General features: G+C 72.1%; 58 protein-coding genes (2 of these 58 cut by a window edge). 29 read left to right on the top strand and 29 right to left on the bottom strand.

The window, feature by feature from the left end; translation table 11 throughout:
- On the top strand, positions 1-283 hold the final stretch of the coding sequence (locus tag ABZ738_RS01560) for a class I SAM-dependent methyltransferase (protein WP_357210294.1). 533 nt of this gene lie to the left of the window's left edge; only the last 283 of its 816 coding nucleotides appear in the window; the start codon falls outside the window, past its left edge; it ends in the stop codon at positions 281-283.
- A gap of 112 nt (positions 284-395) precedes the next feature.
- Here ABZ738_RS01560 and ABZ738_RS01555 read toward each other — a convergent pair whose 3' ends face one another.
- A complete protein-coding gene (locus tag ABZ738_RS01555) occupies positions 396-1478 on the bottom strand; it encodes a UDP-N-acetylmuramate dehydrogenase (protein WP_255446595.1) in 1083 nt (360 codons plus the stop codon).
- A 70-nt stretch (positions 1479-1548) separates the two neighbouring features.
- Here ABZ738_RS01555 and ABZ738_RS01550 point away from each other — a divergent pair, with 70 nt between their 5' ends.
- From ABZ738_RS01550 to ABZ738_RS01505, 10 genes are all read left to right on the top strand, one after another.
- On the top strand, positions 1549-2310 hold the full coding sequence (locus tag ABZ738_RS01550; RefSeq protein WP_131051543.1) for a maleylpyruvate isomerase family mycothiol-dependent enzyme: 762 nt from the start codon (positions 1549-1551) through the stop codon (positions 2308-2310).
- Positions 2311-2491: 181 nt separating this feature from the next.
- Positions 2492-3796, top strand: a complete 1305-nt coding sequence (locus ABZ738_RS01545; protein WP_131051542.1) for an extracellular solute-binding protein — start codon at positions 2492-2494, stop codon at positions 3794-3796.
- A gap of 114 nt (positions 3797-3910) precedes the next feature.
- Positions 3911-4918 carry a sugar ABC transporter permease gene (locus tag ABZ738_RS01540; RefSeq protein WP_131051541.1) on the top strand — a complete coding sequence of 336 codons (1008 nt, stop codon included), beginning with the start codon at positions 3911-3913 and terminating at the stop codon, positions 4916-4918.
- 156 nt (positions 4919-5074) lie between these two features.
- Positions 5075-5908 (top strand): carbohydrate ABC transporter permease, encoded by an 834-nt coding sequence (locus tag ABZ738_RS01535; protein WP_131051540.1) that lies wholly within the window; start codon positions 5075-5077, stop codon positions 5906-5908.
- A gap of 147 nt (positions 5909-6055) precedes the next feature.
- Positions 6056-7426 carry a GH1 family beta-glucosidase gene (locus tag ABZ738_RS01530; protein WP_131051539.1) on the top strand — a complete coding sequence of 457 codons (1371 nt, stop codon included), beginning with the start codon at positions 6056-6058 and terminating at the stop codon, positions 7424-7426.
- Between the two features lie 19 nt (positions 7427-7445).
- Positions 7446-8453 carry a LacI family DNA-binding transcriptional regulator gene (locus tag ABZ738_RS01525; protein ID WP_131051538.1) on the top strand — a complete coding sequence of 336 codons (1008 nt, stop codon included), beginning with the start codon at positions 7446-7448 and terminating at the stop codon, positions 8451-8453.
- Positions 8454-8581: 128 nt separating this feature from the next.
- Complete coding sequence (locus tag ABZ738_RS01520; RefSeq protein WP_131051537.1) at positions 8582-8989, top strand: RidA family protein; 408 nt, start codon at positions 8582-8584, stop codon at positions 8987-8989.
- A gap of 438 nt (positions 8990-9427) precedes the next feature.
- Positions 9428-10375: a hypothetical protein gene (locus ABZ738_RS01515; protein WP_357210911.1), complete on the top strand. Its 948-nt coding sequence runs from the start codon at positions 9428-9430 to the stop codon at positions 10373-10375.
- A gap of 475 nt (positions 10376-10850) precedes the next feature.
- Complete coding sequence (locus ABZ738_RS01510; RefSeq protein WP_131051536.1) at positions 10851-11756, top strand: GNAT family N-acetyltransferase; 906 nt, start codon at positions 10851-10853, stop codon at positions 11754-11756.
- Between the two features lie 200 nt (positions 11757-11956).
- Positions 11957-12703 carry a class I SAM-dependent methyltransferase gene (locus ABZ738_RS01505; protein WP_131051535.1) on the top strand — a complete coding sequence of 249 codons (747 nt, stop codon included), beginning with the start codon at positions 11957-11959 and terminating at the stop codon, positions 12701-12703.
- A 64-nt stretch (positions 12704-12767) separates the two neighbouring features.
- Here ABZ738_RS01505 and ABZ738_RS01500 read toward each other — a convergent pair whose 3' ends face one another.
- Both ABZ738_RS01500 and ABZ738_RS01495 read right to left on the bottom strand, forming a co-directional pair.
- Positions 12768-13283: an O-acetyl-ADP-ribose deacetylase gene (locus ABZ738_RS01500; protein ID WP_131051546.1), complete on the bottom strand. Its 516-nt coding sequence runs from the start codon at positions 13281-13283 to the stop codon at positions 12768-12770.
- Between the two features lie 2 nt (positions 13284-13285).
- Positions 13286-14077, bottom strand: coding sequence for an EI24 domain-containing protein (locus tag ABZ738_RS01495; RefSeq protein WP_131051534.1), 792 nt, complete (start codon positions 14075-14077; stop codon positions 13286-13288).
- A gap of 156 nt (positions 14078-14233) precedes the next feature.
- On the opposite strand from ABZ738_RS01495, the gene ABZ738_RS01490 reads away from it, so the two are divergent.
- Genes ABZ738_RS01490 through ABZ738_RS01470 form a run of 5 tightly spaced genes read left to right on the top strand, consistent with a single transcriptional unit; the run spans position 14234 to position 18819 of the window.
- Positions 14234-15142 carry an ABC transporter ATP-binding protein gene (locus ABZ738_RS01490; RefSeq protein WP_131051533.1) on the top strand — a complete coding sequence of 303 codons (909 nt, stop codon included), beginning with the start codon at positions 14234-14236 and terminating at the stop codon, positions 15140-15142.
- A 10-nt stretch (positions 15143-15152) separates the two neighbouring features.
- Complete coding sequence (locus tag ABZ738_RS01485; protein WP_131051532.1) at positions 15153-15887, top strand: ABC transporter permease; 735 nt, start codon at positions 15153-15155, stop codon at positions 15885-15887.
- A gap of 11 nt (positions 15888-15898) precedes the next feature.
- Positions 15899-17155, top strand: a complete 1257-nt coding sequence (locus ABZ738_RS01480; protein WP_131051531.1) for a sensor histidine kinase — start codon at positions 15899-15901, stop codon at positions 17153-17155.
- Positions 17152-17802: a response regulator transcription factor gene (locus ABZ738_RS01475; RefSeq protein ID WP_131051530.1), complete on the top strand. Its 651-nt coding sequence runs from the start codon at positions 17152-17154 to the stop codon at positions 17800-17802. Before ABZ738_RS01480 ends, ABZ738_RS01475 begins: the two co-directional genes overlap by 4 nt.
- A gap of 3 nt (positions 17803-17805) precedes the next feature.
- Positions 17806-18819 (top strand): WYL domain-containing protein, encoded by a 1014-nt coding sequence (locus tag ABZ738_RS01470; RefSeq protein WP_131051529.1) that lies wholly within the window; start codon positions 17806-17808, stop codon positions 18817-18819.
- A 56-nt stretch (positions 18820-18875) separates the two neighbouring features.
- Here the strand turns inward: ABZ738_RS01470 and ABZ738_RS01465 are convergent, their stop codons facing one another.
- The 7 genes from ABZ738_RS01465 to ABZ738_RS01435 all read right to left on the bottom strand — a co-directional run bounded on the left by ABZ738_RS01465 (position 18876) and on the right by ABZ738_RS01435 (position 24757).
- Entirely contained in the window at positions 18876-19790 is a 915-nt protein-coding gene (locus ABZ738_RS01465) for an SDR family oxidoreductase (protein WP_131051528.1), read from the bottom strand.
- Between the two features lie 113 nt (positions 19791-19903).
- Entirely contained in the window at positions 19904-21484 is a 1581-nt protein-coding gene (locus tag ABZ738_RS01460) for a DEAD/DEAH box helicase (protein ID WP_131051527.1), read from the bottom strand.
- A 153-nt stretch (positions 21485-21637) separates the two neighbouring features.
- Positions 21638-21856, bottom strand: coding sequence for a hypothetical protein (locus ABZ738_RS01455; protein WP_117229133.1), 219 nt, complete (start codon positions 21854-21856; stop codon positions 21638-21640).
- Positions 21857-22082: 226 nt separating this feature from the next.
- A complete protein-coding gene (locus ABZ738_RS01450; RefSeq protein ID WP_131051526.1) occupies positions 22083-22970 on the bottom strand; it encodes an alpha/beta hydrolase in 888 nt (295 codons plus the stop codon).
- A complete protein-coding gene (locus tag ABZ738_RS01445; protein ID WP_131051525.1) occupies positions 22967-23281 on the bottom strand; it encodes a DUF2516 family protein in 315 nt (104 codons plus the stop codon). The genes ABZ738_RS01450 and ABZ738_RS01445 overlap by 4 nt, the downstream gene beginning before the upstream one ends.
- Before the next feature lie 82 nt (positions 23282-23363).
- A complete protein-coding gene (locus ABZ738_RS01440) occupies positions 23364-24125 on the bottom strand; it encodes a hypothetical protein (RefSeq protein WP_131051524.1) in 762 nt (253 codons plus the stop codon).
- Positions 24122-24757, bottom strand: a complete 636-nt coding sequence (locus ABZ738_RS01435) for a helix-turn-helix transcriptional regulator (protein ID WP_131051523.1) — start codon at positions 24755-24757, stop codon at positions 24122-24124. The genes ABZ738_RS01440 and ABZ738_RS01435 overlap by 4 nt, the downstream gene beginning before the upstream one ends.
- A 146-nt stretch (positions 24758-24903) precedes the next feature.
- On the opposite strand from ABZ738_RS01435, the gene ABZ738_RS01430 reads away from it, so the two are divergent.
- Entirely contained in the window at positions 24904-25707 is an 804-nt protein-coding gene (locus ABZ738_RS01430) for an alpha/beta hydrolase (RefSeq protein ID WP_131051522.1), read from the top strand.
- Between the two features lie 130 nt (positions 25708-25837).
- Here the strand turns inward: ABZ738_RS01430 and ABZ738_RS01425 are convergent, their stop codons facing one another.
- The 4 genes from ABZ738_RS01425 to ABZ738_RS01410 all read right to left on the bottom strand — a co-directional run bounded on the left by ABZ738_RS01425 (position 25838) and on the right by ABZ738_RS01410 (position 29425).
- Entirely contained in the window at positions 25838-26818 is a 981-nt protein-coding gene (locus ABZ738_RS01425) for an asparaginase (RefSeq protein WP_131051521.1), read from the bottom strand.
- Between the two features lie 73 nt (positions 26819-26891).
- Positions 26892-27719: a 3-keto-5-aminohexanoate cleavage protein gene (locus tag ABZ738_RS01420; protein ID WP_357210282.1), complete on the bottom strand. Its 828-nt coding sequence runs from the start codon at positions 27717-27719 to the stop codon at positions 26892-26894.
- A gap of 162 nt (positions 27720-27881) precedes the next feature.
- Positions 27882-28994 (bottom strand): folate-binding protein, encoded by a 1113-nt coding sequence (locus ABZ738_RS01415; RefSeq protein WP_357210279.1) that lies wholly within the window; start codon positions 28992-28994, stop codon positions 27882-27884.
- Positions 28991-29425, bottom strand: coding sequence for a Fur family transcriptional regulator (locus ABZ738_RS01410; protein WP_131051518.1), 435 nt, complete (start codon positions 29423-29425; stop codon positions 28991-28993). The genes ABZ738_RS01415 and ABZ738_RS01410 overlap by 4 nt, the downstream gene beginning before the upstream one ends.
- A gap of 65 nt (positions 29426-29490) precedes the next feature.
- Between ABZ738_RS01410 and ABZ738_RS01405 the strand changes: the two genes are divergently transcribed.
- Complete coding sequence (locus ABZ738_RS01405; protein WP_176095349.1) at positions 29491-30339, top strand: aminotransferase class IV; 849 nt, start codon at positions 29491-29493, stop codon at positions 30337-30339.
- A 54-nt stretch (positions 30340-30393) separates the two neighbouring features.
- Here ABZ738_RS01405 and ABZ738_RS01400 read toward each other — a convergent pair whose 3' ends face one another.
- Both ABZ738_RS01400 and mtfM read right to left on the bottom strand, forming a co-directional pair.
- Positions 30394-30993 carry an FABP family protein gene (locus ABZ738_RS01400; RefSeq protein ID WP_131051516.1) on the bottom strand — a complete coding sequence of 200 codons (600 nt, stop codon included), beginning with the start codon at positions 30991-30993 and terminating at the stop codon, positions 30394-30396.
- 55 nt (positions 30994-31048) lie between these two features.
- Positions 31049-31153 (bottom strand): small membrane protein MtfM, encoded by a 105-nt coding sequence (gene mtfM / locus ABZ738_RS01395; RefSeq protein WP_275540796.1) that lies wholly within the window; start codon positions 31151-31153, stop codon positions 31049-31051.
- 12 nt (positions 31154-31165) lie between these two features.
- Between mtfM and ABZ738_RS01390 the strand changes: the two genes are divergently transcribed.
- The 3 genes from ABZ738_RS01390 (at position 31166) to ABZ738_RS01380 (ending at position 34036) form a co-directional block, all read left to right on the top strand.
- The gene (locus ABZ738_RS01390) at positions 31166-31540 is read left to right on the top strand and encodes a DsrE family protein (RefSeq protein WP_131051515.1); all 375 of its coding nucleotides are present in this window, start codon (positions 31166-31168) and stop codon (positions 31538-31540) included.
- Positions 31541-31601: 61 nt separating this feature from the next.
- Positions 31602-31982 carry an SCP2 sterol-binding domain-containing protein gene (locus tag ABZ738_RS01385; RefSeq protein WP_131051514.1) on the top strand — a complete coding sequence of 127 codons (381 nt, stop codon included), beginning with the start codon at positions 31602-31604 and terminating at the stop codon, positions 31980-31982.
- On the top strand, positions 31979-34036 hold the full coding sequence (locus ABZ738_RS01380; RefSeq protein WP_357210273.1) for a glycogen debranching N-terminal domain-containing protein: 2058 nt from the start codon (positions 31979-31981) through the stop codon (positions 34034-34036). Before ABZ738_RS01385 ends, ABZ738_RS01380 begins: the two co-directional genes overlap by 4 nt.
- Positions 34037-34040: 4 nt before the next feature.
- On the opposite strand, the gene ABZ738_RS01375 is transcribed toward ABZ738_RS01380, so the two are convergent.
- Both ABZ738_RS01375 and ABZ738_RS01370 read right to left on the bottom strand, forming a co-directional pair.
- On the bottom strand, positions 34041-34901 hold the full coding sequence (locus ABZ738_RS01375; RefSeq protein WP_357210270.1) for a hypothetical protein: 861 nt from the start codon (positions 34899-34901) through the stop codon (positions 34041-34043).
- 12 nt (positions 34902-34913) lie between these two features.
- Complete coding sequence (locus tag ABZ738_RS01370) at positions 34914-35441, bottom strand: winged helix-turn-helix domain-containing protein (RefSeq protein ID WP_131052725.1); 528 nt, start codon at positions 35439-35441, stop codon at positions 34914-34916.
- Between the two features lie 338 nt (positions 35442-35779).
- Here ABZ738_RS01370 and ABZ738_RS01365 point away from each other — a divergent pair, with 338 nt between their 5' ends.
- The gene (locus tag ABZ738_RS01365) at positions 35780-40111 is read left to right on the top strand and encodes a S8 family serine peptidase (protein WP_357210266.1); all 4332 of its coding nucleotides are present in this window, start codon (positions 35780-35782) and stop codon (positions 40109-40111) included.
- Positions 40112-40184: 73 nt separating this feature from the next.
- On the opposite strand, the gene ABZ738_RS01360 is transcribed toward ABZ738_RS01365, so the two are convergent.
- Entirely contained in the window at positions 40185-40466 is a 282-nt protein-coding gene (locus ABZ738_RS01360) for a hypothetical protein (protein ID WP_343232764.1), read from the bottom strand.
- Between the two features lie 314 nt (positions 40467-40780).
- On the opposite strand from ABZ738_RS01360, the gene ABZ738_RS01355 reads away from it, so the two are divergent.
- A complete protein-coding gene (locus ABZ738_RS01355) occupies positions 40781-41980 on the top strand; it encodes a glycosyltransferase family 2 protein (protein WP_236145686.1) in 1200 nt (399 codons plus the stop codon).
- Positions 41981-41993: 13 nt separating this feature from the next.
- Positions 41994-42134 carry a hypothetical protein gene (locus ABZ738_RS01350; protein WP_162854347.1) on the top strand — a complete coding sequence of 47 codons (141 nt, stop codon included), beginning with the start codon at positions 41994-41996 and terminating at the stop codon, positions 42132-42134.
- 93 nt (positions 42135-42227) lie between these two features.
- On the opposite strand, the gene ABZ738_RS01345 is transcribed toward ABZ738_RS01350, so the two are convergent.
- The 5 genes from ABZ738_RS01345 to ABZ738_RS01325 all read right to left on the bottom strand — a co-directional run bounded on the left by ABZ738_RS01345 (position 42228) and on the right by ABZ738_RS01325 (position 45695).
- Positions 42228-42551 (bottom strand): DUF1416 domain-containing protein, encoded by a 324-nt coding sequence (locus ABZ738_RS01345; protein WP_131052727.1) that lies wholly within the window; start codon positions 42549-42551, stop codon positions 42228-42230.
- Between the two features lies 1 nt (position 42552).
- A complete protein-coding gene (locus tag ABZ738_RS01340) occupies positions 42553-43401 on the bottom strand; it encodes a sulfurtransferase (RefSeq protein WP_131052728.1) in 849 nt (282 codons plus the stop codon).
- A 211-nt stretch (positions 43402-43612) separates the two neighbouring features.
- Positions 43613-43690, bottom strand: coding sequence for an Ms5788A family Cys-rich leader peptide (locus ABZ738_RS01335; RefSeq protein ID WP_311202345.1), 78 nt, complete (start codon positions 43688-43690; stop codon positions 43613-43615).
- Positions 43691-43762: 72 nt separating this feature from the next.
- Positions 43763-44548: a DUF2993 domain-containing protein gene (locus tag ABZ738_RS01330; protein ID WP_131052729.1), complete on the bottom strand. Its 786-nt coding sequence runs from the start codon at positions 44546-44548 to the stop codon at positions 43763-43765.
- 112 nt (positions 44549-44660) lie between these two features.
- Positions 44661-45695, bottom strand: a complete 1035-nt coding sequence (locus tag ABZ738_RS01325) for a hypothetical protein (RefSeq protein ID WP_176095354.1) — start codon at positions 45693-45695, stop codon at positions 44661-44663.
- A gap of 250 nt (positions 45696-45945) precedes the next feature.
- On the opposite strand from ABZ738_RS01325, the gene ABZ738_RS01320 reads away from it, so the two are divergent.
- The 3 genes from ABZ738_RS01320 (at position 45946) to mshD (ending at position 48645) form a co-directional block, all read left to right on the top strand.
- Positions 45946-46683: a response regulator transcription factor gene (locus tag ABZ738_RS01320; protein WP_131052731.1), complete on the top strand. Its 738-nt coding sequence runs from the start codon at positions 45946-45948 to the stop codon at positions 46681-46683.
- Between the two features lie 111 nt (positions 46684-46794).
- Positions 46795-47661 carry a polysaccharide deacetylase family protein gene (locus ABZ738_RS01315; protein ID WP_131052732.1) on the top strand — a complete coding sequence of 289 codons (867 nt, stop codon included), beginning with the start codon at positions 46795-46797 and terminating at the stop codon, positions 47659-47661.
- Positions 47662-47718: 57 nt separating this feature from the next.
- Positions 47719-48645, top strand: a complete 927-nt coding sequence (gene mshD / locus ABZ738_RS01310; protein WP_131052733.1) for a mycothiol synthase — start codon at positions 47719-47721, stop codon at positions 48643-48645.
- Positions 48646-48651: 6 nt separating this feature from the next.
- Here the strand turns inward: mshD and ABZ738_RS01305 are convergent, their stop codons facing one another.
- On the bottom strand, positions 48652-49497 hold the full coding sequence (locus tag ABZ738_RS01305) for an NUDIX domain-containing protein (RefSeq protein WP_131052734.1): 846 nt from the start codon (positions 49495-49497) through the stop codon (positions 48652-48654).
- Between the two features lie 76 nt (positions 49498-49573).
- Between ABZ738_RS01305 and ABZ738_RS01300 the strand changes: the two genes are divergently transcribed.
- Complete coding sequence (locus ABZ738_RS01300; RefSeq protein WP_131052735.1) at positions 49574-50542, top strand: Gfo/Idh/MocA family oxidoreductase; 969 nt, start codon at positions 49574-49576, stop codon at positions 50540-50542.
- Positions 50543-50604: 62 nt separating this feature from the next.
- Here ABZ738_RS01300 and ABZ738_RS01295 read toward each other — a convergent pair whose 3' ends face one another.
- From ABZ738_RS01295 to ABZ738_RS01280, 4 genes are all read right to left on the bottom strand, one after another.
- Entirely contained in the window at positions 50605-51609 is a 1005-nt protein-coding gene (locus ABZ738_RS01295; protein ID WP_131052736.1) for an inorganic phosphate transporter, read from the bottom strand.
- Positions 51610-51613: 4 nt separating this feature from the next.
- Positions 51614-52240 (bottom strand): DUF47 family protein, encoded by a 627-nt coding sequence (locus tag ABZ738_RS01290; RefSeq protein WP_131052737.1) that lies wholly within the window; start codon positions 52238-52240, stop codon positions 51614-51616.
- 129 nt (positions 52241-52369) lie between these two features.
- On the bottom strand, positions 52370-53302 hold the full coding sequence (locus tag ABZ738_RS01285; protein WP_131052738.1) for a PPK2 family polyphosphate kinase: 933 nt from the start codon (positions 53300-53302) through the stop codon (positions 52370-52372).
- Between the two features lie 58 nt (positions 53303-53360).
- Positions 53361-53867 carry a DUF402 domain-containing protein gene (locus ABZ738_RS01280; protein ID WP_131052739.1) on the bottom strand — a complete coding sequence of 169 codons (507 nt, stop codon included), beginning with the start codon at positions 53865-53867 and terminating at the stop codon, positions 53361-53363.
- A 67-nt stretch (positions 53868-53934) separates the two neighbouring features.
- Here ABZ738_RS01280 and ABZ738_RS01275 point away from each other — a divergent pair, with 67 nt between their 5' ends.
- Positions 53935-55941, top strand: the 5' portion of a protein-coding gene (locus ABZ738_RS01275) for an ATP-dependent DNA helicase (protein ID WP_357210256.1). 222 nt of this gene lie beyond the right edge of the window; only the first 2007 of its 2229 coding nucleotides appear in the window; it begins with the start codon at positions 53935-53937; the stop codon falls past the right edge of the window.

Genomic DNA, 55941 nt, shown 5'->3' with positions numbered 1-55941 from the left:
GGAGAGTCCGGCCGAGTTGGCCGAACGGCTGCCCAAGGCGCTGATCCACCGGAACGTGCCGGGCGAGCCGATCCACGACCTGATCCGGGCTCTCGACGACGCCTGGCGGGCTGCCGCCGGCTACGCCCCCTTCGGCCCGCGCCAACGTTGGCTGCGCGCGGTCTCCACGGTCCGCACCCAGGGCTGGCCCGTGCTGCGCCGCCCCCGCGAGTGGCGTCAGGGCCAGCTGACGATCCCCTGGCCCGCCGTCGCCCCGCGAGGCCGCGGGCAGGGACACGTGTAAGGAGGGGTCCCCTACTAACGCCTCGTGTATAGGAAGGGTCCCTTCCTTACATCTCGGCCGCACCCACCGACGACCGCGCGGCGCGGCGGGCGGGTGCGGGTGTGGTGCGGGGTCAGATGGTGCAGTTGACGAGGACGGGTTCGGGGTGGAGCGTCACGGCGAAGCGGGCCTCGACCGTGTCGCGGATCTCGCGGGCCAGCGTGATCAGGGCGTCGGTGCTGGCGGTGCCGGACTGGTTGGTCAGCGCCAGGGTGTGCTTGCTGGAGATGGCGACGCCCTCGGGGCCGGGGTGGCCCTTGCCGAAGCCCGCCTTGTCGATCAGCCAGGCCGCACTGATCTTGACCCGGTCCCCGGCGCCCGGCCAGGCCGGTGGCTCACCGATGTCGGCGGCCCGCTGCCGCAGCAGTTCGTAGCCGGCGGTGTCCAGCACCGGGTTGGTGAAGAACGAGCCGACCGAGCGGGTGTCCGGGTCGGTCGGGTCCAGCACCATGCCCTTGCCTGCGCGCAGCCGCAGCACGGTGGCGCGTGCCTGGGCCGCCGGCACCCGGTCGCCGACCGAGACACCGAGCGTCCGGGCCAGTTCCGCGTAGCGCACCGGGCCGGACAGCGGCGAGCGGGTCAGTCGGAAGTCGACCGAGAGCACCACTAACCGCTCGCTGTACTTGAAGACGCTGGCCCGGTAGGCGAAGCCACAGTCCACCGTGGGGACCGTGGTCACCTCACCGGTGACCCGGTCGTGGACGCGTACGCCGACGATGGTGTCCGCGACCTCCTGCCCGTACGCCCCGACGTTCTGGATCGGGGTCGCTCCGGTCGAGCCGGGGATGCCGGAGAGGCACTCCAACCCGGACCAGCCGTTGGCCACGGTCGCGGCGACCAGGTCGTCCCACGGCTCGCCGGCCTCGACGCGTACGGTGACGTTCGCCTCGTCTTCGGCGAGCACGCGCAGTCCCCGGGACCGGACGAGGACCACGGTGCCGGGGAAGCCGGCATCGCCGACCACCACGTTGCTACCGCCCGCGAGCAGGAGAACGTCGTCCTGCGCCTCGCGTACCCGGGCGACGATCTCGTCCTCGGTGGTGGCGGTGACGATCCGGCGAGCCGGGCCACCCAAGCGTAATGTCGTGTATTGCGCCAGATCGCCGGTGCTGGCGGGTTCAGTGGCGACTGTCGGCTGGGCGTAGGCGTCGAACACGCCTTTCACCCTAGGCTGGTGGGTAGCCGCGGCACCCATTGGTGGCCGGGTCACCCCCGGGAGGATGGCGATGAGCAGATTGCAGGGCAGCAAGGACTTCTGGATCGGCGCGCTTCGGACGGAGGGGCCGGCGTTCGCCGCTGCGGTGGCCGAGGCCCCGCCTGAGACACCCGTGCTCTCCTGCCCCGGCTGGACGGTCGCCGACCTGGCCCTGCATCTCGCCGGCGTCTACCGCTGGGCGCACGCGATCGTGGGTTCGGGCGGGACGACCGCACCGGAGCGCCGGGCACAGCCGGTCGAGCCGGTGCCGGGTGTGACCGCGGCGGCGCAGTGGCAGCAGGCGTACGACGAGCTGATGACCCTCTTCGACGCCCTCGACCCCGAGGCTCCGGCGTGGAACTGGGCACCGCAGCCGAAGAAGGCGGGCTTCTGGCCGCGTCGGATGGCCCACGAGACCGCGGTGCACCGCTGGGACGCCCAGCTCGCCATCGCCGCCGGCGAACCGGTCGAGGCCAAGCTCGCGGCCGACGGGGTGAGTGAGGTGCTGGACACCTGGCTGCCGGCGGGTCGGCGGGCGGCGACCGGGGAGTGGCGCGGCGTGGTGCGGTTGAGCGCGAGCGACGCCGCCCAGGAGTGGTATCTGCGGCTGCGCGGCGAGGGGGTGGCCCTGCTCGACACCGGCACCATCCTCGACCACGACGACCACCATGCCCGGGTACACGTCAACGCCACCGCGAGCGACCTGCTGTTGGCGCTCTGGGGACGGGTCAGCTTCGACACCCTGACCGTGGCGGGCGACCGCGCCCTGCTGGAGGGGATCCGCGCCGCCTGAGCCCCACCGCACCGACACGCCACGGGCGGCCCTTCCGATCGGGAGGGCCGCCCGTGGCCATTCTGTGACCTCGCCGAGAGAGCGCTCTCTTGACATCGATCGAGGGCGGACCGCAAGCTTCGTGAGAGCGCTCTCTGGACTTAATCCACCACCACCCCGACCTGAGAGGGGTCACCAGACCATGGGCACCTTCCCGCGCCACCGCCTCGCTGCGGTCGCCCTGGCCGCCGTCGGCGCGTTGCTCGTCACCAGCGGCTGCGGTGGCGGCGACGACGCCGAGGACGGCACGACAACCCTCACCGTCGACGTCTTCGGACAGTTCGGCTACGAGGAGCTGTACAAGCAGTACATGGACGCCAACCCCGGCGTGAAGATCGTCGAGCGGGGCACCGGCGGCAACCTCGACGAGTACTCGCCGAAGCTGACCCAGTGGCTCGCGGCGGGCAAGGGCGCCGGTGACGTGGTCGCCATCGAAGAGGGTCTGATGGTCGAGTACAAGGCCAACCCGGACAACTTCGTCAACCTCCTCGACCACGGTGCCGCCGACCTCAAGGGCAACTTCCTGGAGTGGAAGTGGAACCAGGGGCTCACCGCCGACGGCCAGAAGCTGATCGGCCTCGGCACCGACGTCGGCGGCATGGCCATGTGCTACCGCACCGACCTGTTCGACAAGGCCGGGCTGCCGACCGACCGCGAAGAGGTCTCGAAGCTCTGGCCGACCTGGCAGGAGTACATCGCCACCGGTGAGAAGTTCAAGGCGGCGAACACCGGTGCCGCGTTCCTGGACGCGGCGACCAACACGTTCAACACGATCGTGCTCCAGACCGCCGGCAACGCGCAGGGCTACCACTACTACGACACCAGCGACAACCTCGTGGTGGACAGCAACCCGGCGGTGAAGCAGGCCTGGGACACCACCATGGCGATCATCAACGCCGGGCTGTCCGGCAAGTACGGCTCCTGGTCCGACGAGTGGGTCTCCGCCTTCAAGCAGTCCAAGTTCGCCACCATCGCCTGCCCCGCCTGGATGACCGGGGTGATCGAGGGCAACGCCGGGCCGGAGGCCAACGGCAAGTGGGACATCGCCCGGGTGCCCGGTGACGGCGGCAACTGGGGCGGCTCGCACCTCGCCGTGCCGCGCCAGAGCAAGAACCAGGAAGAGGCGATCAAGCTGGTCAAGTTCCTGACCAGCGCCGAGGGCCACATCGGCGCCTTCAAGGCCAAGGGCCCGCTGCCGTCGTCGCCGCAGGCGCTGGAGGACTCGGCCATCACCGAGGCCACCAACGCGTACTTCTCCGGCGCGCCGGTCGGCCGGATCTTCGGCGAGGGCGCCAAGACCCTCAAGCCGGTCTACATGGGCCCGAAGAACCAGGCCGTACGCACCGAGGTCGAGAACGCCGTGCGCACCGTCGAGCTGGGACAGCGCAACCCCGAGCAGGGGTGGCAGGACGCGATCGCCAACGCCAAGAAGGCCGCCGCCAAGTAGCCGGCCCGACGGTCCCCACCCCGTCGCCGATCCACCGGACCCGACGCGTCCACGTCGACGCGACGGCGAACCTGGATCGGCGCGGGGCGGGGGCGTGGAAAGGAGTCACGGGTCATGGCGTTGCAGCTCGACGCGCACCCGCCGGCCACCCCGGCACCGCGGAAAACCCGCCCGCCCCGGTCCGGCCGGCTGAGCCGGATCGACGCGAAGTACTCGCCCTACCTCTACATCGCCCCGTTCTTCGTGATCTTCGCGATCTTCGGGGCGTGGCCCCTGGCGTACACCTTCTGGGTCTCGCTGCACGACTGGGACCTGCTCGGCACCGATCCCACCTTCATCGGCGCGGACAACTACACCCAGCTGCTGGTCGACAGCGACTTCTGGCACTCGGTGGTGAACACGCTCGGCATCTTCGTGATCAGCACCGTGCCGCAGCTGCTCCTGGCGCTCTGGCTGGCCAACCTGCTCAACCGGCACCTGCGCTTCCGGACCGGGTGGCGGATGGCGGTGCTGGTCCCCAACGTCACCTCCACGGCCGCCGTGGCGATCGTCTTCGGGGTGCTGTTCGGTCGCGAGTTCGGCATGGTCAACTGGATGCTCGACCTGGTGGGCCTCGACCCGATCGGGTGGAAGTCCGACCGGTTCGCCTCCTGGGTGGCCATCTCCGCCATGGTCGACTGGCGCTGGACCGGCTACAACGCGCTGATCTTCCTGGCCGCCATGCAGGCCATCCCCCGCGACCTGTACGAGGCGGCGGCGATCGACGGCGCGAACCGGGCCCGCCAGTTCTGGGCCGTCACCGTGCCGCTGCTCAAGCCCACGATCATCTTCTGCGTCATCATCTCCACCATCGGCGGGCTCCAACTCTTCACCGAGCCACGGCTGTTCCACTCCGGCACCAACGCGATCCGGGGCGGCCCGATGCGCGAGTCGCAGACGCTGACCATGTACATGTTCGAGAACGCGTTCGCGCCCTACTACAACTTCGGCTACGGCTCTGCGGTGGCGTGGCTGCTCTTCGCCCTGATCGCCATCGTCGCGGCGATCAACGTACTGATCATCCGCCGGCTCGGGGCCGGTGCCCGCCCGAAAATCGGCGGGCGGAAGGGAGGCCCGCAATGAGCGAGCGCAGCGAGCGAATCATTCGGTGCAGCGCGTTGGGGCCTCGTCGGGACGCCGAGCGAAGCGAGGTGGCGCGATGAGCGAGCGCAGCGAGCGAATCATTCGGTGCAGCGCGTTGGGGCCTCGTCGCGACGCCGAGCGAAGCGAGGTGGCGCGATGAGCCGGCTCTGGCGGGCCAGCCCGCTCACGTACTGCGCGCTGATCGCCGCCACCGTGATGTCGCTCTTCCCGATCTACTGGATGTTCGTGGTCGCCAGCCGCAGCAGCGACGCGATGGGGCAGTTGCCGCCACCGATGACGCCCGGCGGCAACCTCGGCGCCAACATCGCCCGGCTCTTCGACAACACCGACGCCTACTTCCTGACCGGTCTGATCAACTCCGCGATCGTGGCGACCACGGTCACCGTCTCGGTGGTGTTCTTCTGCAGCCTGGCCGGGTTCGCTTTCGCCAAGCTGCGGTTCCGGGGCCGTAACGCGATGCTGATGGTCATCATCGCCACCATGATGGTGCCCACCCAGCTCGGCGTCATTCCGCTGTACATCCTGATGACGAAACTGAACCTGAACGACCGGCTGCCCGCCGTGATCCTGCCCGCCCTGGTCACCGGTTTCGGCGTGTTCATGATGCGTCAGTACGCCGGTCAGGCGGTCAGCACCGAGCTGATCGAGGCGGCCCGGGTGGACGGATGCGGCACCGCCCGGATCTACTGGAACGTGGTGGTACCGGCACTGCGGCCGGCCGCCGCCGTGCTCGGCCTGCTCACCTTCATGACCACGTGGAACGATTTCCTCTGGCCGTACGCGGTGCTCAACGACCCGGAGAATCCCACCGTGCAGTTGTCGCTGCGGGCCCTGTCCGACGGCTACTACCAGGACATGTCCCAGGTGTTCACCGGTACGGCCATCGCCACGCTGCCGTTGCTGCTGGTATTCGTCCTGTTCGGCCGCCAGATCATCGGCGGGATCATGGAAGGTGCGGTGAAGGCGTGAGCGAGCGTCAGCGAGCGAGCCATCAACACAGGGTGGCTCAGGCAGGCATGCAGCGAAGCGGAGTGCCGGCATGAGCGAGCGTCAGCGAGCGAACCATCAACACAGGGCCGTGCCTCGTGGCGGCACGCAGCGAAGCGGAGTGCCGGCATGAGCGAGTTGAGTTTTCCGGACAATTTCCTGTGGGGTGCGGCCACGGCGGCGTACCAGATCGAGGGGGCGGCCCGCGACGACGGGCGCGGCGACTCGATCTGGGACACGTTCAGCCGTACGCCGGGCAAGGTCCACGCCGGGCACACCGGTGACGTCGCCTGCGACCACTACCACCGGTACGCCGACGACGTGGCGATGATGGCCGAGCTGGGCCTCCAGGCGTACCGCTTCTCGGTGTCCTGGCCCCGCATCCAGCCCGACGGCAGCGGGCCGGTCAACCCGCGCGGCCTGGACTTCTACGACCGGTTGACCGATGCGCTGCTCGGTCGGGGCATCGACCCGATCGTCACCCTGTACCACTGGGACCTGCCGCAGACGTTGCAGGACCGGGGCGGCTGGACGGACCGGGACACCGCCGAGCACTTCGCCACCTACGCCAGTGCCGTGCACACCCGGCTCGGCGACCGGATCGACACCTGGACGACGCTCAACGAGCCGTGGTGCTCCGCCTACCTCGGGTACGGCAACGGGGTGCACGCGCCCGGGGTGCAGGACGCCGGGGCGGCCTTCTCCGCCGTACACCATCTGCTGCTCGCGCACGGCCTGGCCGCCCAGGCGCTGCGGACCGGCGGGGCGGCCCGGGTCGGCATCACGCTCAACCCCGCCGACGTGCAGCCCGCCGACGCGGACAGCGCGGCCGACGCCGCCGCCGTACGCCTGGTCGACGGCCTGCACAACCGGATCTTCCTCGATCCACTGCTGGTCGGCGGGTACCCGGACGACGTCCGTGAGCACGTGGCACGGCTGGTCGAGCCGACCTTCGTCCGGGACGGCGACGAGAAGATCATCGCGGCGCCGATCGACCTGCTCGGCATCAACTACTACTCGCCCACGTACGTGGCGGGCCGTCCGGACGGCGGCGGGGGCGGCGGCGCGTACCCGGGCACCGAGGGCGCGGTGGAGTTCCTACCGGCGGTCGGTCCGCTGACCGATATGGGGTGGATGATCGAGCCCGCCGGGTTGACCCGGCTGCTGACGCGGATCGCCGCCGACTACCCCGGTGTGCCGTTGCTGATCACCGAGAACGGTGCGGCTTTTCCGGACAAGAACGCCGACCCGACGAGCCCGCTCCAGGACTCCGACCGCGTCGCCTATCTCGACGGCCACCTGCGTGCCGCGCACGAGGCCATCGCCCGGGGCGTCGACCTGCGGGGCTATCTCGTATGGTCATTGCTGGACAACTTCGAGTGGGCCGAGGGGTACCGGAAGCGGTTCGGCATCGTGCACGTCGACTACCTCACCCAGCGGCGTACACCGAAGGCGAGTGCCCGGTGGTACCAGGAGGTGATCTCCCGGAACGGGCTGTGACGAGATGGTGGTTTCTCCTATGACGGGGGCGCAGCGGCCCACTCTGGAAGCGGTGGCACGACGGGCCGGGGTGTCCCGGGCCACCGTCTCCCGGGTGGTCAACGGCTCGACCACGGTCGCCGAGCCGATCCAGGAGGCGGTCCGCCAGGCGGTGGCCGAGTTGGGGTACGTGCCGAACCTGGCCGCCCGCACCCTCGTCACCCAACGCACCGACTCGATCGCCCTGGTCATGCCGGAGGAGGCCACCCGGGTCTTCTCCGACGACCAGGTGTTCCCCGGCATCATCCGGGGCGCCGCGCAGGAGTTGGAGGCCGCCGACAAGCAGCTCGTGCTGATGCTGGCCGGATCACCGGCCGGTCACGAGCGGGTGGAGCGGTACACCACCGGTCGGCACGTCGACGGGGTGCTGTTCGCCTCGCTGCACGGCGCCGACCCGCTCCCCGCCAAGCTGGCCGCGCTCGGCATCCCGGTGGTGTGCAGTGGCCGCCCGCTCGACGGGGCGGACATCCCGTACGTCGACGTCGACCAGGTGGCCGGCGTGACCCGCGCGGTACGGCACCTGATCGACGGGGGTCGCCGCCGGATCGCCACCATCGCCGGCCCGCAGGACATGGTCGCCGGGATCGAGCGGTTGACCGGATACCGGGAGACCGTGGCCGCCGCCGGACTGACGGAGATGGTGGCCGTCGGTGACTTCACCCGCGAGTCCGGGGCGGCGGCGATGCGGCAACTGCTCGACGCCCACCCCGACCTGGACGCCGTCTTCGCCGCGTCGGACCTGATGGCACACGCCGCCATGCGTACGCTCCGCGAGACGGGACGGCGGGTGCCGGACGACGTGGCGGTGATCGGCTTCGACGACATCGAGACCGCCGCCTACACCGATCCGCCGCTGACCACAGTGCGGCAGCCGATAGTCGAGCTGGGCCGGCAGGGCACCCGCCTGCTGCTGCGCCTGGCCGCCGGGGAGGACGTCGAGCCGGCGCTGATCCTCCCCACCGAGCTGATCATCCGCGAGTCCGCCTGACGGCTTCGTGCTTCGCGCTCTTGGTGCAAGGAAGGGCACCTTATTAACGCCTCGTGTATAGAAAGGGTCCCTTCCTAACATCGAAACCAGGTGGCAAGCGGCTCGCCGGACTGGTTAGCCTGCCGCGCATGTCCAGTTCCATCCGATTGCTGCCCGTACCCGCTCTCAGCGCCGCCCCCTACGCCTACCTGACCACCGTGGAACCCTCCACCCGGCTGGTCTACACCGCAGGAGCCTGCCCGCTGGACGCCGACGGGAACACCGTCGCCCCCGGTGACTACGCGGCCCAGGCCCGGCAGGTCATGGCCAACCTGGAGACCGCCCTGCGCGCCGCCGGTGCCACCCTCGCCGACGTGGTCAAGAGCACCGTCTACGTGGCCTCGACCCAGCAGGCCGACCTGGTCGCGACGTGGGAGGTGGTACGCGACGCCTTCGGCGACCACGACGCACCGAGCACGCTGCTCGGCGTGGCGGTGCTCGGCTACGACGACCAGCTCGTCGAGGTCGAGGCGATCGCCGCCGTACCGGCCGGCTGACCTCGCAGCCGGCAGACGTCACAGCCGGGAGACGTCGTAGCCGGCAGACGTTGTAGCCGGTGACCGTCTCCGGCCTACGCCCGACACTGGCCGGGTGACCGTCCCGGCAGTAGGCCCCGCACGTAACAGAACAGGGCGACCGGCCCGATCCAGGCCCGCACCAACCAAGGTGACCGGCCGGGCCCGGGCCCAGCACCAAACGGGTGCGCCGACCTGCCGCACACCGGAACCGGCTGGGTACGCCAGCCGCCCCACCCAGGAACCGGTTCGTGCGCTGCTCTGCCGCACCCGGCTGGCGCCCACCCTGAACGCCGCCTGTTGCCGCACCCCGGCTCTCCCCGGGTATGCGAAGGCGGGGCGACCACGAAGGTGGGGAGATTTATTGTCGTTCCAGCGACAACAGATCTACCCACCTCGGGGTTCAATCGATTCGTGCGGATGCCCCGAGACGACGCCGACCCGTTGCAGTGGCTGCTGTTCGAGCAGTCGGGGATTCTCACCTGGGCGCAGGCCACGGCCGCGCTGAGCCCAGCCAAGGTGCGCCACCTGCTGGCGTCCGGGCGATGGGGCCGGGTGTGCCGGGGCATCCTGCGGGCGGAGCCGCCCGGTGGGCCGTACCCGCGTACGCAGGCATGGTGGGTGGCGGTGCTCGCGGCCGGGGAGGGCGCGATCCTCGCCGGGTTGGCAGCAGCGACAGCCGGCGGGCTGCGCGGCACTCATCGCTACGACATCGTCGACGTGCTGATCCCGCACGATCGGCAGAACGCCGACCTGCTGCGCCGGCTTCCGCTGGGCCTGCCTGCGGTCCGGGTACGCCGGGCTCGACACCTGCCCGACACCGACCGCCAGCGGGGCCGCTCCGACCGTACGTCGACGGCACGATCCCTGGTCGACGCGGCGCAGTGGGTGCGTACCGACGACGAGGCGCAACTGATCCTCGCGGCCGGCTGCCAACAGCGGCGGGTGACCCCGGCGGAGATCGGGGCGGTGTTGGACCGGATGCCCCAGGCCCGCCGGGGCGCGCTGATCCGGGAGACGCTGCACGACATCGCGGGCGGCGCGGAGGCGCTCTCCGAGATCGACCTGACCCGGCTGTGCCGTCGCCACGGGCTGCCGCCCCCGCAGGGACAACATCGGCGGCGGGACACCGACGGACGGGTGCGCTATCTGGACGCCTACTGGCCGCGCTGGCGGCTGCATGTGGAGATCGACGGCGGGCACCACATGGACGTCCGACACTGGGCTGCTGACCTGCGCCGACAGAACCGGATCTGGATCGAGGGCGACCGCATCCTCCGCTTCACCGCCTTCGACGTCCGACACCGCCCGGCCGAGGTGGTGGCCCAGCTCCGCGCGGCCCTGGAGGCCGCCGGCTGGCAGGGCTGAGGGTGGGTACGGCCGAAGTCCGATCGGCGAAGCCTGAGGTGTTAGGAAGGGTCCCTTCCTAACACCTCAAAAGACCAGGGGTCGGTGCGGAAAGGGCGGTCGGGGTCGTCAGATCGCACCCAGCTCTCTGGGTCCACCGATTGGCAAGGCCCCACGTCACGGCACCGCCCAGCCGCAACCCGGCGAACCGCCCGTCGACGTGACCCGACGTCGCGGCCACAGCACGGTCGCGCCGCGCTGCCCAGCGCCGCCCGCACACCCGCAGACCGCCGGATGGCAAGGCCCACGTCGCGGGCACCGCCCGGCCGCAGCCCCACGTCGCGGGCACCGCCCGGCCGCAGCCCGACGGGCCGCCCGACATCGAGGCTGACGGGTGAGGTGGGGAGAGTTGTTGTCGCTGGAACGACAACAACTCTCCCCACCTCCCGCGATAACCCGAGGCGGAGCCGGCGGTGGACCCGCTAGCCTCCGCCGGATGCCTGAAGCACCGTTCCTCATCCGCCCGGCCCGCCCCGACGACGCCCCGGCGGTGGTCGCGCTGCGGAGACTCGTGCTCCCCTTCCTGCTGCGGGGCGTCGCGTCCACCCGGCAACTGATCGCCACACCGCCCCCGGGTCTGCACTGGACCGGCTTCGTGGCCGAGGTCGACGGGCAGATCGTGGGCTGGGTGTGCGCGTCCCGCAACGAGCACACGGCCGAGGCGGTCGGCGAGGTGTCACTGCTGCACGTACACCCTGACCAGCGGCGGCGCGGGATCGGCAGTGCGCTGCTGGCCGAGGCGGAGAGGCACCTCGCCCCGCTCGGTCTGACCCGGTTGCACGGGCGTGCGCTGCCGGAGGCGCTGCCGTTCGCCCGCCGGCACCATTTCACGCCGAGCCGCCAGGAGCACTTCTCGGCCCTGGACCTACACACGTTGCCGCCCATGCCGACGCCTCCCGACGGCGTCCGGCTGGTCCCGCTGGCGGACGTCGACCCGCGCCACGTGCACCGGGTGGACGTACTGGCCAGTGCCGACGAGCCGGGCGACGTCGTGTCCGGCGCGATCGGCTACGCCGACTGGCTCGCCACGACCTGGGACAACGTCGGCCTGGACCGGGAGGCCAGCACCGGGGCCGAGGTCGACGGCGAGCTGGCCGCGATCAGCCTGGTGAAGCGGGACGGTACGCGGATGTGGTCGGATTACACCGGCACGGTGCCGCAGCACCGGGGACGTGGACTGGCCCGGCTGGTCAAGCTGGCTGCGCTACACCGTGCGGCGCAGGACGGGGTCACCACCGCGTACACCGGGAACGATGCGGCGAACGCGCCGATGTTGGCGGTCAACACCCGGCTCGGTTATCGGCAGGTCGCCACCCAGTGGTCCTGCGTACGAGAGCTGTGAACCGTGGCGGAGCCGGATGCGGGGCGGACGGCTCCGGCGCAAATCGGTGGAAGCGTCGGGGACAGCACGCCTACGCTGGCCGGATTCCAGCGGACGTTCCGAGTGAGGTGCATTGATGACGGTCCGAGCAGCGGCGACCGGCTCCGGTCGACCGCCCTTCCCAGGCGCCCTGACCTCATCGAACCCGAGGAGCACCTCCCGTGGACCTGCCACGTATCTTCACCATTCGCGAGAGTAACCATCGCATTCACAACCCGTTCACTCCCGGCAAGCTAGCCGCCCTGGGGCAGGCGCTGCGCCTCGCCCCCGGCACCCGCGTGCTCGACCTCGCCAGCGGTTCGGGCGAGATGCTGTGCACCTGGGCCCGCGACCATCGGATCACCGGGACCGGGGTGGACATCAGCACGGTCTTCACCGGGCAGGCCCGTGCCCGCGCCACTGAACTCGGCGTCGCCGACCGGGTCTCCTTCGTGCACGACGACGCCTCCGGGTACGTCGCGGACGAGCCGGTCGACCTGGTGGCCTGCGTCGGCGCCACCTGGATCGGTGGCGGCGTCACCGGCACCGTCGAGCTGCTGGGCAACAGTCTCCGCCCCGGCGGTCTGATGCTCGTCGGCGAGCCGTACTGGCGTCGGGAGGTGCCGGATCGGGAGACCGCCAGAGCGTGTCTGGCGCAGGACGTGGAGGACTTCCTGCTGCTGCCGGAGCTGGTCCAACGGTTCGGCGACCTCGGGTACGACGTCGTGGAGATGGTGCTGGCCGATCAGGACAGCTGGGACCGTTACCAGGCGGCACAGTGGCTCAACCTTCGCCGCTGGCTCGACGACAACCCCGATGACGAGCTGACCGCCACGGTGCGGGCGGAGCTCACCACCGAGCCTGTCCGCTACACGCGGTACCAGCGTGAGTACCTGGGCTGGGGGGTCTTCGCACTGATGGCCCGCTGAGGCGGGTCCGCAGCGGTCGAGAAGGGGCGGGGTGGCATGGCCGTCCCGCCCCTGCCGGCAGGCGTCAGCCGGTCGCCTGGACGCGCTCGGCGACAGCCAACGTGTCCGCACCGAACAGCACCAGTCGGGCCTCGGTGATCGTCGTCGGGCTGGCCGCGCGCAGCACCGAGAGTGCCTGGCGGACCGCGTCGTCGACCGGCCAGCCGTAGATCCCGGCGGAGATCAGCGGGAAGGCGACGGTGGTCGCGCCCAGGTCGTCGGCGACCGCCAGGCTGTTGGCGTAGCAGGCGCGCAGCAGCGGCGAGCGGTCCTCGGTGTCCGTCCACACCGGGCCGACGGTGTGCACCACCCAGCGGGCCGGCAGGTCACCGGCGGTGGTGGCCACGGCCTGCCCGGTCGGCAGGCCCCGGCCGTACCGGGACGCGCGCAACGCACGGCACTCGGCGAGGATGGCCGGTCCGCCCCGGCGGTGGATGGCGCCGTCGACTCCCCCGCCGCCGAGCAGCGACGAGTTGGCGGCGTTGACGATCGCGTCCACCCGCTCGGCGGTGATGTCCCCCTCGACCAGCGTGACGTCCACCGTCACGCCTCCGTGATGGGTTGGCCGAGCGAGCGGCGGGCCAGCAGGGCCGCACCGGCGACCGCCGCCGGCATCAGCAGGACGGCACCGAGCGGGATCAGGAAGCAGACGAAGACGGCCACGCCGAAGCCGAGCGCGGTGGGGCGGTCCGCCTTCAGCACGGCCCGACGGTCCCGCAGCCCCTTGCCCCGACGATAGAAGGGCGCGCCGACCAGCTCCACGGCGAGCAGCCAGCCGCCGACCGCCGCGCCGATCACCGGTACGACGGTCTGGCCGAGCAGCGGAATGAATCCGGCGGCGAACAGCGGGATGCCGACCAGGACGGCCAGCGCCACCAGCCGGAGCGAGTCGGCGACGCTGCGCCGCAGCGACGACCAGAACGGCACCTCGACCGCGTCGGGGGTGCCGCCGTACCGCTGCTCCACCCGCTCGGAGATCTTCTCGTAGAACGGGTCGCCGATGACCAGCGTGACCGCCGTGAAGGTGAGCACCGTGAGCAGGCCGCCGAGGCCGAGGATCGCCAGGCCCGCGATCACCCGGACCGCGTTGCGTCCGGTCGTCGCCCAGTCGTCGGCGAACGGCGTCACGAATCGGGCCAGGTCGCCGACGAAGTACACCAGCGTGGCGTACACGGCGAGGAAGATCGTCCCGGAGATCAGCGCGGGCACGATGCCGAGCAGCATCAGGCCGGGGCTGCGGACGTACAGGGCGAGACCGCGCAGCAGCAGCGTGGCGCCGCCGACGAACCGGCGGGCGCTGCCCACGGCGGCGCCGGGGATCGCGGATGCGTTCACGTCGCAGAGCCTAGTCACCGCCGCCACATCAACCAGTTGACGGATCGCCGGGATCAACCGGGGCCGTCGCCGAGCATCGCCCGTTGGTCGATCCGCCGCCGGGCCGCCGCCACGACGCTTGAGGGGTACGCGAACACGGCGGCGGGAGGCGGCGGCATGTCGGTCATCGAGGTGACCAGTCTGCACAAGCGGTACGGCGAGACGGTGGCGGTGGCGGACGTCTCCTTCGCCGTGGAGCCCGGAGAGATCTTCGGCGTACTCGGGCCGAACGGCGCCGGCAAGAGCACCACGGTGGAGTGCGTCGCCGGGCTGCGCGTCCCTGACGGGGGCGGGGTGTCGGTCCTCGGGCTCGACCCCCGCCGGGACGGGGCCCGGCTGCGCCAGCAGGTCGGGGTGCAACTCCAGGAGAGCCAACTGCCGGACCGGCTGCGGGTCACGGAGGCGCTGGAGTTGTACGCGTCGTTCTACCGCGAGCCGGACGACCCGGCCCGGCTGATCGACGAACTCGGCCTCGGCGAGAAGCGGCACACCCCGTACGCGAAGCTCTCCGGCGGGCAGAAGCAGCGACTGTCGATCGCGTTGGCCCTGGTCGGCAGGCCCCGGATCGCCATCCTCGACGAGCTGACCACCGGCCTGGACCCGCAGGCCCGGCGGGACACCTGGGGCCTGATCGAACGGGTACGCGACCGGGGCGTGACGATCGTGCTGGTCACCCATTTCATGGCGGAGGCCGAACGGCTCTGCGACCGGGTGGCGGTGATCGACCGGGGCCGGGTGGCGGCGCTGGACACGCCGGCCGGGCTGGTCGCGACGGTGGCACCGGAGCAGCGGGTACGGTTCCGGCCCTCGGCGCCACTGGACGACCGGCTGCTCACCGACCTGCCGCAGGTCAGCGCCGTGACGCGGACCGGCACGCAGGTGCTGGTCAGCGGCACCGGCGACCTGCTGCACGCGGTCACCTCGATACTCGCCCGGCACCGGATCACCGCCGCCGACCTGCGGCTGGAGCAGGCGACGCTCGACGACGCGTTCGTCGAGCTGACCGGGCACCGGCTCACCGACTGAAGGGACGACCATGCATGCCTTCGGCCAGATCCTCAGGACCGAGACCAGGCTCTATCTGCGGGACCTCCCGACTCTCCTGCTCACCGTCCTGCTGCCCACCGGGATCCTGACGGTGCTCGGGCTGGTCCCGTCGTTCCGCGAACCGGACCCGAACCTCGGTGGGCAGTCCTTCCTCACGTACTTCACTCCGTCGCTGCTGGTCGCCTCGGTGGCGATGGTCGGGGTGAACGTACTCCCGTCGGTGCTGGCCACCTACCGTGAGCGCGGCATCCTGCGGCGGTTGGCGACCACCCCGGCCAGCCCGGCGGCGCTGCTGGTCGCCCAGCTCGTCCTCGCCCTCGCCGGGATCCTGGCCAGCGCGGTGCTGCTCGCCCTGGTCGCCCGGTTCGCGTTCGGTTCACCGTTGCCGCAGCATCCGGTGGGGTTCGCCGCCGCCCTGGTCCTGGGTACGGCGGCCCTGCTGGCGTTGGGCCTGGTGATCGCGGCGGTGGCTGGCTCCGGCCGGTCGGCGCAGGCGATGTCGGTGCCGTTGTTCATGGTGGTGATGTTCTTCGGCGGGGTCTACCTGCCCCGGTTCCTGCTGCCCGACGTGCTGGCCGACCTCGGTGCCTATCTGCCGCCCGGGGTGCAGGCCCTGCTGGACGCCTGGACCGGCACCGCACCGGACCCGCTGCACCTGGGGATAATGGCGACGATCGCCCTGACGGCCGGCACCGTCGCGGCTAAACTGTTCCGCTGGCAGTGAGCGGGGGCCGGATGACCAGCAGCAGCGAGACCGGGCATCGGCCGGAGGTCTGGCAGGAGCGGCTCTACCGGGTGCTGCCCTTCGGCGGGCTCGCCGTGGGCACCCTGCTGACCGTTCTCGCACCGACCCCGCACAGTCTCCCGCTCACGATCATCCTGCCCGTCGTCGCAGCCGCCGCCTGCTGGGTCGCCTGGTTCGTCACCCTGCACCCGCACTGGTACGAGCGACGCGGCCCGATGGCCTTCTTCTACGTGGGGCTGCTGGGGTTCGCCACGACGCTGGTGATCGCCAGCCCGTGGTACGGCTTCTTCGCCTGGGTCGGCTTCGTGTACGCGTTCGTCCTGCCGGGCCGCTGGCCGATGGCCGGGGTGGTCGTCACCGCCGCGCTGCTCGGCACGTCGCAGAGCGGCGGGCTGCCGGTGCTCGCCTCGCACTGGTTGGTCTGGCTGGTGATGGTGCTGTTCAACCTGGTGGTCGCCGGGGGCGTGAGCTGGTTCGCCTTCGTGGCCGAACGGGAGGGCGAGAAGCGCAAGCGGCTGGTGGCGGAGCTGACCTCGGCCAACGAACGGCTCGCCGAGACCGTACGGGAGAACGAGGGGCTGCACGCGCAGCTCGTCACGCAGGCGCGGGAGGCCGGTGTGCGGGACGAACGCCAGCGGATGGCCCGGGAGATCCACGACACGCTGGCCCAGGGGCTGACCGGCATCATCACCCAGTTGGAGGCGGCCGAGCAGTCCCGGGACCGCTCCGCCGACTGGCAGCGGCACGTGGACAACGCGCTGGACCTGGCACGGGAGAGTCTGACCGAGGCGCGCCGGTCGGTGCGGGCGGTGCGCCCGGAGCCGCTGGAGACCGCCCGGCTGCCCGACGTACTCGCCGAGCTGGGTGGGCGCTGGTCGGCCCGGCACGGGGTGGCGGCCAGCGTCAGCACCACCGGTACGCCCCGCCCGCTGCATCCGGAGATCGAGGTGACGCTGCTCCGGGCCGCCCAGGAGGCGCTGGCGAACGTGGCCCGGCACGCCGCCGCGTCCCGGGTCGGGCTCACCCTGTCGTACATGTCGGACGTGGTGACGTTGGACGTCCGCGACGACGGGTCGGGGTTCGACGTCGACGGTGGCGCCGTACCGGACCGGGACGGCGGCTACGGCCTGACCGCGATGCGGCAACGGGTGACGCGGGTCGGCGGGCGGCTCGCCGTCGAGTCCGAACCCGGAACCGGCACCGCTGTCTCCGCGTCCGTGCCGGCTCTGCCCGGAGCCGCCGCATGACCGGCCCGGTACGCCTGCTCATCGTCGACGACCACCCGGTGGTGCGGGACGGGCTGCGGGGCATGTTCACCGGCGACCCCGGCTTCGAGGTGCTCGGCGAGGCGGCGGACGGCGCCGAGGCGCTCGCCCTGGCCGAGGCGCTGCGGCCGGACGTGGTGCTGATGGACCTGCGGATGCCGGGCATGGACGGGGTGACCGCGATCAGGCGGCTGGCCGCCTCCGGAAGCCCGGCGAAGGTGCTGGTGCTGACCACCTACGACACCGACGCCGACGTGCTGCCGGCGATCGAGGCGGGTGCCACCGGCTACCTGCTCAAGGACGCACCCCGGGAGGAACTGGTCCGGGCGGTCCGCGCCGCCGCCCGGGGCGAGTCGGTGCTCTCCCCCAGCGTCGCCGGACGGTTGATGGGGCGGCTGCGGTCGCCGCGTACGCCGGCCGAGGAGCCGCTGAGCCAGCGGGAACTCGACGTACTCACGCTGGTGGCCCGAGGTTCGTCGAACCGCGAGGCCGCCGCCCGGCTGTTCATCAGCGAGGCCACCGTCAAGACGCACCTGCTGCACGTGTACGCCAAGCTCGGCGTCAACGACCGGGCGGCGGCGGTGGCCGCCGCGTACGACCGGGGCCTGCTCACCCCCGGCGGGCGGTGACCGGTGCGCGCCGCCCGCCTGATCTCGTTGCTGCTGTTGTTGCAGGCCCGGGAGGTGATGACGGCGGCGGAGCTGGCCCGTGAGCTGGAGGTCTCCGAACGCACCGTCTACCGGGACGTGGTGGCGCTCTCCGCCGCCGGGGTGCCGGTCTATGCCGACCGGGGGCCGACGGGCGGCTACCGGCTGCTCGGCGGCTACCGGACCCGGTTGACCGGGATGACCCGGGACGAGGCGGAGGCCCTCTTCCTGGCCGGACTGCCCGGCCCGGCCGGTGAGATGGGACTCGCCGACGCGGTGGCGGCGGCGGAACTCAAGGTGCTCGCCGCGCTGCCACCGAGCCTGCGCGACGCCCCGGCCCGTACCGGACAGCGGTTCCACCTGGACGTGCCGGGCTGGTACCACCACCGGACCGCACCGCCGACGTGGCTGACCGAGCTGGCCGGAGCGGTCTGGCGGGACCGTGTGGTGACGCTGCGCTACCGGCGTGGGGAGCACGAGGTGACCCGCCGGATCTGCCCGTACGGCCTCGTGCTCAAGAGCGGGACCTGGTATCTCGTCGGCCGGGTCGGCGAGGACGTCCGCACCTACCGGGTGGACCGGGTCACCGCCGTCACGGCGGACGAGGAGACCTTCGACCGGGAACCGGACTTCGACCTGGCGGCGTACTGGCAGCGCCAGGCGGCGGCGTTCCTGCGGAGCATGCTGCGGGCCGAGGTGACGCTCCGGCTGAGCCCGGTCGGTCTGCGCGTGCTCCGGCACCTGGTCGACGCCCCCTTCGGGTACGACGAGGCGGTCGCCGCCGCCGACGGACCCGACGACCAGGGCTGGTCGACGATCCGGCTGCCCGTCGAGTCCGTCGATGTGGCCTACGCCCAACTGCTCGGGCTCGGGCCGGAGGTGGAGGTCTGCGACCCGCCCGAGTTGCGGGCCCGACTGGCCGAGGCGGCGGCCCGGACGGTCGCCCTCTACGCCACAGGCCGTCAGTCGCCCACCGATGGGGAGAGCGGCCGGCGGTGAAGGACAGCGGGCCGTGAGCCGCCGACCGGCGCGCACGGCCGGTCGGCGGAGGACGGTCAGCGGTAGCCGGTGACGTCGGCGGGACGGCCGGCGTCGACCACCTCGCTGATGTATCGGAAGGCGTCCGGCTGGCTGCCGTCGACGTCGGTGAAGCCGTACACCTGGGCCAGCTCACCGGCGGAGACCGACCGGCCGTTCCAGCGGTGCCGGTCGGAGTCGGTGGCGAGTGCGGCGACCGCCCGGCCGACGAAGGCGGGTGTCTCGGAGATGAGGAAGTGCGGGTCGGTGGCGGCACCGTCGCGCCAGTTCTCCTCGGTGACGCCGAAGTGCTCCAGCATCGCCTCCGACCGCAGCCACCCCGGGCTGAGCGCGACGGCCGTGCCGCCGTACTCCTTCAGCTCGTGCGCCCAGATGAAGGCGAGCCGGTTGACCGAGGTCTTGGCCAGGTCGTAGAAGACCGACAACCGGTAGTTGTCGTCGTTGTACGCCTTCGTGCCGTCGCCGATCTCCACGACCAGCCCACCCGGGCTGCGGGTCAGCAGCGCCAACGCGAAGTGGCTGGTGACCACGTGGGTCTCCACCGCCAGCCGCAGCGTCCGGAAACCGGCGTCGAGCGGCTGCTCCCAGACCGGCTTCTCCCAGGTGATCAGCGGGTCGGCGCCCCACACGTCGTTGACCAGCACGTCGAGTCGGCCCTGCTCGGCGTCGATCCGCTCGACCAGGGCCCGCACCTCGTCCGGTACCAGATGATCGGTGCGGACCGCGATCCCGGTGCCCCCGGCGGCGGTCACCAGCTCGGCGGTCTCCTCGATGGTCTCCGGCCGGTTCAGCTCGGAGCGCGCCGCCCGGCTGCTGCGCCCGGTGGCGTACACGGTGGCGCCGGCCGCGCCGAGCTGCACCGCGATCTGCCGGCCGGCTCCCCGGGTGGCCCCGGCGACCAGCGCCACCCTTCCCGTCAACGATGTCGTCATGACGGTCACGTTGCCAGGGATACCTGACAACCGACGTCAGCTTTGCCGACCACATCCCGCCGGTTCTTCGCGACGAGCCGGACCTGGCGGTGCCGCCGTCAACGGTCCTGCCGTCAGCCCTGCCGGCGGCGTCCGCCGGGCCGGGCACGGGCGGAGAAGGCCGCCGCTCCGGTGCGTGTCCCGCCGACCGGGGCCGCACCGGCTCGGGCCGACTGCGACCGCCCGCCCTGGGAACGACCGGAACCGGCCTGCGCCCCCTGGGCCCGGCCCGCACCGGTCTGGGTTTCCGAGGACCGGCCCAGGCTGGTCTGCGCGCCACGTGACCGACCGGTGCCCGCCTGGCTGCCATGGGACCGGCCGGTGCCGGGCTGTGCCGTCTGGGATCGGGCCCCACCGCTCTTGGCCGGTGCCGACGTGCCGCCGCGACGGCCGCCCCGGTTCGACCGTGGCTCGCGTGCCGACTCGGCGGACTCCACCGGCAGGGCGACCAGCGTCCGCTCCCCCGGGGCGATCTCGCGCAACAGCGCGTCACCCGGACGCAGCCGGGTGGTGGTCGCCCGGATGCCCGCCTTGCGGGTCAACTCCCGCACCTCGGACGCCTGCTGGTCGGTCATCAACGTGACGACGGTGCCGGCAGCGCCCGCCCGGGCGGTACGCCCCGACCGGTGCAGGTATGCCTTGTGCTCGGCGGGCGGGTCGGCGTGCACCACGAGGGCCACGTCGTCGATGTGGATGCCCCGGGCGGCGATGTCGGTGGCGACGAGCGTCTGCACCTCACCGTCGGAGAACGCCTGGAGATTGCGGGCCCGCGCCCCCTGGGCCAGGTTGCCGTGCAGCTCCACGGACTTCACCCCGGCGGCGACCAGTCGACGGGTGAGCGTCTTGGCTCCCCGCTTGGTCCGGGTGAACACCACGCTGCGCCCCGGCGTGGCGACCAGGTCCACCAGCACGGCGAACCGCTCGTCGGCGAGCACGTGCAGCACGTGGTGCGTCATCGCGGTGACCGGGGACTGCGCCGAGTCGACACTGTGCGTGATCGGGTCGGTGAGGAACCGGCGGACGAGCACGTCCACACCGGCGTCCAGGGTGGCGGAGAAGAGCAGGCGCTGACCGTCGCGTGGGGTCTGGTCCATCAACCGTCGCACGGTGGGCAGGAAGCCGAGGTCGGCCATGTGGTCGGCCTCGTCGAGCACGGTGATCTCGACCGCGTCCAGGTGTGCGTGGCCCGAGTCGACGTGATCGGCGAGGCGGCCCGGACAGGCCACCACGACGTCGACCCCGGCACGCAGCCCCTTGATCTGCGGGCCGGCGGCCACGCCGCCGAAGACGGTCATCGTGCGCAGCGACAGCGCCTGCGCCAGCGGCGCCATCACGGCGTCGATCTGGGAGGCCAGCTCACGGGTGGGCGCGAGGATCAGCGCCCGGGGACGCCCGGCCCGACGGGGCGCGGGAGTGGCCGCCAGACGGGTCAGCACCGCCAGCACGAAGGCGTAGGTCTTGCCCGAACCGGTGCGGCCACGGCCGAGCACGTCGCGCCCGGCGATCGCGTCGGGCAGCGTCGCCGCCTGGATCGGGAAGGGCCGGTCCACCCCGGTGACGGCGAGGACGCGGGTGAGCGCCTCGGGCACGCCGAGGTCGGCGAAGGTCGAAGTGGTCGAGGAGGTGTTCTGCTGCTGTGGGCGGCGTGCCGCCATGAATGCTCCGAACGTCGAAGAAAGATCCCCGCCCGGCGCTGACCGCTAGTTGGCCGCGGCGCGTGGCCTGGGACATCGAACCGGCCCGCCAGGACAGGGCCGCACGGTCAGTCTACCCCCTGCCGCCCGTCGACGTGTGGGAGCACGATCTGCTCAGGTCGCGACGTCCTGCCACTTGCGCTGGCCGTCCATCCACGCTCCGGCCAGGATTTCCGCCGACCGCAGGCCAGGACAGGGAATGATCTTCGACCCGCCGGCGCCGCCGCCGGCCCGGGCCTCGACCTCCCACGACTCGCCGTCGGTGCGGATGAACACGTCGCGACGACCACGCACGGTGCGGTCGCCGTTCCACCAGTGACGCTCGGTTCTCACCCACAGACCGTACAGCAGAAATCGCCGCGAAAGATGAGATGATCTTGTAACCTGTCGCGACGATCGGGTAAAGGATGCCGAGTCGGCCCAGCGTGCACCGGCTAACGGCTAGTCGGCGAGGAGGATGCGGACCCGGCGGCTGGCCCGACCCTCGCTCTCGACCATGACCACCCGAACCTGGCCGATCTGTGCCATCGACGCCACGTGGGGCCTTCGGGCCCCCAGGTCACCCGTTCAGGAACTCGGAGATCCGTCCGCGCAGATCGGCGCGGTCCGTCCACAGCACGCCGGGGCGGGCGTACCGGTGCAGGGTGGCATTCGGCAACACGGCGGCGATTTCCTCGGCCACCTCCACCGGGTGCAGGTCGTCGCCCTCGGCGGCGATCACCAGGGCCGGTGTGGTCACCGCCGCCAGCGCCGTGGCGTCCGGCACCGGCACCTGCCCCGGCAGGTCGGCCAGTCCGGCGGCGAGTCCGTCGCGGAGCAGGTGGTCCAGCCGCTGCCGCAGGTACGCCCAGCCGGCCGGAGTGTTGCGGACGGCCGGCGGCATCTCGGCCGAGACCACCTCGGCCACCGCCGAGGCGTCCCCGACCTCCACCGCCGCGAGCAGCTCGGTCAGCCGGGCGTGGGCCAGCGGCCCCCGGGGCCGGTCCAGCGCGGCGGGCAGGAAGAAGACCAACCGGTCGAAGCGGTCCGGGCTCTCCACCAGCAGGCGGCACAGCGCGCCCGCGCCGAGACTGACCCCGAGGGCGCGGGTCGCCGCGCTGAGATCGGCGACGGCGCGCAGGTCACGGGCGAGGTCGAGATAGCTCCACGGGCCGTCCGGCGCGTCCGAGCGACCGTGGCCACGGAACTGGAAGAAGACCTTGCGCCCGTTCACCCCGCTGCCGAACGGGCGGGTGGTGGCGATGCCGCTGCCGAACCCGTGCGCGAACACGGTCACCGGGTCACCGACGCCGGTGACCAGCCGCTCCAGGCGTACGCCGTGCGGGGTATCGAGCAGTTCGGTCTCCGGGTCCGGCAGCGGCGGGCGACCGGTACGCGGTGCGCCGGGCCCCGGCCCGCAGGTGCGTGGTCCGCCGTCCGGTGGTGGTGGCCAGCGGAAGGCCCTCACCAGGATCCTCTACCGTTGCCCAGTTCACGCAGGCCGACGCGCACGTCGAGCAGGTAGATGAGGGCGGCGGCGACACCGATCAGCCCGAAGATGCTCAGCGTGCTGCGGGTCAGCAGGGTCAGCAGGGTGGTGACCGCCAGGATCGCGATCCACCCGCCCTTCGGCAGGGTGCCGATTGCGGGGAAGGCGTCGGAGCGCTGGGTGACGGAGTGCACGAGTGCCACCCCCTGCACGACCAGTGCGAACACGAACAGGATCAGTTCGATCACGTAGCGGACGTCGAAGACGAAGATCGGCGCGGCGTTGGCCATGACGGCAAGCTTATGCTGGCGACCCCGGTTCCGTCCGACAGGACGGTGACCGGGGTCGCCGTGGTCTATGCGTCTGTCGTCGTCACTCGGCGGCGGGGCGGGTCCGCTTCGTGGCCCGGGGCAGCTTCGCCGACGGCGTGGTCCGCTTGACGGCCGGCTGTCCGGTGCCCGCCTTGGCCCGGGTGGCCTTCTTGGCGACGGCCGGCTTGGCCTCCACGATCTCGGCGACCTCGGCCGGGCTGGGCACCTCGGCCTTCTTGCGCCGCGTCACCGGCGCGGCGTCCGGCGTGATCGCGGTGGGCTCCACCGTGGCCTCGGTGGCGTCGATGTCGGCGTTCACCGTCTCGGCGGCCTCCACCACGCCCGCACCGACGACCCGCTCACCGTGCGCGACCAGCGCGCCGTACGCGGCCAGCGCCCGCTCCTGGGCGGCGTGGGCACCGGCGACGACCACGGCGGCGTTGCGGGTCGCCAGCTCCCGCAGCCGGTCGAGGTCGGTGGCCTCGCGCAGCTTCTGCACGTCGGCGGCCTCGCGCAGCTTCGCCGGGTCGGCGACCTCGCGCAGCCGGTGGAGGTCGGCGACCGGAGTGGCCTTCTGTCGCAGCGACTCGGCGGTCTGGTTGGCGTTGCGCAGCGCGTCGTTGGCCTTCTGCCGCAGCTCGAACCCGGCGACGACAGCCTTGCCGCCGAGGTCGCTCACGACCCGGCCACCGTCGGTGGCAACCCGGTCACGCAGCTCGCCGACCACCGTCGGCAGTCGGCGCAACTGCTTCAGGGCGAGGTCGCCGGCACCGGCGGCGGCGTAGAGCGGGGCGGGAATGCGGTCGGTCTTCGGCTGGGTCATGACGTCTCCTCCTGAGCCGCGTCGGCGGCCTTGCTGACGACCGTGCGGGCGGTCTTCTTGGCTGGGGTGCGGGTCGGCGCGGGGGCCTGACCGGCCTCCGTCACGGCGACCGATTCGAGGACGGCCTCGGTCGGCGAGCCCTCGGCGGTGGTGGGGCCGGTGGCGGCCAGGTTCGCCAGGTCGGGCGAGGTGAGGTCGGGACCGTCGTTCGCGGCGTTCGGCCCGGTGGACACGTCGGTGTCGGCGGTGCCCTCCCGTGCGGCGTCCGCTGCGGCGGTGGCATCGGCGAGCCGGGCGTTCTCCCGGCGGAACGTCTCGTAGATCTGGGTCAGGGACTGCTTCTGGGCCATGGTCAGGTCCTGGTCGACCGCGATGGCCGCCAGCACGCCCTGGCCCTCCTTGTCGTCGAGGAGCCCGGCGCGCAGGTACATCGCCGGGGTGGAGACCCGCAGGGCGCTCGCGAGCTGCTGGAGCACCTCGGCGCTCGGGCGGCGCAGACCCCGCTCTATCTGGCTCAGGTAGGGGTTGCTGACCCCGGCCTGCTCGGCGAGCTGCCGCAGCGAGATCTTCGCGTTCCGCCGCAGGTCACGTATGAACCCGCCGACGTCGGGAAGGTCCTTGGAAGTGGCCATGACCTCACGCTATCCGTCCCTGCTAGCTGCTGCAAGCAAAACGCTAGCCCGAGTTAGCAAGGTCTCAACGGGCAGGTGACCGCCGGTCGCACCGTCCCGCCGCGTGCAGGTTTGCGCCCACACGCGGCCGGTCGTACCGTCTCGCCGTGACCAAGATCGAAGTGAATGGCGCACGGTTGGCGTACGACGAGACGGGCTCCGGATCACCGGTCGTCCTGCTGCACGCCGGCATCGCGGACCGCCGGATGTGGCACGCGCAACTCGACGCGCTCGCCGTCCGGCACCGGGTGATCGCCGTCGACCTGCGTGGCTATGGCGAGTCCGAGTTGCCGGGCACCGCCTTCGCCCACCACCACGACGTGGCCGGCCTGCTCGACGCGCTCGACCTGCCCCGGGCCGCCCTGGTCGGCTGCTCGTTCGGCGGTGCGGTGGCGATCGACACCGCACTGGCATACCCGGCACGGGTCGGCGCACTCGCCCTGCTCGGCACCGCCGTCTCCGGCCACGAGTGGTCCGAGCAGACGAACGACCTGTGGGAAAGCCTGGTCGGCGAAGTGGACCCGGAGGACTTGGCCGCCACCGCCGCCGGTGAGGTGCGGTTCTGGGTGGTGGGCCCGGAACGGGACCCGTCGGACGTCGACCCGCACCTGCTGGCGTTCGCCACCGCCATGGACGAACGCGCACTCGCGGCCGAACTGGCGCTCAGCGCGGTGGACATCGCCGAACTGGATCCGCCGGCCACCGGGCGACTCGGCGAGCTGACCATGCCCGTACTGGTCATGGCGGGCGCGGCGGACGTACCCGACATCCGGCATCTGGCCGACCGCATCGCGGCGGAGGCCCCACACGCGGTCCGGCTGCCCGACGTCCCGGACGCCGCCCACCTGCTGCCCCTGGAGCGGCCGACCCCGGTCAACGCCGCCCTGCTCGACTTCCTGCCTTCGCCGTAAGGGTTTGGTGTAAGGAAGGGCCCCCTGCTAACGCCTGCGGTAGAGCACGGGTCCCCTCCTAACATCCACCCCACACATCCACCCCACATCCACCCGGCAGCGGTCGACGGCCGTTGCCGGGGAGCGGGCGTCACCAGAGCGGACGGACGGCACCGACGGGCAGGCCACCACCGAAGATCGGCACCTCGGCGAACTCCGTCAGCACCGGCGCGTCGACACCGAGCCGACGCAGCGCGGAGACCAGCACCGGCATCCGAGGACGACCAGCACCGTCGTCGATCTTCAAGGCAACAGCACCGACGCCGGGCAGCGCCGTCGCGATCACGCCCTCCGCGCCCACCTTCGCCAGCAGCCCCGGTACGCCCCGCATCAGCCGGGTGTCGTCGGCCTCCGTACCGCCGACGATCTCCGGGTGCCCGCGCATGGCGTCGGCCACCGTACGCGACGCCGTGCCCTCCTCCGCCGTCACCAGCCGCAGGTACGCCCCGGCCAGCCCGGTCAGCGACGCCGACAGCACCGGCGCGCCGCAGCCGTCCACCCCGACCGCCACGGCCCGCTCGCCGGTCGACTCCTCGACCGCGTCGCGTACCCGCTGCTGGAGCGGGTGCTCCGGACGCCAGTACCCGTCCACCGGCCATCCGGCGGCCCGGCAGGTCAGCACCATCCCGGCGTGCTTGCCGGAACAGTTCATCTGGAGCCGGGTGGGACCGCCGCCGGCCCGCAGCACCGCCTCGCGGGCCTGCTCACCGACCGGCAGGTCCGGCGGGCAGTGCAGCGCGTCCTCGTCCAGACCGGCGGTGGCGAGCAGCCCGGCCACCCGGGCCAGGTGGAACTCCTCCCCCGCGTGGCTGGCCGACACCAGAGCCAGGTCGGCCGACTCGGTCAGCGGCAACCCGGCGCCGATCATCCCGACCGTCTGCATCGGTTTGCTGGCGGAACGCGGGAAGATCGGCGAGGTCACGTCACCTGCGGCGGCGACCACCGCGCCATCGGCGTCGAGCACCACCACCGACCCCCGGTGTACGCCCTCCACGAACCCGGACCGGACCACCTCGGCGAGGGCCACGCCGCCCTCGTACGTCTCTCCCACAACGTGGACGCTACCCACGATGCGGGCAGGGCCGACACCGGGGTGAGCAGGTACGCCACCTCCGGGTGTACAGCAACGGTGGGGAGTCTCCCCCTTACATACCGAGCATCTCGCGCGCCTCGGCGGTGGTCATCGGCGGACGCTGCGCGAGCTGGGCGAACCCGACCGCGCGGGCGACGAGCTGCATGTTGGACTCCACCGGCCGCCCCTTGGCGTACGTGACCGTGTCCTCCATGCCGACCCGTAGGTGACCACCGGCCGACAGACTGGCGAGCAGCACCGGAATGCTGGTACGGCCGACGCCGGTCGCCGAGAACGTGGTCCCCTCGGGCAGGTCCCGCAGCATCTGCTGCGCCGCCACCAGGGTCGCCGTGGTGCCCGGCATCCCGCCCGGCACCCCCATCACGAAGTCGACGTGCACATGACCGCCGTGCGGCAGCCCGTACCGGCCGAGCAGCCGCTGCAACGCGGTCAGGTGGCCGAGGTCGAAGATCTCGTACTCGGGCACGACGCCCCGCTCCTGCATCCGGGTGTGCAGGTCGACGATGAACTCCCAGCGGTTGAGGAACACGTCGTCGCCGAAGTTGACCGTGCCCATGGTGCACGAGGCCATGTCCGGTCCCGCCTCCAGCACGGCCAGCCGGTCGGACTCCGGGTCGGTGACCGCCCCGCCGGTGGAGAGCTGCACGATCAGGTCGGTGCTCTCCCGCAGCGCCGCCACGGTCTCCCGCAGCCGTCCCTGGTCCAGCGTCGGGCGCGCCTGGCCGTCGCGGATGTGGACGTGGATCACGGAGGCGCCCAGTGCCTCGCACTCCTTGGCGGTGAGCAGCAGCTCGTCCAGGGTCACCGGCAGCGCCGGCACCTCCGTCTTGGCCGACTCCGCGCCGGTGGGGGCAACCGTGATCAACGTCGCTGTCGTCATGCCGGCGATCCTAGAACCCCCGGCCCGACCTCCGGCGCAGGCAGGTGCCGTCAGCGCGAGCGGGGAGCCGCTGGAAGCAGGCAGGTGCCGTCAGCGCGAGCCGGGAGCAGGTGTTAGCAGGGGACCCCTGCTATACCGCAGGCGTTAATAAGGTGCCCTTCCTTACTCCGGGTCGATGGCGGCGGTGCTCTCGCCGACCCGGAGCGTGGCGTCGTCGGCGACCGAGCGCTTCACCACGGCCAGCGCGATCTGGCCCTGCTCGTGGTGGTGCACGGCGGTGCCGACGAAGCCGACCGTCCGGTCGCCCAGCGTGATCGGGGTACCGGCGGCCGGGAGCTGGTCGGTCATCACCCCGTCGAGGTGCAGCAGGACCAGCCGACGCGGCGGGCGCCCCATGTTGTGCACCCGGGCGACCGTCTCCTGCCCCCGGTAGCAGCCCTTGTCCAGGTGTACGGCGGGGGCGATCAGGTCCACCTCGGCGGGGATGGTCCGGTGATCGGTGTCGACGCCGACCCGGGCCCGGTGGGCGGCGACCCGCACCGCCTCGTACGCCCACAGGCCGGCGGGCCGCACACCGCCGTCGCGCAGCCGGTTCACCACCTGCTCCATCGAGGCCCGGGGCACCAGCAGGTCCACCCCGAGCGGCACCCGACGGGCCCATCCGCCGCCGGGCAGCGGCTTGACGTCGTACCGGGCGCTCGGGCGGGCGGGCAGTTCACCGGCGCGGAACTTGGCACCCGGTACGTCGAGCACCTCGGGCTCGGCGAGCGGCGGCACGTCCAGCAGGGCCACCGCGTCGGGTGTCTTCGGCCCGACCAGTGACAGCAGCGCGTACTCGGCGGTGGCGTCGCGGGGCTCGACCCGGCTGAAGAAGCGCATCTTCTCCAGGTAACCCAGCAGGCTCCCGGTGGCGCCGGGCTCGGTGTCCAGCCAGGTGGTGTCGCCGTCCTCGGTCACCATGGCGTGCTGCTCGACGTGCCCGTGCGGGGAGAGCACCAGCAACTCGGTGCCCTGCCAGGGGCCGAGCTGCGCCAGGTGCTGGGTGGTGAGGGTGTGCAGCCAGGAGATCCGCTCCGCGCCCGGCACCGCGACGACGCCCCGGTGCGAGCGGTCCACCAGGCCGACCTCGGTGTCGAGCAGCCGCTGCTCACGCATCGGGTCGCCGTAGTGCGCGGCCACCGACCGTACGCCGGCTGCCGCGTGCGCCGGCTCCGGCTGGTCCCGGCTGGCCTCGTCGATGCTCTCCACGGCCACCGCACCCGCGATGTCGATCATTTCTGGTCCCCGTCCCCGTCTCCGCACCGCTCGCACACGCCGAAGAAGGAGACGTGGCCGATGTCGACCCGGAAGCCCCGCTCGGTCGCCAACTGGTCGGCCAGCGGGCGCAACAGCTCGGGTTCCATCTCGTCGATCGCGCCGCACTCCCGGCAGACCAGGTGGACGTGCTGGTCCTCCCCGGCGGCGTGGTAGGTCGGCGAACCGTGCGACAGATGGGTGTGGGTGACCAGGCCGAGCCGCTCCAGCAGCTCCAGCGTGCGATAGATGGTGGTGATGTTGACACCGGCGGCGACCTCGCGGACCGCCGTGTGCACCTGCTCCGGGGTGGCGTGCCCCAGGTCCAGCACCGCCTGCAGGATCAGCTGCCGCTGCGCCGTCAGCCGCAGCCCACGGGCGCGGAGCAGTTCCGCCAGGGAGGATTCGGACACCCTCCGATCATAGTTCGGCGGTACGCGTACCTGCGGGTGCGGGCGTCGGCACTACGCTCGGCCCCATGGTGGCGTCGCGGATCGGCGTACTGGGACAGGGCCTGCGACCGCCCGGCGAGCCGCTGCTGCGCGGCGACGATCTCGGGGTCCTGCACGGCGACGGACTGTTCGAGACCATGCATCTGCGCGGCGGTCGGCCGTGGCTACGGCAGGAGCACCTGGCCCGGATGCGGGCCGGCGCGGCCTCCGTCGAGCTGCCCCTGCCTCCCGACGCCGAGCTGGTCGCGCTGCTGGACGACGTCGCCGCCGGTTGGCCGACCGAGGTCGAGGGCGCGCTCCGGCTGGTCTGCACCCGCGGCCCCGAGGGCGGCGGAGGACCCACCGTGTACGCCACCCTCGCCGAGGTGCCGGCGACGGCGCGGCAGGCCCGCCGGGACGGGGTACGGGTGGCCACCCTCCCGCTGGGCGTCCCCGCGCAGGCCCGCCCCGAGCTCGACTGGCTCCCCGCCGGCCTCAAGTCGACCTCGTACCGGGCGAGCACCGCCGCCCGCCGTTGGGCGGCCCGGACCGGCGTCGACGACGTGCTCTGGGTCTCCTCCGACGGGTACGTGCTGGAGGGGCCGACCGCCAACGTGGTCTGGCTGGACGGGGACGTCCTCTGCACGGTGCCGGCCCGCCGGACCGGCATCCTGCCCGGCACCACCGTCGCGTGGCTGCTGGCGCACGCCGCCGAGCTGGGCTGCACGGCCGACGAACGGATGGTCACGCCGGCCGGGCTGCGGACCGCCGACGGCGTCTGGCTCACCTCGTCCGTACGCGGCGCGGTGGCGGTCCGCAGTCTCGACGGCACGCCGCTGCCGGCCGGTACGCGTACCGGGGCGGTGCAGGAACTGCTCGGTTTCCCGCTGCCCTGACGGCTGTCGCCGCAAGCCGACCACCCGACGGCCGACCGCCGGATGCCGGACGGCTCAGCCGGCCACCCGGATCAGGCGTGCCGACAGGTGCGGCGTGAGCGGCTGACCGACCGCCGCCATGTCCTGCGCGTAGAGCAGCGCTCCCTCGACGATGCCGAAGAGCCGGTGCCCGGCGGTCACCTCCTTGGCCGTGGAGGTCCGCACCACCGCGTCGGTGACGAACTCGATCTGCGTACCCTTGCGCCGCCCGACGTGCAGCTCCATCACGCCGGTGGGGACGGTCAGCAGCGCCTCCAGCTCGTCGGTGACCCGGTCACCGTCGAGCACCGGACGCCACCAGCCGACCTCACGCCCGGCCGGGCGCACCGGCTGGCTCTGCTCGTCGAGGATCCACGCCCGCGACTCGTAGTGCAGGAACGGTCGGCCGTCGTGGCTGATCCGGATCTCCTGGGCGAAGTCGAAGTCCTCGATGGTGGGGAAACCGCCCCGGCCGCGTCCCCGCCAGACACCGACGTACGGCAGCAGCCCGTCCAGGCTCGGGTGCAGCTTCGGCCCGACCCGCAGGTCGTGGCTCTCCTCGAAGGGGTACGGCTCGACCGGCGGCGCGTTCAGCCACGGCGGCGGTGCCAGCGGATTGTCGTCCGACGCGCTCACTGTGCCTCTTTCGTTCGCGACTGCGGGGCTCGCAAAACCGGCTCACTCCTCGCGCTCACTGTCTACCTCTCGCTATGAGTACCGCCACGTAGACCAGGCCACCGGCGAGCGCGCCCAGGCCGGCGACCAGCAGGCTGACGAACCCGATCTCGGTGACCATCCGGCTCATCCTATGCTGGGCGGTATGGCCCGCACTCTCGTCGTCAAGGCCACCGCCGGCGCCGACTCGCCGGAGCGTTGCGCCCAGGCGTTCACCGTCGCCGCCACTGCTGCGGCAGCCGGGGTACCCGTCTCTCTCTGGCTCACCGGTGAGTCGACCTGGTTCGCGTTGCCCGGTCACGCACAGAACTTCGAGCTGCCGCACTCGGCGCCCCTGGCCGAGCTGCTGCACGTGATCCTCTCCACCGGCACGGTGACCGCCTGCACCCAGTGCGCCGCCCGCCGGGACATCGGCACGGGTGACGTGATCCCCGGCGTACGGATCGCCGGTGCCGCCGTCTTCGTGGAGGAGACGATGGCCGAGGGTGCACAGGCGCTCGTGTACTGACATCGCCGGCCTGCGCGCCGGAACTGGCCCGACAACTCGGACTAATGCCTACGATTCGGGTGTGACCGAGGCGACCGAGCAGTTCTTCGCGGCGCTGCCGGCCCGGGCCCCGGAGGTACTCCGCGCCCCCGTGGCGGGCACGCTCCGGATCGACCTCTCCGACGGCCACCACACCGAACACTGGCTGGTCCGGATGCGACCGGGCGCGGCCGAGGTGAGTCAGGGTCCGGAGGCCGCCGACGCCGTCTGGTACTGCGGCGTGCACCTGTTCGACCGGCTGGTCACCGGCCAGTCGCAGAGCATCTCCGCGGTGTTCCGCAACGAGAGCACGTACACCGGGGACGTGGTCCTGTTCCTCGCCTTCCGGCGCTTCTTCCCCCCGCCCCCCGGCACCCGGGACCCGCGCGAGGTGGCCCGCGAGCACGTCAGGCGGACCCGGTGAAAGAACTCGTCAGCATCCTGGACGGCAACACCTTCCTGGTCAGCGACCGGCGCGGCGACATCGAGCCGGCCCTCGACTTCCCCACCGGCCTTTTCTCCTTCGACACCCGGTTCCTCTCCACCTGGCTGCTGCTGCTCGACGGCGAACGGCTGCACGCACTGTCGCTCGACGACTCGGAGTCGCACCGGACCCGCTACTTCCTGGTGCCGGGCGAGCCCACCCACTTCCTGGACGCCAAGGTCTCGGTGATCCGCAGCCGGGCCATCAGCGGCAGCTTCGAGGAGGAGCTGACCGTGCTCAACCACTCCGGGCAGTCGATGATGTTCACCGTCCGGATCGAGATGGGTGCCGACTTCGCGGACCTCTTCGAGATCAAGGACACCCAGCGCAAGCGCGGCGAGCACACCGCCACCCCCGGCGAGAACGCGCTGCGCCTGGACTACCGCCGGGAGGCGTTCCACCGGGAGACGGTGATCAGCAGCAGCGCACCGGCGGAGGTCGACCTGACCGGGATGACCTTCGCGATCGAGATCGGGCCGCACGGCGAGTGGACCACCCGGCTCGCCGTCACCACCACGATCTACGGCGCCCGGGGCGAGGACGTCCGCAGCCAACTCCCCTTCTCCGGTAGCCGGACGACCGCCGTCATCCAGGCCGAGCACGCCGAGTTCATCGCCAAGGCACCGAAGCTGAGCTGCGACTACCAACCGCTGACCGAGGCGTACCGGCGCAGCCTCGACGACCTGGCCGCGCTCCGGTACGAGTCGATCGCGCTCGGCGTACGACTGCTGGCCACCGGCCTGCCCTGGTTCATGACCCTGTTCGGCCGGGACAGCATCATCACCTCGCTCCAGGTCCTGCCGTTCCAGCCGGAACTGATCCCGCCCACGCTCACGATGCTGGCCGGTCTCCAGGGGCACCGGCTGGACGACTTCCGCGACGAGGACCCCGGCAAGATCCTGCACGAGCTGCGCTACGGCGAGACCGCCGGCTTCGAGGAGCAGCCGCACTCGCCCTACTACGGCGCCGCCGACTCCACGCCGCTGTTCGTGATCCTGCTCGACGAGTACGAGCGGTGGACCGGCGACGTGGCACTTGTCAAACGGCTGGAACTGGCCGTGAGGGGCGCACTGGCCTGGATCGACACGTACGGCGACCTGCTCGGCACCGGCTACCTCTGGTACCAGACCCGCAACCCGAAGACCGGCCTGGAGAACCAGTGCTGGAAGGACTCGTGGGACGCGATCTCCTACTCCGACGGCCGGCTGCCGAGCTTCCCCCGGGCCACCTGCGAACAGCAGGGCTACGCGTACGACGCCAAGCTGCGCGGCGCCCGGATGGCCCGGCTGTTCTGGAACGACCCGGAGTACGCCGACCGGCTGGAACGGGAGGCCGCCGAGCTGAAGGAACGGTTCAACCGGGACTTCTGGTTGCCCGAGAAGGAGTACTACGCGCTGGCCCTGGACGCCGACGGCACACCGGTGGATGCGCTCAGTTCCAACATCGGGCACCTGCTCTGGAGCGGCATCGTCGAGGAGTCGAGAGCCCGACGGATCGCCGACCACCTCGTCGGGCCGCGACTCTTCTCCGGCTGGGGTGTCCGCACCCTCGCCGAAGACCAGGGGCGGTACAACCCGATCGGCTACCACGTCGGCACGGTCTGGCCCTTCGACAACTCGATCATCGCCTGGGGACTGTGGAAGTACGGCTTCCGCGAGCAGGCCGGGCAGATCTGCGAGTCGATCCTGACGGCGGCGCGCTACTTCGACGGCCGACTGCCGGAGGCGTTCGCCGGGTACGAGCGCGACCTCACCGAGTACCCGGTGCAGTACCCGACCGCGTGCAGCCCGCAGGCCTGGTCGGCGGGGACGCCGTTGATGTTGCTGCGGGTGATGCTCGGGCTCGAACCGCAGGGCGAGCACCTGATCGTCGACCCGCACGTGCCGCAGGGGGTCGGGCGGGTCGAGCTGCTGGACATCCCCGGTCGCTGGGGTCGCGCGGACGCGCTGGGCCGCAGCCGCCGGCGGGACGACGGGAACGGTCAGCCGGTGTAGGAGATCAGCCGGCGCAGCCGGTGGTGGCGGAGAGCACCATCTCGTCCGCGCCGAGGTCGGCGAGGACCGCGACGCCGTCGCGCCGGAAGGCGTACACCTCGTCGGTGTCGACCACCGGCGTGCCGCCGGCCAGCGGCGCGAGCGTGGCCTGCGGCGACGCGGGCAACGCGGCCACAGCGGACCGGACGGTACGCGCCGACCCCCCGCCCGGACACGGCGCGGCCACCACCTCGTCGGGCTCGGTCGCCGTGCTGCCGAGCGTGCGCAGCGCCTCGGTCAGGGCACCCACCTCGGCTCCGGCGGCGTCCGCTCCCGGCGCGGCGTAGTCGTCGCCGATCATCCGGCACCCGGTGTCCGCGGTCAGCCGGATCCGGCCGTCGGCGACGACCCGCCCCTGCACGGTGACGAACTCGCCCGCGTCGGCGCGCAACCGGGGTCCCTCGGAGGTGACCCGGACACCGGCCCGCCACGCCGTGGGCAGCCGGTCGGAGATCTCCTGGAGCGCGGCCCGTTCCTCACCCACCGGCACCGCCAGGTCGACGGCGCGGATCAGCTCCGCGCCCTCCGCGAAGGGGGTGATCCGGCAGCCCCGGTCCACCTCGGGAGCGACGAGCGCGGGCACCGCACCCCAGCTCGCCGCCACCAGCTCGCCGATGGCGGCGTCCACCACCGGGCCGGCCTCGGCGAGCGTGCGCTGCTCGCGGACGGTCGGCGGATCGTTCCGGGCGGAGCGCCAGGTGAGACCGGCGAGCAGCACCGCCCAGGCCACGGTCGCCACGATCAGCCAGCGCGGCCACCGGGGGCCGGGGGCCGGCGGCCGGGGACCTGCGGGCGGGAAATACCCCGTCTGGACAGCACCGCTCACCGGGTCATGGTGTCACGCGTGGTGTACCGCCTCGCCGGGGCGCCCGTCGGCGCCCTCCGGCGGCGTGCTCAGCCGGTAGCCTACCCCACGGACCGTCTGCACCTGCGGGCCGCCGGGCAACGCCCGCAGCTTGCGCCGCAACCGCTTCACCGCCGAGTGCAGGATCGCCGTGTCACCGAGGTACGCGCCGCCCCAGACGGAGGCGAAGAGCCGCTCGTAGCTCCAGAGCGCGAGCGGCGGGCTCATCAGCCGGGCCAGCAGCTCCCGCTCGGTACGCGTCAGACCCAACGGCACGCCCCGCCAGGTGACCAGGTGCCCGGCCCGGTCCACCACGAGGTCGCCCCAGTTCGTCGGTCGGCCGTTCGACTCGTCGGGCAGCGCGGCGGGCTCGGCCAGCGGAGCCGGGAACATCGCGCGCAACTGCGCGAGGTCACTACAGATCACCACCGGTCCCACGCCGTCCAACCGCTGCATGACCCGTTGTCGCACCGAGGCGTCGGAGCTGACGCAGACCAGGATCGGTATCTCCTCAACGGACACGTTGCCTCCCCCGAGAGCACCGTGCTGACCTGCGACTTTCCATTAATCGCCAACGATAGTCACCGATGGAGCCCCCGCCTGAAGACTAACGGTCAGCAACCCGCCCCGTCACTGACCGAGTACTGACCGACGCCGTCCATTGATCACCGACTGTCGGGGCAAGAGCATGACTCTCAGCGGGCGGGCGCTCACCATCAGCCACCCACATCGCCCCGTCCGCTCCGCGACGTCGTAAGCCGACGCGCGGGTTGTCCGGGCCCCGAACGGATCGGGACCGACGACGTGGGGGAGGAACCTTGTTCACACGACCATCCGCACCGTCATCACGGTGGCGGGCGGTGACGTTGCTGGCCGCCGCCGTACTCGCCGTCACCGCCCAGCCCGCCGTCGCCGCACCGGCCCCACAGCCGACGGCACACCGGGCCGCCGTCGACCAGGGCCTGATCGACCGGTTCGACACCGCGTCGACCGCGACGTTCCTGGTGTACCTGCGCGAGACCGCCACACTGGCCGACGCCGCCCGGCTGCGTGACGCCGACCGCCGGGCGGACGAGGTGCACCGGCTGCTGACCGGCACCGCCAGCCGTACCCAACACGACCTGCGGGCGATGCTCGACGAGCGCAAGGTGCCGCACACCGCGTACTGGATCGCCAACGCGATCCGGGTCGAGGGCGACAAGGCGCTGCTGGACGAGATCGCCCGGCGGCCCGAGGTGGCCCGGATCTCCCCCAGCCGCAGCTACCCGCTGGTCCGGCCGACCGCCACCGACACCACCCGGGCCCGCACCACGGCCGTCGAGTGGGGCCTGACCAACATCGGCGCGCCCCGGGTCTGGGACGAGTTCGGCGACCGTGGCGAGGGCGTCGTGGTCGCCAACATCGACAGCGGCGTGCGCTACGACCACCCCGCGCTGGTCGGCTCCTACCGGGGCAACCTCGGCGACGGCTTCGACCACGCGTACAACTGGTTCGACCCGACCGGCGTCTGCGCGGGCACCGCGCCCTGCGACAACAACGACCACGGCACGCACACCATGGGCACCATGGTCGGCGACGACGGCGCCGGCAACCAGATCGGCGTGGCCCCGGGAGCCCGGTGGATCGCCGCCAAGGGCTGCGGCACGAACAGCTGCGCGGACGCCTCGTTGCTCGCCGCCGGGCAGTGGGTGCTCGCGCCGACCGACGCCGCCGGGCAGAACCCCCGACCGGACCTGCGCCCCGACATCGTCAACAACTCCTGGGGCGGCGACGGGGGCGACCCGTGGTACCAGCAGACCGTCGCGGCCTGGCGGGCCGCCGGCATGTTCCCGGTCTTCTCCTCCGGTAACGACGGACCGGCCTGCGGCAGCGCCGGCTCTCCCGGCGACAACGCCGACTCGTACGCGGTCGGCGCGTACGACGTGAACAACGCCATCGCCGACTTCTCCGGCCGGGGCTTCGGCACCGACCTGATCAAGCCGAACATCGCCGCACCCGGCAGCAACGTGCGGTCCAGCGTCCGCAACGGCGGGTACGCCTCGTTCAGCGGCACCTCGATGGCCGCCCCGCACGTGGCCGGGACGATCGCGCTGGTCTGGGCGGCGGCACCGAGCCTGCGCGGCGACGTGGCCGGCACCGAGGAACTGCTCGACCGCACCGCCCGGGACGTCGACGCCACCACCTGCGGCGGCACCCCGGCCGACAACAACGTCTTCGGCGAGGGACGTCTGGACGCGTACGCGGCGGTGCGGGACGCCCCGCGCGGCCCGGTGGGCCGGGTCAGCGGCATGGTCACCGACGCGGCCGACGACGACCCGGTGGCCGGAGCCACGGTGACCGACGGCACCCGCAGCGCCACCACCGGCACCGACGGCCGGTACGCGTTGAACGTGCCGGCCGGCGAGACCCGCCTGACCGTCAGCGCCTACGGCTACGCCGGTCAGTCGGCGACCGTCACGGTGGCCGAGGGCGGGGCCGTCACCCGGAACTTCGCGCTGGCGGCCACCCCGACGGTCACGGTCAGCGGCAAGGTCACCGACGGTTCCGGACACGGCTGGCCGCTGTACGCGAAGGTCGAGGTGGCCGGACGGCCCGGCGGGCCGGTCTTCACCGACCCGGTCACCGGTCGCTACTCGTTCACCGCACCGGGCGACACCACGTACCGGCTCACCGTCACGGCCCGCTACCCGGGCTACCGCACGGTGACCCGGGAGGTGCCGGTCGGCGGCGCGGCCACCACGGTCGACGTGGCCGTTCCGGTCGATGCCGGGTGCACCGCCGCCGGTTACACCGGACGGTTCGGGACCCCGCTGCTGACCCAGAGCTTCGACGGCACCGGCACCCCGGCCGGCTGGCGGGTCGACAACCGCACCGCCTCCGGTGGCTGGACCTTCACCGACGCCCGGTCGCGCGGCAACCTGACCGGTGGTGCCGGCGGGTTCGCCATCGTCGACAGTGACGCCCTCGGCAGTGGCAACAGCCAGGACACCGACCTGGTCACCCCGCCGCTGGACTTCTCCGGCACCGCCGCACCGGTGCTGCGTTTCCGCAGCGACTGGCGGGCCGTCGGGATCTCCGACACCGCGGACGTCGACGTCTCCGTCGACTCCGGCGCCACCTGGACCACCGTCTGGCACCAGACCACCAGCCGGCGTGGCCCCCGCGTCGAGGAGGTGGCACTGACCCCGGCCGCGAACGCCGCCTCGGCCCTGGTCCGCTTCCGGTTCAAGGGCACCTTCGCCTGGTGGTGGCAGGTGGACGACGTGGAGGTGGTCAACCGCGAGTGCACGCCGGTGCCCGGTGGTCTGGTGGTGGGCACCACCACCGACCGCAACACCGGGGTACCCGTGGACGGGGTGACCGTGGTCAGCGACGACCGGCCGCAGGACCGGGCCGTGTCGGCGGCGACCCCGGAGGACACCGCCGAGCCGGACGGCTTCTACTGGCTCTTCTCCGGTCTGACCGGCGCCCACCCGTTCACCGCCAGTCGTCCGCCGTACCAACCGGCCACCAAGCAGGTCACGGTCGAGGCCGACCGGGTCAAGCGGGCCGACTTCGCCCTCGGCGCCGGGCGGCTCACGGTCAGCCCCGCGTCCGTCGTGGCGCACCAGCCCTACAACAGCACCCGGACCACCAAGCTGACCGTCCGCAACACCGGCAGCGCGCCGGCCGCCGTCGAGCTGCTGGAACGCACCGGCGCGTTCGAGCTGCTCCGCCAGTCCGGCGCACCGCTGCGGGAACAGAAGATGAAGGGCATCAGCAAGGCCCACACCGGAGTCGCGTACGGCGGGGCGGCACCCGAGGTGCGTACCACGGCCGACGACGCGTGGAGCCCGATCGCCAAGCTGCCGGCCGCGATCTACGACAACGCCGCCGCGTGGCTGGGCGGGAAGATCTACTCCGTCGGTGGTGGCGGTGACACCGGCACCGAGCGGCGGGCCTGGGCGTACGACCCGGGTGCCGACGCCTGGACCGCCCTGCCGGACCTGCCGGTGGCGCGCTCCAAGCCGGTCGCGGCAGCGGTCAACGGCAAGCTGTACGTGTTCGGGGGCTGGGGCGCGGACGACCGTCCGGTGGCCACCGTCGACGTCTTCGATCCGGTCGCCGGCACCTGGAGCACCGTGCCGGGGGCGACGAACCCGGCACCGACCGCAGCGGCCGGTGGGGCGGTGGTCGACGGGAAGGTCTACCTGGTGGGCGGCTGTGCCGACGCCACCTGCACGGACTCCGACCGACTGGTGGTCTTCGACCCGGCGACCGGCACGTTCGGCACCCGGGCGGCCTACCCGCACCCGGTGTCCTGGCTGGCCTGCGGTGGGCTCGGCGAGACGGTGCACTGCGCCGGTGGCACCGGCAGCACCGAGTACACCGACGCCTACCGGTACGACCCGACGGCCGACGCGTGGAGCCCGCTGCCGAGCATGCCGACCGAGCTGTGGGGCTCCCAGTACGCGGCAGCCGGCGGGATGCTCGTGCTGGCCGGTGGCGTGACGGCCGGTTCGACGGCGGTCAGCAACCGCACCATCGCCTACGACCCCGCCACCGGGGCCTGGCGTGACCTGCCCAACGCCCAGTTCGGCCGGTACCGGGGCGCCGCCGCCTGCGGCGCGTACAAGATCGGTGGTTCGCCCAGTTCCTTCGTGGGCTCGGCGGACAGCGAGCTGCTCGGTGGTCTGGAGCAGTGCGCCGCCGCAGCGGACGTGCCCTGGCTGTCCAGCTCGCCGGCGACCTTCACGCTGGCACCGGGCGCGTCCCGGACGGTGACGGTGACGCTCACCGCGACGGCGGCGGCCGGACTGCAACAGCCGGGACGGTACGACGCCGAACTGGTGGTCGCCTCGGACACCCCGTACCCGGTGACGCCGGTGTCGGTGGAGATGAACGTCTCGCCGCCGTCGAGCTGGGGCAAGGTCCAGGGCACCGTCACCGGCACCACCTGCGGTGGGGTGACGGTGACGGTGGCGGCGACCGTCCGGGTGAACCTGATCTCGGCCGGCACCGGCACGACGTTGACCTCCGGCGCCGACGGCACGTACGCCTGGTGGCTGCCGAAGGGCCGGTACGAGGTGATCGTGGCCAAGGACGGCTGGGTGCCGCAGGTCAAGCGGCACCAGATCGAGGCGGGCATCGTCGGCTCCCTCGACTTCGCCCTTGATCCGGCATCCACCTGCACCAGAGCGACCGGTATCTGACGCACTACCCCTGGTGGCCGCCGGTTCGTCACGAACCGGCGGCCATCGCCGCCCTGTCCGCCCGGAATACAGGTCAGGGCTTGCGAAGCCAGGTGCTCGGATCGGTCACGACAACACCCTTGCCCTGCCGCCTGTCGATCACTTCGAGCGCCTCAAGGCGAGCAGAAGCGCGGGGAACCCGGGCGGTTGAGAACCGGGCGAAGGCAGCCGAGTCAATGCCAGCCGGACGCATGAACGCCGGACCAATGGCGGCAGGGCGCATGAACGCCGGACGAATGGCGGCAGGAGGCATGACCGCCGGACGAATGACCGGCGGGCGCATCGCGGTCGGGCGGACGAAACCGGACTGCGGCATGACGCCTGATCCGTTCTCGCCGTCAGCTCGAAAGGACCCGACCCGACAGGGTGCGCACCCGCCACCCACCGCCGCCGTCCACCCACCGCCGCCGTCCAGCCACCGGGCGGCGTCCAGCCCTGTCGCGCGTCCGTCCACCCGACTGTTTCTCCTGGTCATCGGCGTTTCCGACCGACCGGAGGGCCATCCGGCCGTCGGCCGAACGGACGAAAGCGATCACCGCTCTTGGCGACCGACGGTCCGTCACTTAGCGTTAGCAGCACGCCTCAACGCGAGCGGCGTTCACATCCCCTCCCGCCTGCGGATTGGCTGTCATGCTGGAAGTCCTCCTGGCCTCGACCATCACTGTGAGTGCCGTCGCGCTGCTGCTGATCGTCGGGTCTTTCGGCTACGGCTTCGTCCGCCCCGAGGTGGCCTACCGGCCGCGTCACGCGCTCCGGTCGCCGCGCTACGGCCCGGTACGCCCGGACCAGGTGGCCGTCCTGATCGCCTGCCGTAACGGCGCCGCGACCATCGCCGAGACGGTACGCGCGGCACGCGCCACCGGCAGCGACGTGTACCTCGTCTCCGACGCCTCGACCGACGACACCGCTCACCTCGCCGAGTCCGTCGGCGCCCGGGTGCTGGCCCTGGCCCGCAACGTCGGCAAGCCGGCCGCCCTGCACGCCGGATACGTCGAGTTCGGTCTCGGTACGCACTACCGCGCGGTCGCCATCCTCGACGACGACGTGGTGGTCGCGCCGGACTTCGTCACCGCCGCCCTGGCCGAGCTGACCGAGGAGGTCGGCATCGCGGTGGGCCACAACGTCACGTGGTGGCCGCCGGAACGGCGGTGGAACCCGTGGCTGGCCAAGCGCGCCTACAGCTACTGGATGTATCAGGCGGTGATCCGCCGGATCCAGAGCCACTTCAACGTCATGAACTGCATCTCCGGCTCGAACTCGGTGTACCGCACCGAACTGCTGGACGCCGTGCTGCCGCAGCAGCCGCCCTACATCGTCGACGACACGTACTGGGTGCTGGAGACGCACCGGCGCCACCTCGGCCGGGTCGTGTACGCGCCGCGCGCACTGGCACACCTCCAGGACCCGACCACGCTGCCCGACTGGTACCGGCAGAACCTGCGCTGGATGTGGGGCACCTTCCAGGGCGTCATCGGGCACCGGGTGGGTCGGCACACGAGCCGCTTCGACTTCGCGTACCTGCTGCTGATGCTGCACTGGGTGCTCTATGTGGCCGGCGCCCCGATGACCCTCTGGCTGCTCGCCACCGCCGGTCCGGGGCTGTTGGCCGGGCTGGGGCTCATGCTGGCCGGGCAGAGCCTCTGGGTCGGGCTGGCCGCCTGGCGGCTCCGGCGCCCCCGCCTACCGCTGTTCCTCCCCGTGATCGTCTTCGCCGACCTGCTGTACCGGGTGATCCTGGTGCACGCCCTGGTGAAGGCGATCCGACAGCCGACGGTCGACCGGTGCGTCTGGGATTCCCCGGCGCGCATGGCGGTCGGCGTGAAGGGCTGAGGGAGGTGACAACATGTCCGCGAACCAGGACCTCCCGCTGACCGGCGCCTCCACCGCCACCGTCGGCCTGCTCGGCAGCATCCTGCTGGGGCTCGGCGCCCTGCTGGTGACCGCCGCCAAGTGGGGCGCCAAGGCCCGCCGCAAGGTCGGCTGACGTACCGCGTCGCGGAAGGGCGCAGACGGCTCGTGGCCCGGGTCCCCCGGTGGATATGGGGGACGCGGGCCACGAGGCCGATCAGAGCGTGGGTCAGTCGGTGACCGTGACGGTCACCTCGTTGACGCCCCGTCCGGCGGTGACGGCGGTGTCGCCGTTGCCGTGCCGGGACAGCGCCCGCAGGGTCCAGTTGCCGGGAGCGGCGAAGAACCGGAACTGACCGGCCGGAGAGGTCACCACCTCGGCGGTGAACTCGCCGGTCGAGTCGAGCAGCCGAACGTAGGCACCCGGCACCGGCTCACCCTCGGTGGAGCGGACGAGGCCGGTGATGACCGTCTCCTTCTCCAGGTCGATGCTGGCCGGCAACGGCGCGGCCTGATCCGGTGCGGCGCAACCGGCGGCGGTCGGTGCGGTCATCTCAGGCCTCCCCGGGCTCGTCGCCGAGCGCCACCGGCACGCCGACCAGCGAGCCGTACTCGGTCCAGGATCCGTCGTAGTTCTTCACGTTGCGGTGGCCGAGCAGCTCCTGGAGCACGAACCAGGTGTGCGAGGAGCGCTCGCCGATCCGGCAGTACGCGATGGTCTCCTTGCCGTCGTCCAGCCCGGCCTCGCCGTAGATCTTGCGCAGCTCGTCGTCGGACTTGAAGGTGCCGTCCTCGTTGGCCGCCTTCGACCACGGCACGCTGATCGCGGTGGGGATGTGGCCACCCCGCTGGGCCTGCTCCTGCGGCAGGTGGGCGGGGGCGAGCAGGCGACCGGCGAACTCGTCGGGGCTGCGCACGTCGACCAGGTTCTTGGTGCCGATCGCGGCGACGACCTCGTCGCGGAAGGCCCGGATGCTGTTGTCCGGCTCCTGCGCGACGTACTGGGTCGCCGAGCGGGTCACCTCGTCCCGGACCAGCGGACGGCCGTCCAGCTCCCACTTCTTGCGACCGCCGTCGAGCAGCTTGACGTCGCCGTGGCCGTAGAGCTTGAAGTACCAGTACGCGTACGCGGCGAACCAGTTGTTGTTGCCGCCGTACAGGACGACGATGTCGTCGTTGCCGACGCCACGCTCGGAGAGCAGCGCCTCGAACTGGGTCTTGTTGACGAAGTCCCGGCGGACCGGGTCCTGCAGGTCGGTCTTCCAGTCGAGCTTGATCGCACCGGCGATGTGACCGGTGTGGTAGGCCGAGGTGTCCTCGTCGACCTCGACGAAGACGACGCCCGGGGCGTCGAGGTTCTTCTCGGCCCACTCGGCCGAGACGAGTGCGGTGTCGCGACTCATCAGATCACTCCCTGGTGAGGATGGATGGTGAGCCAGCGCGCGGAATTCGCTGTGATGAAGGAGTCGCACCACGCGCGGGACCCATAGCTAGGAACGGATCACGGGATTCGTGCGACGGCGCCGCTGCCGGGCGTCCGGTGGGGTGCACCGGGATCAGGTACGCGTACCCCAAGTGCCGAAGGCCGCTAGGCGGCCCGAAACAGCCCCGCCGTCAGATGACGGGGCGACACAGGCAGGTGGCCACGCGGCACAGGTCGACCGCGCGCCGTTTGGTGAGGAGCGTCCCCATGACCAGGGAGCCTATCAGCGATCTCACGAATCTCCACCGGCCCGACCAGCATCCGGGACGTGGGCGCCGGGATCAGCCGACCGAGTTGATCGGCACGTCCCGTGCGTCCGCCGTCACCGTCAGCCCCTCCGGCCTCGGCACGACCTCCCGGACGGTGAGCTGGAACGGCAGCTCCGGCAGGGGTACGTCGACCGAGATGCTGCGGGCGAAATTGTTCAGCAGGGTGCGGGCGATCGGCAGGCTGGGCAGGCCCTCGGCGTCCAGGTCGTCGAAGCGGAGCGCGATCTGCCCCTGCTCCCCGACGACGATCTCGGCGGTGCCGGTGACCGTGAGGCGCTGGCCGAGCACGTCCAACGGGGCGGTCACCGAGAGCTTGCCGTCCTGCTCGCCGAGGGTCAGCCCCTCCCGGTCGAGCAACGCGGCGAGACTCTGGTAGTCGATGGTGCCGGTCCCGTTGACCGTCTCGGCCACCACGTCGCCCTGGCCGGTACGCAGCGTGTCCAGGCTGGCGCGGACGTTGCGGGCGTCCACGTCCAGGCTGGGCAGCGCGACCGCGTCGCCCTGCACCGAGCCCTGCACGTCCCGCAGCCGGATGGTGACCCGCTCGTAGCGGCCGTCGAGCACCTGGGTGAGGAAGGGGAACCCGCCCAGCTCGACCTCGGGCGGGGAGGACTGCGCACCCTGCTGGGCCACCTGCTGGCGGACCTCGTCGGCGATGGTGCGTTCGGCCACGTTGGCCGCGACCCGGTCGGCGATCGCGAGCAGACCGACGAGTACGACCAGCAGGACAACGAAGCCGATCAGTACCTTGCGCCCCCGTCGCCGCGGGCGCCGTCCATAGGTCTGCTCGTGCTCCACACCTTCTCCTTGTCCTGTCGCACGTCGATCCCGGCCGAATCGCCGGTACGCCCGGCGGCGCACCGGTGTTACCCGATGTCCGGATTCCTCAACCGCCCGCCGCAGCGGCCGGCTACAACACCAGTCGGCACATCAGGTACGCGGCCGGGGCGGCCATCGCGAAGCCGGCGAGCGGCCCCTGCACGTGCCGCGCCGCCCACGCGTCGGGCAGCTCGCCCGCCATCAGTCGACCGGCCTCGGCGTATCCGGAGGCCAGGTCGGCCAGCACGGCGACGACTGCGGTGACCAGGGCGATGATCGCGGCCCGGGTCGGGGTGAACGGGGTGACCAGATAGCCGCCGAGCAACGCGCTCCCGAGCGTACCCACCATCGCGCCACCGACCACCCCGGCGGCCCCTCGCGGCACCTGGGGGGCGAGCCGGGGCCAGGCCGCGACGGCGTCGGTCAGCCGGGCCACGGTGAGCGCGACCGCGCTCGCCGCGAGGCAGACCACGATCGCCTGGGTGCCGGCGGGAACCCGGGTGAGCACGATGAGCGTGGCGAAGGCGACCGGGCCGAGCACGATGGTCGCGGTGGTCCGCACCGAGTCGGTCACCCGTAGCCGGTCCACCCGCCGGACCAACTGGCCGAGCACCGCCACGAGCACCCCACCGGCCGCGACGTAGAACAGCGGCAGGATGCGGGGTTCGGCCGTCCGGATGGCCACGGTGTCGGCCACGGCGGCGGCCAGTACGCCGGCACCGATCACCACCGCGGCGGCGGGCGGCCGGTTCACCACCGTCCAGACCAGCACGAACAGCACCTGCACGAGGAACACCACGATGGCGAAGGGCACCCGGTCGCCGGGTCCGGAGGTCTGCGCGCCGATGATCAGCCCGATGCCGAGCAGCGCGGCGAACCCGCCGACGGCGAGGGAGAGCTTCGTGGGGACCTCGACCGGTGGCTCGTCGTACTCGTCCTCCTCCTCGTCGAGCGCGTCGTCGGCACGTCGGGGCGAGCCGCCGCGCCTGAGGCGTCGCGGGCCCCGGGAGCGGCCCCGCTCCTCGGTTTCCACGGCCGGACCGGTACGCGGTGCCGAGCCGTCCCCGGGGGGCACGTCGTCCACCCACTGTTCGCGGTCGGCCTCGGGCGAGTTGGAGGGAAACACGCACCGATCGTGCCAGACCAGATGCACAACTCGGGTGCCACGGTTTCCACGACGTTAAAACCTTGGCCGCGATCATGGGCAGAAGGGGCAAACCGGAAACCATTACGCGGTCCAAGCAGGGCCATCGGCTATTCTCAAGCCGAAACCCGCCCGTCAGCGACGCCGGGACCCACGGAAGTTCCCAGCGCCCACTCGCCCTGAGTGCCGCTGGTCGCGTGCGGCCACACCGGCCGCCGGGACGGAGGTGATCGTGGAGATCCTGCTGCTGGTGACCGCACGGGCAGGCGAACCATCCGCTGTGCTGCCCGCACTCGACCTGCTGCCGCACTCGGTGCGCACCGCACCACGCGACGTCCGCACCCTGGTCGCCGGTCCGAGCCCGGACGCCGTGCTCGTCGACGCCCGCTCCGAACTCAGCGAGGCCCGGGCGACCTGCCGCATGCTGCACGCCACCGGGCTGGGCGTACCGCTGGTCGCGGTCGTCACCGAGGCCGGCCTGATCGCGCTCAACGCCGACTGGGGCGTGGACGACGTCATCCTCGCCTCCGCCGGTCCGGCCGAGGTGGAGGCCAGGCTGCGGCTCGCGGTCGGCCGGTTGAGCAACGCCACGGCCGGTGCCGGCGGCTCGATCCGGGCCGGCGAGCTGATGATCGACCCCGACACGTACGCCGCCAAGCTCAAGGGCCGCCCGCTCGACCTCACCTACAAGGAGTTCGAGCTGCTGAAGTTCCTGGCCCAGCACCCGGGCCGGGTGTTCACCCGCGACCAGTTGCTGCGCGAGGTCTGGGGCTACGACTACTTCGGCGGCACCCGGACGGTGGACGTGCACGTGCGTCGGCTGCGGGCCAAGCTCGGCTCCGAGTACGAGTCGATGATCGGCACCGTGCGCCAGGTGGGCTACAAGTTCGTCGTACCGTCGAACCGGGCGCTGGCCGAGGCCACCGAGCACGCGTCCCTGGCGTTGCACCCTCTCACCGTCGAGGGCTAATTCCCCCATATGCCCCTTTTGGGCAACTCGTCAGCCTTATGGTGACTGCCGAGTTGACCAGCAAAAGGGGCTGCGGTGGGCACGTATTACGGGAGCTCGGCACGACGGCCGGTGAGTACGACACAGGCGGTCGGCATCATCGTGCTCGTGGTGTCCGCGGTGCTCGGCTCGACGTACCTGCTCGGGCGCAACCTGCTGCCCCAGGAGCCGCGCGACAACTCCGCGGTCACCGCGACCGGTGCCGAGCATCCCGAGTACGCCGACCAGGTCCCGCCCTCGGCGGACGCCCCCGCACCCACCGGCACGCCCGGCGCCGTCCCGCCCAGCGGCGTCCCGCACGACCCGGACCAGGGCGAGGCCCAGGACCCCAACTTCGGTCCGATGGGCACCCGGGTCACCACCGGCACCGGCACCGTCGCCCTCACCTTCGACGACGGGCCGAACCCGGACTACACCCCGCAGGTGCTCGCCCTGCTGCGGGAGCACCGGGTCACCGCGACCTTCTGCCTGGTGGGCCAGAACGCCCAGGCGTACCCGTGGCTCGTCCAGCAGATCGTGGCCGACGGCCACACGCTGTGCAACCACAGCTGGGAACACGACGTGACGCTGGGCGCGCGGTCACCGGAACGGATCCGGAACGACCTGCTGCGCACCAGCGAGGCGATCCGCGCCGCCGTGCCGGACGCCCCGATCGCCTGGTACCGCCAGCCCGGCGGCGCCTGGACGTACTCGCTGATCGCCACCGCCCGGGAACTCGGCATGACGCCGCTGCACTGGACGCTGGACACCTCCGACTGGCAGCGGCCCGGCGCGAACCGGATCGCCGCGTCGGTGCTCGACGGGGTGCAACCCGGCTCGATCGTGCTGCTGCACGACGCCGGAGGCGACCGACAGGGCACAGTGGACGCCTTGTACCGCATCCTGCCCGAACTGCGTGGCCGACTCGACGTCCAGGCGCTACCGCGTCACGGATTCTGACCGGCGCCGGCCCGCCCACCGCCGCGATGTCGCCGGTGACCCGGATACGGTGACGGGATGAGCGGCACTCGATCGACCGGCGACCAGGTCCACCGCACCGAACGGCTCGGGCCCACGGAGATCGCCGAGGTGCTGGCGCTGGCCCGTACGGCGGGCGACACCGACGGCGCGGACCCGTTGGACGAACACGTCCTGCTCCGGCTGCGCGACGAGCGGGCACCCGCGATCCACCTGCTGACCCGCGCCGACGACGACACCCTCACCGGGTACGCCCACCTGGACACCGGCGACCCGGCCGACGGGATCGGCGCGGAACTCGTGGTGCACCCCGCGTACCGCCGACGCGGCATCGGTCGGGCGCTGGCCCGCGAGATGGTCGTCGCCGCCACCGGGCCACTGCGCGCCTGGGCCCACGGCGACCACCCGTCGGCCGCCGCGCTCGCGGTGGACCTCGGTTTCCGCCGTGCCCGGGTGCTCTGGCAACTGCGTCGACCGCTGACCGCACCACTGGACCCGCCGCGCCTGCCCGACGGGGTGGAACTGCGCGCGTTCCGACCGGGTCAGGACGACGACGCCTGGCTGGCCCTGAACGCCCGCGCCTTCGCCGACCATCCCGAGCAGGGCCGCTGGACCGCTGACGACCTGCGCGTACGCCTCGACGAGCCGTGGTTCGACCCGGCCGGTTTCCTGCTCGCCGTCGAATCGTCGACCGGGCGGCTGCTCGGCTTCCACTGGACGAAGGTGCACGCGCGGGAAGGGTCGGCGCGCATCGGCGAGGTCTACGTACTCGGGGTCGAGCCCACCGCGCACGGCGGCGGGCTCGGTCGGGCGCTGACCACGGCCGGGCTGGCGTACCTGCGGGAGCAGCGCGGGCTGGACCGGGTGATGCTCTACGTGGACGAGTCCAACACCGGCGCGGTGGCGCTCTACGAGCGGACCGGGTTCGCCCGCTGGTCCGCCCACGTCAACTACCACCTCGGCTGAGGTGGGTCAGCGCGTCGGCGGGGTATCCAGATAGAAGCGGGGATCGGCCTCGTCGGAGAGGTCCAGGACCGGCGTGATCGGGCTGCCCGCGTCCCGGGCCGCCGCCGCCCGCGCCACCGCCGCCAGGTCGGCACAGGCGGCCACCTCGGCGAGGGTGACCTGGGTCGGCGGCAGCATCGTCAACTCACCGGCCGCCGCGCGCTCGCAGGCGTCGCCGGGCCTGATCCACAGGGCGTGGTCGGCCTCGCCGGAGACCTCCCGGGTCCGCTGCCCCTCGGGCAGCAACGCGACGAAGAAGTACGTGTCGAAGCGGCGCGGCTCGAAGTCCGGGGTCACCCACCGGCTCCACGGCAGCAGCAGATCGGACCGGAGCGTCAGGTCCCGCGCGGCAAGCAACTCGGCGAAGCCGGTCCGGCGCTGCTCCAGGTCGACCCGGGCGGCCTCCCAGCCGTCGTCGCTGACGTCGCCGACCACCCGTTCCGCGTCCGGACCGGCGAGCAGCACCCCGGCCTCCTCGAACACCTCCCGGGCCGCCGCGCAGACCACCGCCTGCGCGGCCTGCGGCGGCACGCCGAGGCGTACGCCCCAGTCGGCCGGTTCGGGCCCCGCCCAGTCGAGGTGCGCGGTCGAGTCCGAGGGGTCGACCCCGCCGCCGGGGAAGGCGTACATGCCGCCGAAGGCCATCGCCGCGACCCGGCGGATCAGGTAGACCTCGAAACCCTCGTCGGCGGGACGAAGCAGCAGCACGGTGGCGGCCGTCCGGGGCACCGTGGGAACCCCGCCCGACGCCTGGAACCGGCGGGCGTGCTCCACCAGTGCGGGCGGCGCGGGATAACCACGGTCCAGGGTCATACGCCGAGCTTAGAGCGATGTCCCGGCCGGTGGATCAGCGGTGCCGCCCGGAGGTGATCTTCGGTAGCGTCACGCCATGACTCGTTGGGGCATCCTGGCCACCGGCCACATCGCCGCCCGCTTCGCCGAAGACCTCCGCCTGGTGCCGGGCGCGGAACTGGTCGCGGTCGGCTCACGGACCACCGCCAGCGCCGAGCGCTTCGCCGAGCAGCACGGCGCGACGCGGGCGTACGGCACCTGGGACGATCTGGTCGCCGACCCCGAGGTGGACGTGATCTACGTCGCCACCCCGCACGCCGCCCACCACGAGGCGGCCCGCACCTGCCTGGTGGCCGGCAAGCCGGCGCTGGTGGAGAAGCCGTTCACGCTCGACCTGGCCACCAGCACCGAGCTGGTGGAGATCGCGCGCGCGGGCAACGTCTTCCTGATGGAGGCCATGTGGATGCGGTGCAACCCGCTCATCCTGCGTGCCTGTGAGCTGATCGCCGAGGGGGCGATCGGCACCGTCACCGGCGTACGGGCCGATTTCGGCGTGGCCGGGCCGTTCCCGCCCGAGCACCGGATGCGGGCCCGGGCATTGGGTGGGGGTGCCCTGCTCGACCTGGGCGTCTACCCGGTGAGCCTGGCCCACCTGATCCTCGGTGTGCCGCAGCACCTTCGGTCGTGGGCGAAGCTGGGGCCGGAGGGCACGGACGAGAACACCGGCATCGTGCTCGGGTACGACTCCGGTGCCGTCGCCACGCTGAGCTGCGGCATGGTCGGGGCGACCGGGCTGACCGCCTCGATCGTCGGCACGACCGGGCGGATCGAGCTGCCCGATCCGTTCTTCCGGCCGGACGGCTTCACCCTGCACCGGGCGGACGAGCCGGCCGAGACGATCACCGCCGAGCTGGTCGGCAACGGCTACCAGTACGAGGCGATCGAGGTGCAGCGCTGCCTGACCGAGGGGCTGACCGAGAGCCCGTTGGTGCCGCACTCGGCGACCCTGGAGATCATGACCCTGCTGGACGACGTCCGCGCCCAGATCGGCGTCTCCTACCTCTGAGCGATGTTAGGAAGGGTCCCCTGCTATACGCGAGGCGTTAGCAGGGGACCCTTCCTTTCATCTCAGCTGAACAGGGGGCGGACGACGAAGTACATCAGCGCGCCGATCGAACCGGCGGCCGGGAACGTCAGGATCCAGGCGCCGACGATGTTGCCGGCCACGCCCCACCGCACGGCGGAGAGCCGCTTGGTCGCCCCGACGCCCATGATCGCCGAGGTGATCGTGTGCGTGGTGGAGATGGGCGCGCCGAGCACCAGCGCGTTGAAGTAGAGCACGCCGCTGGCCACGGTCTCGGCCGCGAAGCCCTCCGGCGGGCGCAGGTCGATGATCTTCCGACCGAGGGTCCGGATGATCCGCCATCCACCGGCGTACGTGCCGGCGGCCAGCACGGCGGCGGAGGTCCAGAACGCCCACTCCGGGATGTAGGTGGCGTCGTCCTGGTAACCACCGACGAAGAGGGCGAGCACCACGATGCCGATGGTCTTGGCGGCGTCCTGCATGCCGTGGCCGACCGACATGGCCGCCGCCGAGGCGGTCTGCGCCCAGCGGAAGCCCCGGTTGAGCTTGCCCGGGTGCCCCTTCCGGAAGATCCACTGCACGGCGATCATCGCGATGTAGCCGAGGATGAAACCGACCATCGGCGAGAGGATCATCGGAATGATCACGCTCTCGCCGATGCCCTTCCAGAGCACGGTGCCCGAGGCCGCGACGGTCGAGCCGACCAGACCACCGATCAGGGCGTGCGAGGAGGACGAGGGAAGTCCGAAGTACCAGGTGATGATGTTCCAGGTGATCGCGCCGATCACACCGGCGAAGACGATACCGAGGCTGGACACACCGGTGGGCAGGTCCACCAGCCCGCTGCCGACGGTCTTGGCGACCTCGGCGCCGAAGTGCGCGCCGATGAAGTTGCCGACCGCCGCCATGGCGAGCGCGACCCGGGGTGTGAGCGCCCGGGTGGAGATGCTGGTCGCGATCGCGTTGGCGGCATCGTGGAAGCCGTTGGTGTAGTCGAACACCAGGGCCACCCCGATCACCGCCAGCACCGCGATGAGCTCGGGACTCACAGGATCAGGACTCCTTGACCGCGATGGTCTCGACGGTGTTCGCCACGTGCTCGAAGGCGTCGCAGGCGGCCTCCAGCTCGTCGGCGACCTCCTTCATCTTCAGCACGGTCAAGGCGTCGTACTCGCCGGAGAAGAGTCGCACCAGCAGCATCCGGTACGCCTGGTCGCCGTCGTTCTCCAGCCGGTTGATCTCGATCCAGTAGTCCTCCAGGTCCTTCATCGACTTCAACCGGGGCATCGCCTCGGCGGTCAACTTGGCCTGCTGGTCGAGGACGTGCACCAGCTCGTGCATCTCCCGGGGCAGCGAGGGCAGCTTGGTCAGCCCGTAGAGGTAGAGCAGGTTGCCGACCGCCTCCAGGTGGTCCATCACGTCGTCCAGCAGCGACCCCAACCGGTAGATGTCCTCCCGGTCGAACGGAGTGACGAAGGTCGAGTTGATCTTCTTGAACAACTCATGTGTGATCTTGTCACTGTCGTGCTCGACCTCGGTGAGCCGCTCACTGACCGACTGCACCTCGACGTCGGGCAGGGCCAGCTCGTTCAGCAGCGCGGTACCCCGGACCAGGTTCTGCGCAGCCCTGGTGAAGAGCTCGTAGAAGGCGCCCTCGTTGGGGCGAAATGAAAACCTCACAGCACGGACCTCGTCGTGTCGGTGGTAGGGGTGCAGCCGCCGTCCGGCGCCCTGCTGAGGGAATGCTAGGGAACCCCCCGAGCGGACCTTCGGCGGCCCACCCCTGGCCAGGTGCCATTCACCGCTCGTTCAACTTCCGTTCACCTTCAGCAGACCCGTTGTCCTCAGCAATCGCTCCCGTTCCCCCGCGATGTCGAAGTCCGCGGGCGGATACCCCAGCGGGAGGGTGTCGAACGTCTCACGCAGCAGGTGCGCCACCGCCCAGTCCCGGTACCACTTCCGGTCCGCCGGCACCGCGTACCAGGGCGCGGCGTCGCTGCCGGCGCGGCCCAGCAGCTCCGCGTACGCGGACTGGTAGTCGTCCCAGCGGGCGCGGGCGTCGATGTCGGAGGGGTGGTACTTCCAGTGCTTCGTCGGATCGTCCAGCCGGGCCAGCAGCCGACGCGCCTGCTCGGTGTGGGAGATGTGCAGGAAGACCTTGACGATCGCCACCCCGTCGTCGGTCAACTCCCGCTCGAAGTCGTCGATCTCGGCGTACCGGGGGCGCCAGACGTTCTCCGGTGCGCGTTCCTGCACCCGGGGCACCAGGATGTCCTCGTAGTGCGAGCGGTTGAACACCCCCAGGTGTCCCGCCGGCGGCAGCGCCTGTCGGATTCGCCACAGGAAATGGTGTCGGAGTTCCTCGGCGGTCGGCGGCCCGAACGCCCGGATGTGCACGCCGAGCGGGTTCATCGCGCCGACCACCCGCTTGACCGTGCCGTCCTTGCCACCGCAGTCCATCGCCTGGAGGACCAGCAGCACCCGCCGCCCCGACCCCGGGTCGGCCTTCGCACCCGCGAACAGCATCTCCTGCTGGCGGGCCAGTCCGGCACCGACGTACCTGACCTGCCGACGGGCCCACCCCTTGCGATCCGGCCCGGTCACCTCCGAGCCGGGCAACCCGGGCGTCGCGCGCGGGTTTGTCGCCCCGAGGTCGACCGGCGCTCCGGGTGGCACCCGGAGCAGGTCGCGTACGGTGCCGCCGATCGGCGCCACCACGTCAGTTCCACCGTCGTCGCCCATCGCAGCATCATCGCGCGCCGACGGTGGTGGCGCGCGGCGACGCCGGAGCCGGTCGGGCTCAGACCACCAGAGCCAACCACTTGCGGTACGAGGAGGCGAACGGCTCGGTGCCGTCACCCAGGGCGCCGAGCAGCCACCGTGCCGCCGCCTCGGCCTCCGCCACCAGGTCGTCGGGGTAGCCGAAGCGGGCCCGGTGCTCGGCGAACTCGTCCTCGTCGCGCAGCTCGACCAGGCCGGTCTCCCGCCGCCGGACCACGTCCAGGTCCAGGTCGATCAGGTGCACCGTGTCCTCGCCGTCCCAGCGGGCCGGGCTGGTGATGTCGCAGTAGACCTCGCTGGTGCGCGGGGGCGGGTTGAACATGCCGGTCCACCAGGCGTGATGCGGCACGAGCAGCACGAACGGGATCTGCTCGACCGACGGGCGGCCGTGGTAGACGGAGCTGGTGCCGGCCGACACGCCGAGCCAGACCCCGAGGTCGTCCTCGGTCAGTCGGCGGGCCGGGTAGTCGCGGTGGGCGCTGCCGTCGTACTTGCGGTAGATCACGCGGACCACGTCGCTCGGCATGAGTCGCACCCTAACCGATTTCGCCCACCCGTCGCCGTCAGGAAGTTACCGGACGACGGGGAGATATGTGCCGCACCGTGACGCCGCAACACGGCCGATCGGTACGGCCCGCGTCAGCCCCGCCGGGTACCGTGCCACGGTGACTCCGCCCCGCGCCGCCACCGGCTCCGCCCGCGCCAAGGCCCGCCGTCGAGGTGACCGGCCCGGCGGGGCCGACCTGCTCGCCGCCGCCGTCGGCGCGGTGCCCGGCGGGGCCGCCCGCCCCGGGCAGCAGCAGATGGCCACGGCGATCGAGGAGTGCGTCGCCTCCGGCGACCACCTGCTGGTGCAGGCCGGCACCGGGACCGGCAAGTCCCTGGCCTACCTGGCGCCCGCCCTGACCGTCGACGGGCCGGTGGTGGTCTCCACCGCGACCCTGGCGTTGCAGTCCCAACTGGTCGAGCACGACCTGCCGCGACTGGCCGACGCGGTGGAGCCGGTGCTCGGTCGCCGGCCGACCTTCGCCGTGCTCAAGGGCCGCCACCACTACCTCTGCCTGGCCCGGTTGGAGAACTCCAACGAGGACGAGCCGGAGGACACCCTCTTCGACGCCCCCACCGAGCGCCCCGGCGGTGGCGCCAAGTGGCTGGGCGAGGCCGGTCGGCTCGGCAAGCAGATCCAGCGCCTGCGGGACTGGGCCATGGAGACCGACACCGGTGACCGGGACGAACTCGACCCCGGCGTCGACGACCAGTCCTGGCGGCTGGTGTCCATGCCGGCCCGGGAGTGTGTCGGCGCGAGCCGCTGCCCGTACGGCGCGGAGTGCTTCGCGGAGGCGTCCCGGGCCCGCGCCCGCGAGGCCGACATCGTGGTGACCAACCACAGCCTGCTCGCCGTCGACATGCTCGCCGGACGGCACATCGTCCCGCCGCACAAGCTGCTGGTGGTGGACGAGGCGCACGAGCTGGCCGACCGGGTCTCCTCCGCGGCCCAGGCCGAGCTGACCCCGGAGCTGATCGACCGTTCCGCCCGGCGGGCCCGTCCGTTGCTGCGGCCGGAGACCGCCGAGGCGCTGACCGCGTCCGGTGACGCCCTCGCGGTCGGGCTGGCCGAGGCACCGGCCGGACGGATCACCGACGGCCTGCCCGACCCGCTGCGGAATGCCTGCACGCTGCTCGACGCGGCGACCCGCGCGGCGCTGGACGGCATCGGCGACATCAAGGCCGACGACCCCGACCCGGTACGCAAACAGCAGGCCAAGTCCGTGCTGGACGAACTCTCCACCACCGCCCAGCGGCTGCTGGACGAGGCGGAGCACGACGTGGCGTGGGTGGAGCGCAACGACAACACCGGGCGGCGGGCCCTCGTCGTCGCGCCCCTCTCGGTCGCCGGCACGCTCGCCACCCACCTCTACGACGAGCGGACCGTGGTGGCCACCTCGGCGACCCTGGCCCTGGGTGGGCGATTCGACACCGTGGCCCGTGCCCTGGGTCTGGACGCGCCGCCGCCCACCCCGCCGACGCCGGCCGCCGCCGCGCTCGCCGACACCACCCGTCGACCCCGGACGGCACCGGGTGACGCGGCCCCCGCCGAGACCGGGTCGGGCGGCGCTCCCGTCGGGTCCGGCGCGGCGACCGACTCCGGCTCCGGCTGGCGGTCGCTGGACGTCGGATCTCCCTTCGACTATCCCCGCCAGGGCATCCTCTATGTGGCCGCGCACCTGCCCCGGCCCGGTGTCTCCGGGCTACCGGACGCCGCCGGGGAGGAGTTGCTCTCGCTGGTCACCGCGCTCGGTGGCCGTACGCTCGGGCTGTTCTCCTCCCGGCGGGCCGCGCAGCAGGCGGCGGAGCTGCTGCGGGCACGCACCGACCTGCCTGTGCTGCTCCAGGGCGAGGAGACGCTGCCGCTGCTGGTGCGCAGGTTCCGCGAGGAACGGTCGAGCTGCCTGTTCGGGGTGATGTCGCTGTGGCAGGGGGTGGACGTGCCCGGCGACTCGTGCCAACTGGTGGTGATCGACCGGTTGCCCTTCCCCCGGCCGGACGAGCCGCTGGCCGCCGCGCGGGCGGCGGCGGTGGACGCCCAGGGCGGCTCCGGC

It is taken from the genome of Micromonospora sp. NPDC047793, assembly GCF_040642635.1.
Lineage (GTDB): Bacteria > Actinomycetota > Actinomycetes > Mycobacteriales > Micromonosporaceae > Micromonospora.
This window is presented reverse-complemented; position numbering and strand designations above follow the sequence as displayed.

Excerpts from the sequence above, each read along its gene's own strand:
- ABZ738_RS01550 (WP_131051543.1), top strand. The coding sequence starts at position 1,549 with ATGAGCAGATTGCAGGGCAGCAAGGACTTCTGGATCGGCGCGCTTCGG.
- ABZ738_RS01545 (WP_131051542.1), top strand. The coding sequence starts at position 2,492 with ATGGGCACCTTCCCGCGCCACCGCCTCGCTGCGGTCGCCCTGGCCGCC.
- ABZ738_RS01540 (WP_131051541.1), top strand. The coding sequence starts at position 3,911 with ATGGCGTTGCAGCTCGACGCGCACCCGCCGGCCACCCCGGCACCGCGG.
- ABZ738_RS01535 (WP_131051540.1), top strand. The coding sequence starts at position 5,075 with ATGAGCCGGCTCTGGCGGGCCAGCCCGCTCACGTACTGCGCGCTGATC.
- ABZ738_RS01530 (WP_131051539.1), top strand. The coding sequence starts at position 6,056 with ATGAGCGAGTTGAGTTTTCCGGACAATTTCCTGTGGGGTGCGGCCACG.
- ABZ738_RS01525 (WP_131051538.1), top strand. The coding sequence starts at position 7,446 with ATGACGGGGGCGCAGCGGCCCACTCTGGAAGCGGTGGCACGACGGGCC.
- ABZ738_RS01520 (WP_131051537.1), top strand. The coding sequence starts at position 8,582 with ATGTCCAGTTCCATCCGATTGCTGCCCGTACCCGCTCTCAGCGCCGCC.
- ABZ738_RS01515 (WP_357210911.1), top strand. The coding sequence starts at position 9,428 with ATGCCCCGAGACGACGCCGACCCGTTGCAGTGGCTGCTGTTCGAGCAG.
- ABZ738_RS01510 (WP_131051536.1), top strand. The coding sequence starts at position 10,851 with ATGCCTGAAGCACCGTTCCTCATCCGCCCGGCCCGCCCCGACGACGCC.
- ABZ738_RS01490 (WP_131051533.1), top strand. The coding sequence starts at position 14,234 with ATGTCGGTCATCGAGGTGACCAGTCTGCACAAGCGGTACGGCGAGACG.
- ABZ738_RS01485 (WP_131051532.1), top strand. The coding sequence starts at position 15,153 with ATGCATGCCTTCGGCCAGATCCTCAGGACCGAGACCAGGCTCTATCTG.
- ABZ738_RS01480 (WP_131051531.1), top strand. The coding sequence starts at position 15,899 with ATGACCAGCAGCAGCGAGACCGGGCATCGGCCGGAGGTCTGGCAGGAG.
- ABZ738_RS01475 (WP_131051530.1), top strand. The coding sequence starts at position 17,152 with ATGACCGGCCCGGTACGCCTGCTCATCGTCGACGACCACCCGGTGGTG.
- ABZ738_RS01465 (WP_131051528.1), bottom strand. The coding sequence starts at position 19,790 with ATGACGACATCGTTGACGGGAAGGGTGGCGCTGGTCGCCGGGGCCACC.
- ABZ738_RS01460 (WP_131051527.1), bottom strand. The coding sequence starts at position 21,484 with ATGGCGGCACGCCGCCCACAGCAGCAGAACACCTCCTCGACCACTTCG.
- ABZ738_RS01445 (WP_131051525.1), bottom strand. The coding sequence starts at position 23,281 with ATGGCCAACGCCGCGCCGATCTTCGTCTTCGACGTCCGCTACGTGATC.
- ABZ738_RS01440 (WP_131051524.1), bottom strand. The coding sequence starts at position 24,125 with ATGACCCAGCCGAAGACCGACCGCATTCCCGCCCCGCTCTACGCCGCC.
- ABZ738_RS01435 (WP_131051523.1), bottom strand. The coding sequence starts at position 24,757 with ATGGCCACTTCCAAGGACCTTCCCGACGTCGGCGGGTTCATACGTGAC.
- ABZ738_RS01420 (WP_357210282.1), bottom strand. The coding sequence starts at position 27,719 with ATGACGACAGCGACGTTGATCACGGTTGCCCCCACCGGCGCGGAGTCG.
- ABZ738_RS01415 (WP_357210279.1), bottom strand. The coding sequence starts at position 28,994 with ATGATCGACATCGCGGGTGCGGTGGCCGTGGAGAGCATCGACGAGGCC.
- ABZ738_RS01405 (WP_176095349.1), top strand. The coding sequence starts at position 29,491 with ATGGTGGCGTCGCGGATCGGCGTACTGGGACAGGGCCTGCGACCGCCC.
- mtfM (WP_275540796.1), bottom strand. The coding sequence starts at position 31,153 with ATGGTCACCGAGATCGGGTTCGTCAGCCTGCTGGTCGCCGGCCTGGGC.
- ABZ738_RS01390 (WP_131051515.1), top strand. The coding sequence starts at position 31,166 with ATGCTGGGCGGTATGGCCCGCACTCTCGTCGTCAAGGCCACCGCCGGC.
- ABZ738_RS01360 (WP_343232764.1), bottom strand. The coding sequence starts at position 40,466 with ATGCCGCAGTCCGGTTTCGTCCGCCCGACCGCGATGCGCCCGCCGGTC.
- ABZ738_RS01355 (WP_236145686.1), top strand. The coding sequence starts at position 40,781 with ATGCTGGAAGTCCTCCTGGCCTCGACCATCACTGTGAGTGCCGTCGCG.
- ABZ738_RS01350 (WP_162854347.1), top strand. The coding sequence starts at position 41,994 with ATGTCCGCGAACCAGGACCTCCCGCTGACCGGCGCCTCCACCGCCACC.
- ABZ738_RS01345 (WP_131052727.1), bottom strand. The coding sequence starts at position 42,551 with ATGACCGCACCGACCGCCGCCGGTTGCGCCGCACCGGATCAGGCCGCG.
- ABZ738_RS01340 (WP_131052728.1), bottom strand. The coding sequence starts at position 43,401 with ATGAGTCGCGACACCGCACTCGTCTCGGCCGAGTGGGCCGAGAAGAAC.
- ABZ738_RS01335 (WP_311202345.1), bottom strand. The coding sequence starts at position 43,690 with ATGGGGACGCTCCTCACCAAACGGCGCGCGGTCGACCTGTGCCGCGTG.
- mshD (WP_131052733.1), top strand. The coding sequence starts at position 47,719 with ATGAGCGGCACTCGATCGACCGGCGACCAGGTCCACCGCACCGAACGG.
- ABZ738_RS01305 (WP_131052734.1), bottom strand. The coding sequence starts at position 49,497 with ATGACCCTGGACCGTGGTTATCCCGCGCCGCCCGCACTGGTGGAGCAC.
- ABZ738_RS01300 (WP_131052735.1), top strand. The coding sequence starts at position 49,574 with ATGACTCGTTGGGGCATCCTGGCCACCGGCCACATCGCCGCCCGCTTC.
- ABZ738_RS01285 (WP_131052738.1), bottom strand. The coding sequence starts at position 53,302 with ATGGGCGACGACGGTGGAACTGACGTGGTGGCGCCGATCGGCGGCACC.
- ABZ738_RS01280 (WP_131052739.1), bottom strand. The coding sequence starts at position 53,867 with ATGCCGAGCGACGTGGTCCGCGTGATCTACCGCAAGTACGACGGCAGC.